This is a genomic window from Burkholderia sp. AU33423, assembly GCF_002223135.1.
Taxonomy (GTDB): Bacteria; Pseudomonadota; Gammaproteobacteria; order Burkholderiales; family Burkholderiaceae; genus Burkholderia; species Burkholderia lata_D.
In genome coordinates this window covers 918888-974592 of record NZ_NKFH01000004.1, presented here as the reverse complement: position 1 = coordinate 974592, position 55705 = coordinate 918888, and the positions used below count along the sequence as shown (strand labels likewise).

Below are 55705 nucleotides of genomic sequence, written 5' to 3'. Positions count from 1 at the left end.
ACGTGCGTGCCGGCTCGCCATTCATCACCATGCCGCCCGCGGTCGCATTCTTCGTCTTCATGTCCGTGCATCCCGCAAACGTTGCGCCCGCAACCAGCGCCATCATCATCGCGATCGTCTTCTTCATCGGATTCTCCCTGTTGCGCCCGGTGGAACCTGTGCGGCGTTCCCGCCGACCGGGCGTTACATGCATGTTCGGTCCGCGCGCCCGGGCCACGCCGATTCCGCGTGCCCGCAGCCGCGGGTTCGGCCTGCCGCCGAAGCCGCCTGCATGTTACCGCACGCCGCGCGGCGTGACGGCACGTGCATGCCGGCTGCGCCACACGCTGCGTGCCGCGACGATCCACTCAGAACTTGTAGGTCGCGCCCGCGATGGCGTAGTAGTTGCTGCGCGACTGGACGATCGGGCTGTCGCCGTAGCGGCCGAGCAGCCGCGTCACGCCACCGGTCGCGAGCACCGACCAGTGCTGCGACAGCGTCCAGTTCCACGCGACCGCCATCGACGCGCTGTCGATCCCGCCGCTCGTCGAATACGGGCGGAACCGGCTCGTCATCGACTGCGCATCGGTCACGCCGTAGAACGTCTGCGTATAGCGCCCCGAGCCCGCATGCACGGTGCCCGTCACGATGATCTCGTGCTGCGCGGTCTTGAACACCGGCACTGCAAGGTCCATGTGCCCCGACACGCCGCGCGACGTGTGCGTCACGGGTGAGTCGATCGTGACGCTCAGTTCCGCCGCGTTGAACAGCGTCACGCCCGCGCGCACGCCCACCAGCACCGAGCCCGGAACCCGGCCCATGCCCTTCAGGTAGTCGGAGCCCGGCATGTCGAAGCGGTTCTCGTCGGCTCGACCCGCGTCGTAGCTCACCGCCGCCGACACGAACGCGCCATGCGGCAGGTCCAGCCGGTAGCCGGCGCCCTGGGTGCTGTCGATGAAGAAGCCATTGCCGAACTTCGCGGAGAAACCCGGCGCGACGACACCGCGAGACTGGTTGCTGCCCGGGTAGCGCGGCGCGAAACCGCCACCAAGCGACAGCGAATACTGGTTTTCCGCGTGGGCGGCGGCGGCAAGGGTCAGGCCGGCGAGCGGCATGCAATAGCGGTAGCGGCGAAGTATTGGGCGCACAATATTGGGATAAGAGTGACGGAGCCCGCAGTCTAGGTGCCGCCTTGCGCCGCGACTGTCCTGAATATTCGGAGAATCTGTGCTCAATTGTGTTCGATTGTTCGAGATTGTCGCCCCGCTCCCCCGGCCTTCGATGCGCCGGATAGAATTCGCGTGCCGCGCCGCACACCGGCCTGCCCGGGTGTGAAATGGCGCGTGCATATTGAGGAGACCATGAACGAAGATCCGCTCAAATACCGCGTACTGCTGATCGAGGACGACGACCGCCTGGCGCAGCTCGTCCGTGAATACCTCGACGGTTATGAATTCGCGGTGACGGTCGTACGACGCGGCGACCTCGCCGTCGCCGCGGTGCGCGAGCACCAGCCGGCCCTCGTGATACTCGACCTGATGCTGCCGAATCTCGACGGCATGGAAGTCTGCCGGCGCATCCGCGCGTTCACCAACGTCCCCGTGCTGATCCTGACTGCGCGCCTGGACGTCTACGACCAGGTCGCGGGCCTCGAGACGGGCGCCGACGACTACGTGACGAAGCCGATCGAACCGCGCGTGCTGGTCGCCCGGGCCCGCGCGCTGCTGCGTCGTGCGCAGCCGGCCGCCGCGGAAGCGCCGGTGGCCGCGCCCGAAGCGCTCGTGTTCGGTGAACTGGCGATCTCGCCGCCGAACCGCACGGTCACGTGGCGCGGCGAGCCGGTCGACCTGAAGACCGCCGAATTCAACCTGCTGCTGATCCTCGCGCGCGCGGCCGGCACCGTGCTGAGCCGCGACGACATCCTGAAGCAGCTGCGCGGGATCGAGTTCGACGGACTCGACCGCTCGGTCGATTCCGGCATCTCGAAGCTGCGCCGCCGCTTCGAGGATGCGTCGTCGGAGCCGCACAAGATCAAGACGATCTGGGGCCGCGGCTACCTGTTCAGCCCTTCCGCGTGGGACGAATAAATGCTCCGCCCATTGATTCGGTTGTACCTCGTCGTGATCCTGTTCGTCGCCGCGTCGATCCTGTTCATCCAGCTGTCGTTCGACCGGATCTTCTACGATCGCAGCGTGCAGGCGCAGCGCGACTCGTTGACGACTTATGCGTTCGTGCTCAACGACTACCTCGAACGCCATCCGGGCGCACAGCGCGAGCTCGCGCTGCGCGAGCTCGCGAGACACGGCAACGAAGGGTTCGGCTTCCTGTCGATGACCGCCGCCCGTGCGCAATTGAGCGGCGCGCCGCTGCGCGATCTCAATGCCGGCCGAATTGCGATCAGCTATAACGGCAAGGATTACTACATGCCGCTTGCGGACGGTACGGTCCTGCATGCGCGGCCGATCGAAGCCTCCGATCTCGACATCAGGATCTATGCGTACATGCTGCTCGCGCTCAGCACGCTGTTCGCGGTGGTGCTGTGGATTCACTATCACTGGCGCGACCTGCGCAGGCTGCAGGAAGCCGCACGCGCATTCGGCGCCGGTACGCTGTCGACGCGCGTGAAGCTGTCCGGCAAGTCGAACATCTACGAGTTGTCGCAGCAGTTCAACGACATGGCCGAGCGCATCGAGGCGTCGATCAAGCAGCAGCGCGAAATGATGCACGGCATCTCGCACGAACTGAAGACGCCGCTCGCGCGGCTCGAATTCGGGCTCGCGCTGCTCGCCGAGCCTGACGAAACGGGACGGATGCGCGAACGCCGCGACGCGCTGCGGCGCGACGTGCGCGAACTCGACGAGCTCGTCACCGAGCTGCTGACGATCGGCCGGCTCGAACAGGGCGCGAGCCAGCTCGCGCCGATGGAAGTCGTCGTCGACGCGCTGATCGACAGCGTCGCCGGCAACGTCGCGAACGACATCGTCGATCGCGGCATCACGCTCGACGTGTCGGCGCTCGGCGCGCCCGCGACCCACGTGTGCGACCCGAAGCTGGTCGCCCGCGCATTGCTGAACCTGATCCGCAACGGCGCGCGCTACGCGTCGCGCACGGTGCTGCTCGCCGCCGAGCGCAACGCGTCCGGCGCGCTCGTGTTGAGCGTCGACGACGATGGCCCCGGCATTCCGGCCGCCGAACGCGCCCGCGTGTTCGAACCGTTCCAGCGGCTCGACTCCAGCCGCGACCGGCAGACCGGCGGCTTCGGGCTCGGGCTCGCGATCGTGCGACGCGTCGCGCAGGTGCATGGCGGCGACGTGCGGCTCGAGGATTCACCGCTCGGCGGCGCACGCTTCGTGATCACGCTGCCCGCGCTGTCATTGCCGGACAACCTGTTCGACTTGCCGGATACCCTCGCGCATGCCGACGCGTTCGGCGGCAGCCCCGGCATGGCCATCCCGCGTCAATGAAGCGCGCGGCAGGAGGCGCCCCGGCCGCCCTCGCCTGACCTGCGCGCCGCTCAGCGGCGGCGCAGCAGCGCGACGAAGAACAGGCTGCCGAACATCGCGGTCACGATCCCGATCGGCAGATCCTCCGGCGCCGCGAGCGTGCGGGCGGCCACATCGGCCCAGACGAGCAGGATCGCGCCCGTCAGCGCGGCCACCGGCAGCAGCCTGCCATGCTCGGCGCCGACGACGCGACGGCACAGATGCGGCGTCACGAGCCCGACGAAGCCGATCGCCCCGCTCACCGCCACCATCGCGCCCGTCGCGAACGACGCGACGACGAACACCTCGCGCCGCATCCGCGCGCTCGGCACGCCGAGCGCAGCCGCGGCCACATCGCCCGACATCAGCGCATTCAGTTCGCGCCGGCGTGCGTACAACGCGCCGCTGGCGAGCGCCGCGCATACGGCCGGCACCGGCAGCAGATCCCAGCGCGCAAGCCCGACCCCGCCGAGCATCCAGAACAGCACCGACGACGCGGCGCGCTGGTCGCCGAGATACAGCAGCAGGTTGCCGAACGCGGCCATCATGAACGACACCGATACGCCCGCGAGCAGCAGCCGGTCCGATTCGAGCCGGCCGCGCCGGTAAGCGAGCGCGACGACGCAGGCGGTCGCCGCGAGCGCGCCCGCGAACGCGGCAGCCGACAGCGTGAACGGGCCGAATGCCGCACCGGCCATCACGGTGACCGCGACGGCGCCGAACATCGCCCCCGCGCTCACGCCGAGCAGGTGCGGATCGGCCAGGCGGTTCGCGGTCGCGGCCTGCAACGCCACGCCGACCGCCGCCAGCGTCGCGCCGACGATCGCGGCAAGCAGCGCGCGCGGCATCCGGATCAACCAGACGATGCTGTCGTCGCCCGCCCCCGCCGCGAACGCGTCGGCGTCGCCGAATACCGACACGAGGTGCATGGCGACGATGCGCACCGCCGCCGGCATCGCGATCGGCGCCGGCCCGAACGCGGCCGACGCGACGATCGACACGATCAACAGCAGCGCCAGCGCCGGCAGCACCACGCGCATGCCGGGCCGCGCTGCACGCACGTGCACGCTCATCGCGCCGGCCCGGCGAACGCGGCCGGATACAGCGCGCGCGCCAGCGTCTCGACGGCCGCGACGTTCTCGGGGCCCGGCGTCGCCGCATCGTACGGAATCACGATGAAGCGCCGGTCGCGGATCGCGGCCACCCGTGCGAGCGACGGCTGGCTCAGCAGGAACTGTTGCTTCTGCGCGGCCGTCACGGCCGAATAGTCGACGATCACGATCACCTGCGGATCGCGCGCGACCACGCTTTCCCAGCTCACCTGCGTCCAGCTGCGCGGCAGGTCGGCCATCACGTTGCGCGCGCCGGCCGCCGCCAGCAGTGCGCTCGGCATCGCGAGCCCGCCGGCCGTCATCGGCTTGTCGGTGCCGCTGTCGTAGACGAACACGCGCAGCGGCTCCGGATGCCCGATCGTGCGCGCCACCGCCGCGAGACGCGTGCGCATCGACGCGACGACCTGCGCGGCGCGCGCGTCGACACCGAAGATCCGGCCGAGATTGTTCAGGTCGCGGAACACGTCGTCGAACGACGCGGCCGCCTGCTTCATCACGTGCGAACACGATTCGGTCAGCTCGTACGCACGGATGCCGAACGGCGCGAGCGTCGCGGGCGTCACCGGGCCGCCGACATGCATCCCGTAGTTCCAGCCCGCGAGATAGAAGTCGGCGCGCGCGGCCGCCAGCACCTCGAGCGACGGATACTGGCTCGCCAGTTCGGGCACGCCGCGCAGCGCATCGCGCACGCGCGCGGTGCCCGTCTTCCAGCCGCCGACCCCGGTGTAGCCGACGAGCCGGTCCTTCAGGCCGAGCACGAGCATCATCTCGGTCAGGTTCACGTCGTTGCTCACCGCACGCGTCGGCGCGCGCTCGAACGTCACGTCGCGATCGCAACTGCGCACAGTGACGGGATAGGCGCCCGCATGCGCGGCCGCGCAGCCGAGCACGGTCGCGGCAAGCAGCCGGCGGAATACAGGCGACAAAGCGGAGGGCAAGACAGGAAACGGCATGGCGGTCATTCCGGATGAAGCGGCGTGATGCGCGGCCGGCCCGTGACGGGATGGCGATCGACGAGCGCGGCGACGCCGAACACGTCGCGCAGCAGCGCTTCGGTCAGCACGTCGGCCGGCACGCCCGATGCGACGACCCTGCCGTGCGCGAGCACGTGGAGCCGGTCGCAATATGCGGCCGCGAGATTGAGGTCGTGAATCGTGGCGAGCGTCGCGATGCCGAGGCGCCGCACGCGCGCGAGCAATTCGAGCTGATGGCGCAGGTCGAGATGGTTGGTCGGTTCGTCGAGCAGCAGCAGTTCGGGCTGCTGAGCGAGTGCGCGGGCCAGCAGCGCGCGCTGCTTCTCGCCGCCCGACAGCGACGCGAAACGTTGCGCACGGCGCTCGACCAGGCCGACGTCGTGCAGCGCGGATTCGACGATCCGGCGATCGCTCGCCGTCTCCGCATCGAACGGCCGCTGGTGCGGCGTGCGCCCCATGCCGACCAGTTCATCGACCGTCAGCCCGAAATCGTCCGGCGTCTCCTGCTGCAGCACCGCGATGCGCTGCGCGACCGCGCGCGGCCGCATGCGCCACACGTCGTGCGCATCGAGCGCGACGCGGCCGGCATCGGGCCGCGCGTAACGGAACACGCAGCGCAGCAGGCTCGTCTTGCCGCTGCCGTTCGGGCCGACCAGCCCGACGAACTCGCCTTCGGCCACGCTCAACGTCACCGAGTCGAGCACGGTGATCGCCCCGCCGGGAGACCAGCTCACGCGTTCGATGTCGAGCATGTGCGTCACGGGAGTCGCGCCGTGCCCCATCAGAAGCGCATCGTCGCGACGAGCTCCGCCGAGCGCGACGGGCCGAGCAGCCATTGCTCGCCGCCGTTCGACGTCGTCACCGCATACGTTCGGTTCGCGAGGTTGCGCAAATACAGCGCCAGCTCCGTGCGCGACGTCGGCTGCCAACGCAGCGACGCGTCGAACACCGTGTACGACGGCACCTGCACGCGGTTCGCGTCGTCGCCGTACGTCGCGCCGACGTAGCGCACGCCCGCGTTCGCCTGCCAGCGCTCGGCAAACGCCCAGCCGAGCCACAGGTTCGCCGTCTGCTGCGGCACGTTGGCCGGCGCATTGCCGGCGCGCGACACCGTCGCGCTGCCGACCTTCTGGTTGAATTCGTCGTAGCGCGCGCGCAGCAGCGCGACGTTCGCATCGACCGTCCAGCCGTGCGGCAGCCGCGCGCCGCCCGTCAGCTCGATGCCGCGCGACGATTGCTGGCCGACCTGCTGGCGCAGTGCGGGATTGAACGGGTCGGTGCTCAGCAGGTTGCGCTTCGTGATGTCGTACACGGCGACCGTCCAGTACGCGCGGCCGTCGAGCAGCGTCTGCTTGACACCGGCTTCCCACTGTTCGCCGGTCGCGAGCCGGTAGCTCGCCTGCGAAGCGGACAGCGTCACGAGCGAGCCGAGGCCCTCCGCGCCCGTCGTGTACTGCGCATACGCGCTGAGCGTCGGCGCGACCTCGAACACGAAGCCCGTGCGCCAGCCGACGTTCGCGAAACGCTTGTCGAAGCCCGCGCCGGTTGCCGCCTGCTCGCGGCTGAACGCGATGTGGTCGTAGCGCAGGCCACTCACCCACGCGAGCCGCGGCAGCACTTCGAGCCGGTTCTCGGCGAACACGGCGGCCTGCCGCGCGCGCGTGCTGAACTGCGGCACCGTCGGGTCGGGGCTCGTGAACACGCCGGGATCGAAGCCGTGCACGGGCACCGTCGATTCGCCGCCGTACGGCGAATTGTTGGTGCCGCTGAACGTGATCTGGCTGAATTCCGTGCCGACGACGAAGCGGTTCGCGCGGCCGAACAGCGTGCCGTCGAAGCGTGCGCTCAGCCGATCGCCGATCTGCCGCTGGTGGTGGCCGATGTCGAGATAGTCGCTGCGCGTGACGAGACCCGTCACGGCATCGAGCGCATACGATTCGGCATTGCGCCACTGGCGGTTCGACGTCAGGTAGTAGAGCTGGTTGTCGATCGTCACTCCGGCCGTCGGCCGGTAGCTGGCCGACAGGCGCGTCCACTGGTCGTAGTAGGACATCGTCGCATCGGCGACGTTGTAGTTGACCTTGCGCAGCGACGGATCGAGCACGCCGTTCGGCGCCGGCACGCCATAGTAGGTCGCCGGCATCTGGCGGCCATAGTCGAAGTCGAGCGTCAGCGTGAGCGTCGGGCTCACGTCGAACTTCAGCGCGCCGCCGACGGCCGTCGTATGCGTGTCGGCCCGCTCGGCGAGACCGTTCGCGCGCGCATCGCTTGCATGGAAGCGATACGACAGCCGCGGGCCGAGCGCGCCCGTCGTATCGAACGCGGCGCGCTTCGCACCATCCAGGCCGACACCGACCTGCAGCGTCGTCTCGCGCGTGCGCTGCGGCCGCTTCGGCACCACGTTCACGACGCCGCCGATCGCCCCTTCGCCGTACAGCACCGACGCCGGGCCGCGCAGCACCTCGATGCGCTCGACCGACCACGTATCGAACGGGAACGTGATCGTGCCGGCAGCCGGCATCAGCCGCACGCCGTCGAGCAGCGTCATCACCGATTCCTGCCCGCTGAAGCCGCGCACGCTCAATGCGGTGCCACCGGTGCCCGGCGCCATCGCACTCGAGAACCCCGCGGTGCGCGTCACCGCGTCGAGCACCGTGCGATCGCCGCGCGCGTCGATCGTGTCGGCCGTGACCGTCTCGACGCTCGCGGGCGTGTCGAGACTCGCGAGCCCGAGCCGCGAGCCCGTTTCGAGCGGTTGCGTCAGCGGGTCGGCCGGTGCGGACTGCGCGCTGACGTTGATCGCCGGCAGCGCATGCCGCTCGTCCGGTGCGGGTGCGGCCACTTCGGCAGCCCACGCGCCGGTGGTCGCCATCGCGCAACCCAGCAGGGTCGTGCAGCCGCGTGCCGCCCGAACGCGCCAGGCGTCGGCGTTCCGGCGCGACGCGGCGTGGTGCCGCTCCCCGCGCGCCGGGGTGTGTCTGGTTTTCGTCACGTCGTATCGATCTTCGGATGGTGGCGTCGCACGCGGCCGTGCCAGGCAGCCCGGCCCGACGGTGGCGCAAACCTCAGATGATACAATATATCATCTTGATTCGTCAGGATTTTGTCAGGTTGTCCCGGCGGGGGTGTGTTCGGCCGGGGCCGTACGCCGCGCCTACACCGGGAAACTGAACTGCACCCACAACTTGTCGCCCTGCGGCCGGTTGCGCACTGCGAACTCGTGCTGGTATTTCACGACCACGCCCGACGCCGGCCCCCACATGTAGCGAAGCTGCGGACCGATCGCGACCGATTGCCCGCGAAAGCCGTCCGGCGCGACCTTGACGCCGTCCTGCGTATGCGGTGAACCGGATCGCGAACACCGGGCTGAACACGTATGCGTTCCTGCCGTACGTCAGCCGACTTGGTTTCCGGGCCGCGACTGGGAGACGCAATGTAAAGCGCACGACAGCGGCGAAAAAGACGACGTTCGGGAGAACAGTTCTCCGTCACACGGAGAAATACGCGACGGCGCAGCGCCGGCCTGCGATCAGCGGCCGACTTCCTTCCATTTGCGCGCGAGCCCGAGGCGTTCGAAGCGCTCGATCAGGAACTCGGTGAACACACGGATCTTCGCCGGCTGGTGACGGCGGCTCTGGTACGCGATGTTGACGGTGAGCGCCGGCAGTTGCCAGTCGGTGAGCACCGGCACCAGCTTCCCCGCGACGATATCGTCGTGAATGATATAGAGCGGCTGGATCAGGATGCCGAGCCCGGCAAGCGCCGCGGCGCGGATCACCTGCCCTTCGTTCGCGTCGAGCACGCTCTTGATCGTGACCGACTGCTTCTTCGCGCCGTGGCGGAAATGCAGGACGTACGGATCGTTCGCGAGGTTGTACACCAGCAGCCGGTGGTCGCACAGCGCATCGGGCGTCGCCGGCGCGCCGTGCTTCGCCAGATACCCGGGCGACGCGGCCAGCACGCGCCGCGTCTCGGCGAGCCTGCGCACGGTAATGCCCGAATCCGCTTCATGCTCGCGCGTGCGGATCGCCACGTCGATGCCGGCCTCGATGAAATCCGGATAGCGGTTCGCTGCGACGATCTGCACGTTCAGGTTCGGGTAGCGCCGATGAAACTCGGGCAACGCAGGTGCGATATAGATCGACGCGAACGATACCGACGCAGTCACGCGCAGCGTGCCGGCCGGATTGACGCTCGCTTCGTTGACCGCCGCATCGGCCTCCGACAGTTCCATCAGGATCGCGACACAACGCCGGTGATATTCGTGCCCCGCGTCGGTCAGCCACAGGCGCCGCGTGGTGCGCTCGACGAGCCGCGCGCCCAGCCGCTCCTCCAGCGCATTCAGGCAGCGGCTCGCCGCCGCGCTCGACATCCCGAGCCGCTCGGCGGCCTTCGACAGGCTGCCCAGCTCGGCGACCTGTACGAAAAATTCGATCTGCGTCCACTTGTCCATGCGTTCGATTCTTCCACCTGGCGGAGAACAAAACTCCTCCAAACCCTCTTTTTTTCGATCCAAGGCGGAATTAATGTTACGTCAACGCGCTATCCAACGACATCAGGAGACACCCCCTATGCGCAATCTCAACGAAGACACCATCACACAGGCCGTGATCGCGTCGCTGGGCGGCTGTCGCGACGAGCGGTTGCGCACGGTGATGACCAGCCTCGTCCAGCACCTGCACTCGTTTGCACGGGAGACGAAGCTCACCGAGGCCGAATGGCAACGCGCGATCGGCTTCCTGACGGCCGTGGGCCACATCACCGACGACAAGCGCCAGGAGTTCATCCTGCTGTCCGACGTGCTCGGGCTGTCGACCCTCGTCACCGCGCAGAATCACGCGAAGCCGGCCGGCTGCACGGAGGCGACCGTATTCGGCCCGTTCTACGTCGAAGGCAGCCGCGACTTCGGGATGTTCGACGACATCGCGAACGGCGCTTGCGGCGAGCCCTGCTTCGTGTCGGGCCACGTGCGCGGCATCGACGGCCTGCCGATCGCGCACGCCTCGCTGGAAGTCTGGCAAGCCGACGAGGACGGGCACTACGACGTGCAGCTTCCGGCCGACGACGGCTCGGTCACGCACCGCGCGCGCGGCCGGCTGCGCACCGATGCCGACGGCCGCTACGCATTCCGCTCGATCCTCGCCGAGCCGTATCCGATTCCACACGACGGCCCCGTCGGCGCGATGCTCGACGCGCTCGGCCGTCATCCGTGGCGACCCGCGCACCTGCACTTCATGATCGAGGCGCGCGGCTACGAAACGCTGATCACGCACGTGTTCCGCGACGGCGACCGCTATCTCGACTCCGATGCGGTGTTCGGCGTACGGTCGACGCTCGTCGCCGACTGGGTCCGGCACGCGCCCGGCATCGCGCCGGACGGCTCGCGCATGGACACGCCGTTCTACACGCTCGATTACGACTTCGTGCTCAATCCCGCGGAGCGCGCCGCATGATCCGCCACGTCGTGATGTGGAACGTCGCCGGCGCGAGCGAACCCGAGCGCGCGGCGGCACGCACCACCGTCAAGACCGCCTTCGAAAGCCTGCGCGGCCGGATTCCGGGCATGACGCACCTCGAGGTCGGCGCGGATTTCAGCGCGGCCGACTACGCGTGCGACCTGATTCTCGTCGCCGACTTCGCGTCGCGCGAAGCACTCGACGCTTACGCGACGCATCCTGAACACGCACGGGTACGCGACGCACTGACGGGCGTGCGCATTGCGCGGCATCAAGTCGACTACGCAACGGAGTAACGACGCCATGAACTTCATCTACCAGGCCCGCCCCGCCCGCGTGATCTTCGGCGCAGGCAGCCTCGCGCATCTCGAACGCGAAGTGCTGGAACTGGGCGCGCAACGCGCGATCGTGCTCTGCACGCCGGAGCAGCGCGACCTCGCGCAACGCATCGTCGAACGGCTCGGCGCGCGCGCGGCCGGGCTGTATGATCGCGCGACGATGCATGTACCGATCGAGATCGCCCGCGATGCACAGGCGTTCGCCAGGTCGTGCCATGCCGACTGCGCGATCGCGATCGGCGGCGGTTCGACGATCGGCCTCGGCAAGGCGATCGCGCTCGAAAGCAGCCTGCCGATCCTCGCGATTCCGACGACGTACGCCGGCAGCGAGATGACGCCGATCTACGGCCTGACCGAAGGCGGCCTCAAGCGCACGGGCTCCGACGCTCGCGTGTTGCCGAAGACGGTAATCTACGACCCCGCGCTCACCGTCACGCTGCCCGTCGGGCTGTCGGTGACGAGCGGCCTCAATGCGATCGCGCACGCGGCGGAAGGCCTCTACGCGAACAACGCGAATCCGGTGATGAGCCTCGTGGCCGAAGAAGGCATTCGCGCGCTCGCGCGCGGCCTGCCCGGCGTGCGGCGCAACCCTGCCGATCTCGACGCGCGCAGCGACGCGCTCTACGGCGCGTGGCTGTGCGGCATGGTGCTCGGCAACGTCGGCATGGCGCTGCACCACAAGCTCTGTCATACGCTCGGCGGCAGCTTCAACCTGCCGCACGCGCCGACCCACACGGTCGTGCTGCCGCATGCGCTCGCGTACAACGCCGCACACGCGCCGGACGCGATGCAGCGGATCGCCCGCGCGATCGGCACGAACGACGCCGCACGCGGCCTCTACGCACTGGCACTCGACAACGGCGCGCCGGTCTCGTTGAAGGCGATCGGCATGCAAGAAGCCGACCTCGATCGCGCCGCCGATCTCGCGGCCGCCAATCCGTACTGGAACCCGCGCCCGATCGAACGCGACGGCCTGCGCGCGCTGCTGCAGGACGCCTTCGACGGCAACCTGCCCGGCTCGACCGCGCGCTGAATCGAACACAGTGACGTCGCCATCGTCGGCTACGGCCCGACCGGCCTCGTCGCCGCATCGATGCTGGGCTGCGCCCGCCATCGCGTGATCGTCCTCGAACGCTGGCCGACGCCCTATGCGGTGTCGGCCGTGCGGACGGTCGGCACCGCGCGCGGCATTACGACTTCGCGCCGCCGTTCTCGATTGCGCCGTCGATTTCCGCACGCGTGAAGCCGTACTTCGCCATTCGCTCGCGGTGATCGGCCGAGCCGAGATACGCGCGAAGCTTCGTGTTCACGGCCTGTACAAGCGGCCCGCTGTTCTGGCTGAACGAAAACCCGCCGACAGGTACCGCCGCCCCCGCATCACGCGCGTGCGACACGGCCTCCAGCCGCGCGTCCGTGTCGGCGACCGCGCGGGCCCCGATCGCCGTGCTCGCGAACGCGTCGAGCTGCCCTGCAAGCACCGCAGCCACCGCATCGGGTTGATCCTTGAAGATGACGATCTGACCGTCGCTCACACCGGCCGCCCTGGCTGAATCGATCTGCACCTGGTCGGTCACGCACGCCAGCCGCGCATCGCTGCGAGCCGCGATGGCCGCGTAGCTCGTCAACCGCTTCGGATTGCCGGCCTGCAGCAAGAATCCGTCGCCGATCGCCCATACCGGAACGCTGAACGTCACGTGCCGCGCCCGTTCGGCCGTCACGAAGATCGGCACGTTCATGTCCCAGCGCCCGGCCTGCACGCCCGGCAGCAGCGCGTCGAACGATGTCGGGTGATATTCGATTTCCGTCACGCCGATCGCGCGCAGCACCACTTCGGCCAGTTCGATATCCGCGCCGGTCACGGAACCGTCTTCTCCGGTCCAGTAGAACGGCGGCTCCTCGAGGTACGCAATCCTTACCTTCATGGTGTCACTCCTGACGTTCAATGAGGTTCGCCGCGCCCGGACGCCGGGCACCCGATTCATGCAGCCGCTGCATCCATCGCCCGAGACAGCGCCATCAACGCAGGCGGCAGCCGCTCCAGCGGAAGATACCCGAACCCGAGCCTGAACACACGGCTGCTTTCGCCGAACCACGTCCCTGATGCGAGCTGCACGTCGTGATCCGGCAACTTCTGCCAGAAGCGCGACACGGCCTGCTCGTCGAAAGCATCCTGACGCAACCGCACGCAGCACAGTGCGCCCGCATCGGGCCGCACCCACTCGACGCGCGCACGTTCACGATCGCACCAGCCCGACACGATGTCGAGCGCGCCCGCAAGCAGACGGCGCCGAGGCGCGAGCACGTGTTCACGGTGGCGCAACACGGTCGCAGCCAGTGTCTCGTCGAGCACCGAACCCGAGATCACGGTATTCAGCTTTGCAACGAGCAGACGCGCCCGAAGCGCCGCGTCGGCCACCGTGAGCCACCCGGTCCGCAGACCGGGTGCGCCCAGCGCTTTCGATACCGACGAACCCGTGACGATGCGCGGATCGACCGCCGCGAAACTGGCTGCCACGGCGCCATCGCCATAGCTTGCTTCGCGATAGGTCTCGTCAATGAACAGTATGGCCTCCGGACACCGTTGCGCCATCAACGCCAGCAATGCATCGATCTCGGCGCGCGATGCCTGTACACCGCCCGGATTCTGCGGAGACGCGATGCTGACCAGCCGCGTCTTCGACGACAGGTTCGCGTCGAACTGCGCAAGGTCCAGCCGGTAGCCGTTCTCGAACGACAGCCGCACTTCTCTCACCGTCGCGCCGGCGCCGACCAGGCAGTCGCGACTCGGCGGAAAGCACGGCGTCGCGAGCACGGCCTCGTCGCCGGGACGGCACACTTCATAGGCCAGCAGAAACAGCCCGAGCGCGGTGCCTTGCGTCGTCACGATCTGCTCGGCTGGCACCTCGCAGGAATCGGCAATCGCATCGCGCAGCACGGCGGCACCCGCCGACTGACTGTAGCCGAGCTTCAGGTTGCGGACCGCTTCGACGCCGGCCAGATCCAGCAGCTCGCCGACCGTCAGGTCCTGCGACGTGCTCTCCGCCAGGTTGAAGGTCCGGTTCACGTCGAGCAGCGAGATGATTTCGTTGTACGGAAACCGTCCGCGCCACACGCCGGAATGCGCTTGTGTCGTCTGCATGAGCAAGCCTCGCAATGGTCGATCGATGGATCGAAACACCGCCATCGTAGCGTTCGCACAAAAACCATAACAGCCACAATTTTCTGTCGATTGGACCGACACAATTATGCGTGGCGAGATCGCGTCGAACGGCCGATAATCGGACACTTCCCTGCCGCTGGTACCCCATGGAAACGCAGACATCATTCCGCTACAGGCAGCTGGCCGACCTAATCGTCGGCATGATCGAGAACGGTACGCTGGCGCCGGGCACCCGGCTGCCGTCCGTGCGTGCCGTCAGCGAACAGCAGCGCATCAGCGTCTCTACCGCGCTGCAGGCATACCGCCTGCTCGAAGATCGCGGCGTACTCGAATCGCGGCCCCAGTCCGGCTTCTATGTCACGGCCGCGCGCGGCGGCACGCTCGCATTGCCGAGCGCGTCGCGCTCGCGCGCGAAAGCATCGACGGTGTCGATCAGCGGCGCGGTCGCCGCGATGCTCGAACATGCGGCCAACTCGGCACTCGTGCCGCTCGGATGCGCGGTGCCCGATCCTGCGCTGCTGCAATCGAAGCGGCTCGACCTCGCCCTCGCGCGCGCGGCGCGCCAGCATGGCACGCGCTACAACGTCTATTGCGCGCCCTACGGCGAACCGGCGCTGCGCCGCGAAATCGCGCGGCGGGCCATGCGTTTCGGGCATCCGCTGTCCGCGGACGACATCCTCGTTACGAATGGCTGCACCGAAGCATTGACGCTCGCGCTGAATGCCGTGGCAATGCGCGGCGATACGATCGCGGTGGAATCGCCGACCTATTTCGGTCTGCTTCACACGCTGGAGGCACTGGGGCTGAAGGCGCTGGAGTTGCCGACCGACCCGCTGCGCGGCGTCGACGTCGGCAGGCTGGCGCAGCGGCTCGAATCGGAATCAATCGCCGCCTGCGTGCTGTCGTCGAGCTTCGGCAATCCGCTCGGTTCCGCGATGACCGAGGACGACAAACGGGCGCTGCTTGCGCTGCTCGCGCGCCATCGGGTGCCGCTGATCGAAGATGACGTCTACGGCGACATCCATTTCGGGCGGAATCGGCCGCGGCCGTTCAGCGCACTCGACAGCGATGCCGATACGATCTACTGCAGTTCGTTCTCGAAGAGCCTCGCCCCGGGATACCGGATCGGCTGGATTGCGGCGGGCGCGCGCACTCAGCAGGTGATGGAACGCAAGCTCGCGCTCAGCCTGTGCAGCCCCGTGTTGCCACAGGTTGCGCTGGCCGACTTCCTTGCGAGCGGCGCATATGATGCGCACTTGCGCCGCATCCGGCGCGTGTTCGAGGAGAACCTGGCGCGGATGACGCGCACGATCGAGGCCAACTTTCCGGCCGGCACGAAAGTGAGCCGGCCAGCCGGTGGTTTCGTGCTCTGGCTCGAACTGCCGAAGCGATTCGATTCACGCGCGCTGTTCGATGCCGCGCTCGAACAGGGTATTTGCTTCGCGCCGGGTGACATCTTCTCGGCCAGTCGGCGCTTTCGCCATTGCCTGCGCCTGAGCGCGGGGCACGTGTGGGACACTCACATCGAGGAGGGCGTCCGGTGCCTGGGCCGGCTCGCACAGGCACAACTCGCGCGCTAAGCGCGCGGCGCCCACCGCTCCGCAGTCGCCCCGCTCAGCCGCCGAGCTTGAACGACGGCAACTGCTGCCCGAGTCGCGCGCCCATTTCGGCACCCAGCGCCTGCAGCCCGTTGAACGGCCGGATCATGACCTCGAACTCGACGATCCGCCCTTCGTCGTCGAAGCGGATCATGTCGATCCCCTTCAGCGCCTTGTCGCCGATGGCCGCACTGAACTCCAGCACCACGCTCTTGCCGTCGTCGGTGACGAACTGGCGGTGATAGGTGAAATCCTCGAGGATCGTGATCACCGTGCGCAGCGCCAGCACTAGCGCGGGCGCCGGCCCGTACGGCTTGAACGCCATCGGCGAACGGAACACGGCGTCCGGATGGACGATCGATTCCAGTGCGCCAAAATCCTTGCGTTCGATCATCGCGTGCCACGTGTCGAGCGATTGCGCGACAGCAGGTTGAAGATGCAGCGGTGCGTTCGTCATCGAAGACTCCAGTATCGTCGGGCGGAAAAGAAACGAATCGGTCTCAAAGGGTGGCGGCAAGCGTCGTGCCCTGGTGAATCGCGCGCTTCGCGTCGAGCTCGGCCGCTTCGTACGCGCCACCGATCACGTGCACCTTGCGCCCGGCGGCCTCCAGTTGCTCCGCTAGTTCGCGCAACGGCTCCTGCCCCGCGCAGATCACGACGTTGTCCACCGGCAGCGTCTGCTCGACACCGTCGATCGTCACGTGGAATCCTTCGTCGTCGATGCGCCGGTAGGTCACCGCCGACGACATCCCGACGCCGCGCGCCTTCAGTGCCGTGCGGTGGATCCATCCGGTGGTCTTGCCGAGCCCGTCGCCGACCTTCGACGCCTTGCGCTGCAGCAGATGAATTTGCCGCGCTGCCGGCTCGGGGTGTGCATGACGCAAGCCGCCTGCGTTCGCATACGACGGGTCGACCCCCCACTCGGCGAAGAAGCGGTCCGCATCGACGTGCGCGGCGCCCGCACGATGCACGAGATATTCCGCGACGTCGAAGCCGATCCCGCCGGCGCCGACGATCGCAACATTGCGGCCCACTGCCTTGCCGTCGCGCAGGACATCGAGATAGCCGAGCGCCTTCGCATGCCCGACGCCGTCGATCGGCGGCGTGCGCGGCACGATGCCCGTCGCGATCACCACTTCGTCGAATTCGTGTTGCAGCAGCATCTCGGCGGTCGCACGCGTATTGAGGTGGAGCGTCACGCCCCGCAGTTCGATCTGCCGGCGGAAATAGCGCAGCGTCTCGTTGAACTCTTCCTTGCCGGGCACCTTCTTCGCGATATTGAATTGGCCGCCGATCTCGGCGCCGGCTTCGTACAGCGTCACCGCATGACCGCGCTCGGCCGCGATGACCGCGAAGCCGAGGCCTGCCGGCCCGGCGCCGACCACCGCGATCCGCTTGCGCTGCTGCGCGGGGCGAATCACGAGCTCGGTTTCATGGCACGCGCGCGGATTCACGAGGCACGACGTGATCCTGCCGCTGAACGTATGATCGAGGCAGGCCTGGTTGCAGCCGATGCACGTGTTGATTTCGTCCGCGCGCCCTTCCCGCGCCTTGCGGACGAACTCGGCATCGGCGAGAAACGGCCGCGCCATCGACACCATGTCGCAATAGCCGTCGGCCAGCAATTGCTCCGCGACTTCCGGCGTGTTGATCCGGTTGGTCGCGACGAGCGGGATGCCGACCTTGCCCGTCAATTGCCGCGTGACCCAGGCGTAAGCGGCGCGCGGCACCTTCGTCGCGATGGTCGGAATGCGCGCCTCGTGCCAGCCGATGCCCGTATTGATGATCGTTGCACCGGCCGCTTCGATCGCCTGCGCGAGCCGGATCACTTCGTCGAGCGTCGAGCCGCCTTCGACGAGATCGAGCATCGACAACCGGTAGATGATGATGAAGTTCGTGCCGACCCGTTCGCGCACGCGCCGCACGATCTCGACCGGGAAGCGGATGCGGTTCTCGTAGGCGCCGCCCCATGCGTCGTCGCGATGGTTCGTACGCGCGGCGATGAATTCGTTGATCAGATAGCCTTCGGACCCCATGATCTCGACGCCGTCGTAGCCCGCATGCTGCGCGAGCGCCGCGCATCGGACGAAATCGGCGATCGTCTCGTCGACTTCATCGCTGGTGAGCGCATGCGGCGTGAACGGGTTGATCGGCGCCTTCAGCGCACTCGGCGCGGCGAGTGCCGGGTGATACGCGTAGCGCCCGAAATGCAGGATCTGCAGCGCGATCTTGCCGCCCTCCGCATGCACCGCCCGCGTCACGACACGATGATGCTCGGCTTCTGCTTCGGTCGTCAGCATCGCGCCACCGGGCGCCGGACGGCCCCGCTCGTTCGGCGCGAATCCGCCCGTGACGCTCAGGCCGGCCTCGCCGCGCGCACGCTCCGCATAGAACGCCGCCATCCGCTCGAAGCCGTTCGGCGCCTCCTCGAGACCCACGTGCATCGACCCCATCAGCACTCGGTTCCTGAGCGACGTGAAGCCGAGCTCGAGCGGGGTCGTCAGATGCGGATAACGCGACGTCATGGGGTGTCTCCATTTTTATGCAACAAGTTGCACAGATAGTAGTCGACCGCTTTCGTTTATGCAACCCGTTGCATAAACGCATCCGTCATCTTGTACTGTGGCCCCGATATGGCAAGATGCGGTTCATTCCGAGGCCACCTCCGATCCGACATGTCCCTGCCCCACGCACTCCTCACCGCTCTCGCCGAACGCCCGGGTTCAGGCTCCGAACTCGCCGACCGCTTCGATCGCTCGATCGGCTATTTCTGGCAGGCGACGCATCAGCAGATCTACCGCGAGCTGGGGCGTCTCGAGGAAACGGGCTGGATCGAATCGCTGCCGGCCGAATCGGGGCGCGGCCGCAAGCGCGCGTACCGGATCCTGCCGGCCGGCAAGAAGGAGTTGCGGCGCTGGATCGCTGAACAGGAAGACCCGACGCCGCTGCGCGAGGCGTTGATGGTGCGCCTGCGTGCGGAAGCGGTGCTCGGCCCGGCCGGCCTCGAGGACGAAATCAGGCGACGCATCGCGTTGCACCAGGAGAAGCTCGACCTGTATCTGCAGATCGAGGCACGCGATTTCTCGGAAGCGGTCGATTCGCGCACGAAGCGCCTTCAGCACCTGGTCCTGCAGGCCGGCATCGCGAACGAGCGGTTCTGGGTCGAATTCTCGCAGCATGCGCTCGACGTGCTGCGCTTGCCGAAAGACTGAACGACTGACGGAGGACATGACGATGACGCAGAAAACCGTGCTCTGCTATGGCGATTCAAACACACACGGCACCCGCCCGATGACGCGCGCCGGCGTACTGGAGCGGTTCGCACGCGAAGAACGCTGGACCGGCGTGCTGGCGCACACGCTCGGCGCGAGCTGGCGGGTCATCGAAGAAGGATTGCCCGCGCGCACGACCGTGCATGACGATCCGATCGAAGGCCGGCACAAGAACGGCTTGTCGTATCTGCGCGCGTGCCTCGAAAGTCACTTGCCCGTCGATGTCGTCGTGCTGATGCTCGGGACCAACGATCTGAAGACACGCTTCTCGGTCACCCCCGCCGACATCGCGACGTCGGTCGGCGTGCTGCTTGCCGAGATCGCTGCGTGCGGTGCCGGCCCGTCCGGTACGTCACCGAAGCTCGTGCTGATGGCGCCTGCGCCGATCGTCGAGGTCGGCTTCCTCGGCGAGATCTTCGCGGGCGGCGCCGCGAAGTCGAGGCAGCTCGCGAAGCGGTACGAACAGGTGGCAAGCGACGCCGGTGCGCACTTTCTCGATGCCGGCGCGATCATCGAGGTGAGCCCGGTGGATGGCGTTCACTTCGCGGCCGATCAGCATCGTGCGCTCGGGCAGCGCGTCGCGGCCCTTCTGCAGCAGATTGTGTAACGCGGACGAGCACTGAACCACAACCGCGCGGCGTCCACCGGCACGCCGCGCGCGGAAAACCGGTCACGCGTCCGGCAGGATCACCACCTTGCCCTTCACCTGCCGGTTGGCCATCCGCGCGATCGCATCGGCCGCATCGGCCAGCGACACGCGCTCGGTGATCGCGAGTCGTACCTTGCCGGCCGCGAACCATTCGGCAAGCAGGCGCATGTTCGCGACATGCTGCTTCGGATCGCGGCGCACCGCATCGCCCCAGAACACACCCAGAATGTCGCGCTCCTTGAGCAGCGCCAGGTTCAGCGCGATCTTCGGAATCTCGCCGGCCGCGAAGCCGACCACGAGGAACCGGCCGCGCCACGCGGTCGCGCGCAGCGCCGCTTCACTGTAGGCACCGCCCACCGGATCGTAGACGACGTCGGCACCGCGCCCGCCGGTCAATTCGTCCACGCGGCGGCGCAGGTCTTCGGTCGCATAGTCGATCGTCTCGTCGGCGCCCGCTTCACGGCACAGCGCCAGCTTGTCCGCACTCGACGCCGCCGCGATCACGCGCGCGCCGAGCGCCTTCGCGATCTCGATCGCGGCGAGGCCAACGCCGCCCGCCGCGCCCAGTACGAGCAACGTCTCGCCTTCTTGCAGCCGCGCGCGCTGCTGCAACGCGTGCAGCGACGTGCCGTACGCGAGCACGAGCGCCGCGCCCTGCTCGAATGTCATGCCCGGCGGCAGCGCGGCAATCTGGTGCACGTCGGCCACGCACTGCTGCGCGAACCCGCCGTGCCCGGTGAACGCGACCACCGAATCACCCGGCTGCCACGCGGTCACGCCCTCGCCCACCGCGTCGATCACGCCGGCAAATTCCGCGCCGGGCGAAAACGGCAGCGTCGGCTTCACCTGGTACAGCCCCTGGACGATCAGCGCGTCGGGGAAATTGAGCGACGCGGCCTTCACCTGAACCCGGACCTGGCCCGCGGCCGGTTCGGGAATCGCCACGTCCTCGATGCGCAAGCTGTCGATCGGGCCGAATGCGGTACACAACAGGGCTTTCATGTTCGTCTCTCTCCTTGTGCGGCGTGGCCGCGCGTCGAGTCATCCCGCGGGACACGCCCGCACGGCCGGTTCACGGCGAATACGCAACAGCCGACAAAATCGGCATCCGCGACATCGTCTGCATTCCGGAATGTCGGTGAAGCCATGATCAGAACCACGCGTCGCGCATGTCGAGCGTCGTCGTGTCGACGCTCGCGAGCAGATCGAGCTGCGCATCCACTTTCGGCAATTCCCAGTTGAAGAAATAGCGGGCCGCCGCACGCTTGCCGTCGTGGAAATCGTCGGCGTGCCCGTGCGCGGCGAGCGTCACGTCGAGCCACAGCCACGCAACGACGAGATGGCCGAACGCTTCCAGGTAGACGCTCGCGTTCGCGAGCCGCGCCTGCGGATCGCCGATCGCGCCGAGTTGCCGTGTGACCTCGACCAGCCGCGCCCACCGCTTCGCCAGCGCATCGGCCTGTTCGCGCAGGCCGGCATCGAGCATCCGCGCGCGTTCGACGGTCGCGCCGATCCGCGCATCGAGTGCGTGCAGCAACGCGCCATCGTCCTGTGCGACCTTGCGACCCAGCAGGTCGAGCGCCTGGATTCCGTGCGTGCCTTCGTGAATCGGATTGAGACGATTGTCGCGATAGAGCCGCTCGACCGCGTAATCGCGCGTATAGCCATAGCCGCCGTGCACCTGGATCGCGAGGTCGTTCGCGGCGAGACACCATTGCGACGGCCAGCTTTTCGCGATTGGCGTCAGGATGTCGAGCAGGCGCGTGGATTGAGCGCGCACGTCCGCATCGTCGTGCGCGCGTGCTTCATCGACCTGCTTCGCGCAATACAGGATCAGCGCCAGACCGCCTTCGACATAGGCCTTCTGCGCGAGCAGCATGCGCCGCACGTCCGGATGTTCGACGATCGGCGCCTGCGGCGCGGCGGCATCCTTGCCCGCCGGCCCGAGCGGGCGCCCCTGCGGCCGGTTGCGCGCATAGTCGAGCGCGTGCAGATAACCCGTGTAGCCGAGCGCCACCGCGCCCGCGCCGACACCGATGCGCGCCTCGTTCATCATGTGGAACATGTAGGCGAGGCCGTGGTTCGGCTGGCCGACCAGATAGCCGATCGCGCCCGCACGCCCTTCGGGACGGTAGCGCGTGCCTTCGCCGAAGTTCAGCAGGCAGTTGGTGGTGCCGCGATAGCCCATCTTGTGGTTCAGCCCCGCGAGCACCACGTCGTTGTGCTCGCCCAGCGCCGCGCCGTCGGCGCCCGGCAGGTACTTGGGCACGATGAACAGCGAAATGCCGCGCGTGCCGGGCGGCAGCCGGCCGTGTTCGTCGGGAATCTTCGCGAGCACGAGGTGGACGATGTTCTCCGTCAGCTCGTGTTCGCCGCCCGAGATCCACATCTTGTTGCCGGTCAGCCGGTAGCGCGGGCCGAGCGGCGAGTCGCCTTCGAAATCCGCGCGCGTCGCGATGTCGGACAGCGACGAACCGGCTTGCGGCTCGGACAGGCACATGGTGCCGAGATAGCGCCCTTCCAGCTCCGGGCGCGCGAACGCATCGATCTGCGCGGCGCTGCCGTGCGCGACGAGCAGGTTCGCGTTGGCGGCGGTCAGGAACGGATAGGCGGACGTCGCGATGTTCGCGGCCTGGAAGAACAGGAACGATGCGGCTTCGACCAGCTTCGGCAAGCGCATGCCGCCGAGCGCTTCGTCATGGCCCGCGGCGATCAGCCCGGCGTCCGCAAAGGCGCGCACGGCCGGTTCGACGTCCGGGATCAGCGTCACGCGCTCGCCGTCGAACTGCGGTTCCTCGCGATCGCCACGTGCCGCATGCGGAGCGAACAGGTCTTCGGCAATCCGCTCGCTGGTGTCGAGCACCGCGTCGAACGTCTCGCGACTGTGCTCGGCGTAACGCGGCAGCGCGACGAGCGCTTCCGCGTCGAGCCAGTCATACAGCAGGAACGCGAGATCGCGTCGCGACATCAACAGGCTCATCGTGCTGCCTCCCGGGGCCGGCTTCGTCAGCCGAATGAAGGGTTGCTTGACTGAAAGTGCTGGCAGGAATTTAGCACGGTCGTTCTAAAACGACAACGACGGATCCGCTAGTCCGCGTAACCGGGATTGCGCCGATCGAGCCGGCGCAGCAAGCCGGGCCAGACGAGCGCCCCGGCGCCCATCCCGCGCGTCACCGCGGCGATCTGCTGCTTGATGCCGTCGAGAATCGGTTGCGCGATCGGCAACAGCGCCGAGCCGCCCGCCTGCGCACGGACCTGGATCATGCAGGCCGCTTCGAAGAAATACATCGCGACGAACGCGTCCGCCGGCGTCGCGCCGACGGTCAGCAAGCCGTGATTGCGCAGCATCAGGTTCGTGTTGGCGCCGAGGTCGTGCACGAGGCGCGCTTTCTCGCCCTCGTTGAGCGCAATGCCCTCATAGTCGTGATAGCCGAGCGACGCCAACACGCCGAGCGACTGCTGCGACAGCGGCAGCAAGCCGCCTTCCTGCGCCGACACGGCGACGCCGTTGATCGAATGCGTATGCATCACGCACAGCGCGTCTTCGCGGGCCGCATGCACCGCGCTGTGAATGGTGAAGCCGGCCGGGTTGATCTCGTAAGGTGATTCGGACACCTTGCGTCCGTCGAGATCGACCTTCACCAGCGACGATGCCGTGATCTCGTCGAACATCATCCCGTACGGGTTGATCAAGAAGTGGTGCTCGGGGCCGGGCACACGCGCGGAAATATGGGTGAACACGAGATCGTCCCAGCCGAACAGCGCGGTGAGGCGGTAAGCCGCCGCCAGGTTGACTCGCGCGTCCCATTCGGTCGGGGAAACTGCCTGCTTCACGCTGACATCGGATGAGGCCACGTCGACACTCCTCGTTCAAGGATGGATGCGTACCGGGCCGCACGATGCGGCCCGGCCTGGGGATTGTGTCACCCTGCCCGGGGCTTCGCGAGCTGATCCGCAACCGGCAGGCTGCGGATGCGCGTGCCGGTCGCCGCGAAGATCGCATTGGTCAGCGCCGGCGCAACGGGCGGCAGGCCCGGCTCGCCCACGCCGCCGAGCGGTGTCGCAAAATCGTCCGGCGCGACGAGATGCACGCGGATTTCGCGCGGCGCCTCGTTCATGCGCAGCACCTGGAAGCCGTTGAAGTTGCTCTGCTCCGGATGGCCGTCCTTGAACGTGATCTCGCCGTGCAGCGCGATGCCGAGCCCCATCACCACCGCGCCCTCGAGCTGCGAGCGTACCCGCTCCGGATTGACCTGCGGCCCGCAGTCGATCGCGATGTCGACGCGCGGCACCGTGATCTTGCCGTCGGCATCGACCTGCACCTCGCACACCACCGCCGTGTACGACACGAAGCTGCGATGTGCGGCGATCCCGAGCCCGTGCCCCTTCGGCAGCTTGCGCCCCCAGCCGGCGCCGTGCGCGACCCTCTCGACCACGCGCCGCAGCCGGCCGGTATCGATCGGATACAGCGCCGGATCCTCGCCGTAGTTCGTGTTCTTCACCGTGATGTGCGGCTCGAAACGCCGCGCGGGCCCGATCAGGTCGAGCAGGAAATCCTTCGGGTCGCGGCCGGCCGCATGCGCCAGCTCCGACACGAAGCTCTGGATGCCGAACGCATGCGGGATGTTGTAGACCGAGCGGAACCAGCCGATCCGCGTGTGCGCTTCCGCGGCCGGATTCTCGATCCGCACGTTCGGAATCGCGAACGGCAGGTCCGCGATCCCTTGTGCGAGTTCTCCCGGCTGCTCATGCACGACGCCGGCCCTGAACGTCGACTGGATCGACGGCGCGACCGTGCGATGCTGCCACGCGACCACCTTCCCTGACGCATCGATCCCGCCGTCGAACGCCTCGAGCGACACCGCGTGGAAATAGTCGTGCGCGATGTCGTCCTCACGCGTGAACGTCAGCTTGACGGGCGCGCCGACCGCCTTCGACAGCAGCGCCGCCTCCACCACGTAGTCGGGCTTCGACTTGCGGCCGAAACCGCCGCCGAGCAGCGTCACGTTGACCGTCACGCGTTCCGTCGGCAACCCGAGCGCCTTCGCGACCTCGTCGCGCGTGGTCTGCGGCGCCTGCGTGCAGGTCCACACGTCGCAGCGGCCGTCGGCCACGCGCGCGACGGCCGCGGGCGGCTCCATCGTCGCGTGCGCGAGATGCGGGATGTAGTACGTCGCACGCACGCGCTTCGCGGCGCCGGCCAGTGCCGCCGTCGCGTCGCCGTCGTTGCGGATCACGTCGCCCGGCTGCGCGGCGGCCGCTTCGAGCGTCTTGCGATACGCGGCGGAATCGTAGTTCGCGTTGGGCCCGCGCTTCCAGTCGATCTTCAGTTGCGCGCGCGCCTGGATCGCCGTCCACGTATCGCGCGCGACGACGGCCACGCCGCCGAGCGGCTGGAAACCGGACGGCAGCGGTGTTTGCGCCAGCTGCACGACCTTGACGACACCCGGCAGCTTCTCCGCCGCCGATGCATCGAACGACCCCACCGTGTCGCCGTGGGCCGGCGGTCGCGCGACGACCGCATACAGCATCCCGTCGAGCCGCGTGTCGATCCCATAGTGCGCACGGCCGCCGACGATGTCGCGCCCGTCGATCAACGCCGTTTCGCCCTTGCCGATATAGCGGAATTCGGCCGGCGCCTTCTGCGCCACCGTGGCCGGATCCGGCGCCGGCAGCGCCGCTGCCTTCGCCGCCAGTTCACCGAAGCCGAGCTTGCGCCCGCTCTTCGTGTCGACGACCTCATGCACCGTCGCCTTGACCTGACGCGCATCGACGCCCCACGCCGCGGCGGCCGCCTGCTCGAGCATCGTGCGCGCGGCCGCGCCCGCGCGGCGCAGCGCGGCGAAGCTCTGGCGCAGGCTGCGCGATCCGTCGGTGTTCTGGTTGCCGTAGCGCGGCTCGTCGCCGACGGCCTGCGCGACCTTCACGCGCGCCCAGTCGGCGCCCAGCTCGTCCGCCACCACGAGCGCGACGCTCGTGCGCACGCCCTGCCCCATCTCGGAACGGATGCAGGTTACGGTGACCGTACCGTCCGGTGCGATCGCGACGAACAGGTGCGGATCGTCGCGCAACCCGTGCGGCATCCCCGCGCCGCCATACTGCGGATTCGCGCTGACGGGTGGCTGCACCGGTGTCGCCGCGTGGACGAGCGACGGCACGCCGAACGCGAGCAGCAGCCCACCGGACGCGAAGCCGAGCAGCAGCGCGCGACGGCTTTCGTTATGGACGGAGAGTTCGGGTGCGCTCATGCGGCACCTCCGCGGCGTACAGCCAGGCGGATCGCCGCACGAATGCGCGTGTAGGTGCCGCAGCGGCAGATGTTGCCGGACATCGCATCGTCGATGTCGGCGTCGGTCGGATGGGGATTCGTTTTCAGCAGCGATGCGGCCTGCATGATCTGTCCGGACTGGCAGTAGCCGCACTGCGCGACGTTCAGTTCCTGCCAGGCCTGCTGCAGCGGATGATCGACGTCCGTCGACAGTCCCTCGATCGTCGTCACGCGCTTGCCGGAAGCGGCCGCGACCGGGGTGATGCACGAGCGGATCGCCACGCCGTCGAGGTGCACGGTGCAGGCGCCGCACAGCGCCATGCCGCAGCCGAACTTGGTGCCGGTATGGCCGAGGACATCGCGCAGATACCAGAGCAACGGCATGTCGGGATTGCCGTCGAAGTGTTGCTCGCTACCGTTGACGGTCAGCGTGATCATCGTTCACCTCCTGGTCGAGGCGCCCGCATCGCACCACGGGTGCCGGTGGGGATTCGAACGGCGGCGGGTGCGCCCTGCTGCGCCGGTCCCGCGCCGTCTTGTGGACTGCTCCGCCGGCTGGACCGGCGGTCAATGCGTTGTAATCGGTGCGGCGGGCTGGGATGGCCATCGGGCATGCGATCCGGATGGATAGCGGGCACGCACCCGCCCGGATTCTGCCCCATGCAAACCGTCACGCCGGCAACGCGATCATGTCGGAACTGCCAGAAAGGGCGACCCGGATCGCGGCACCTGCGTGCCATGTCCGGCCCCGGCAGCTTCGACATTGCTCACGGGAGCTGGAATCGTATGCGGAATCGCCCGGGCTCCAACTCTAACTGATGTGCGGCAGTTTTGCGTCGCCGGTGCATGTCGGCACGGGCGAGTGACAAACCGGGGAGAGGTTGAAAGGGAATCGATGACGCATGACGCTCGTCACGCGAGTGGGACCCACTGACGCGCCCGTCCCGGCGGGCGATGAGGGGGCGACGCTGGTGCGTCACATGGCGCTGACGTCGAGCGCCAGTGCTTCAAGCCGATTGCACGCGCTTCAATGGATTGCCAACGCCGGCCGGGAACGATGCCGCGCCGGGCTACCCGGTACGATTCCCGACCAGCGTGGCCTCGATCGGCGCTCCAGTGATTGCGGGCACCCCGCTCGTACGGCATGCGGGTGCCCAGCCACGCTCACGGCGATCTCAACGCCTGCAACCCCAGCGTGAGCGCATTGAACGGCATCTCCGACGACCGCATCGAAAAGGTCGTTGCCTTCGCGGGTGCCCCCGGATTACGCATCAGCGCGTGAACGATCCGCTCGCTCGCGTGACCGTCGCCGTATGGATTGCTCGCCCGCGCCATTTCCCCGTACGCGCTGTCGCTATCGAACAGCCGTGATGCCTCCCACACGATCCGTTCCTGATCGGTACCGACGAGCCGCGCGGTGCCGGCTTGAATCGCTTCGGGCCGCTCCGTCGTCTCGCGCGTAACCAGCACCGGCTTGCCCAGCGCCGGCCCTTCTTCCTGAATGCCGCCCGAATCGGTGATGATGAAATGCGCGCGAGACATCAGGAATACAAACGACAGATACTCCTGCGGCTCGATCAGGTAGATGTTCGGCAGGTGGCCGAGCCGGGTGCGCGCCGGCTCTCGCACGTTCGGATTCATGTGCAGCGGATAGACGAACTGCGCGTCGGGATAGCGGTTCGCGAGCGTGCACAGCGCATCGCAGAAATTCTGGAACGGCTCGCCGAAACTTTCGCGACGATGCCCGGTGATCAACACGACGCGCCGCGACGGTTCGAGAAACGGAAACTGTCCCGCAACCTTCTCCGACAACGCCGTGGTGTGATCGAGCATGCGCTTGACGTCGTGCAGCGCATCGATCACGGTATTGCCGGTCAGCACGACCGCCCCGCCCGATACGCCCTCGCTGAGCAGGTTGTCCCGTGCCTGCCCGGTCGGTGCGAAATGCCACGACGACACGGCATCGGTCACGCGGCGGTTCAGCTCCTCCGGCCAGGGCGACCAGATGTCACCGCTACGCAAGCCGGCCTCCACGTGCCCGACCGGCAGATAGCGGTAAAACGCCGCGAGACTGACCGCGAGCGTGGTCGTTGTATCGCCGTGGACCAGCACGACGTCCGGACGCAATTCGTCGAAGACGATGCCGATTGCCTGCAGAATGCCCGTCGTCACGTCGGTCAGCGTCTGACTTCGGCGCATCACGTTGAGATCGTAGTCGGGCTTGATGTCGAACAGCGTCAGCACCTGATCGAGCATTTCGCGGTGCTGCGCGGTCACGCATACCCTGGCGTCGACACCGGCTTGTGCCTTCAAAGCACGCACCAGCGGTGCCATCTTGATGGCCTCCGGCCGAGTCCCGAACACAAGCAAAATCTTTTTCATCGTTATCCTCGTTGAACCGTTTCGCGCTGAATGAACCTGCTCGCGGTGCGAAGCATGTATTCAGGCGGCGCCTCCCGTACTCGCACACGGTCGACACGCTGCGGTGTCGCGGAGCGAGCACGCCACCTGGTTCGCGCGGTCTGCGCCACGCGAATCGTCGTACTACCGGCGTCCCGTTGCCACTTGATCAGTCACGTCATGAGTCGTTCCTCGCTTGGCCAGGCGTCCCGTCTGTTCGTCACGTCTTTTCCTTACAGCAATATTCAAACCAGCCGCCCTGCGACCGTGTCCAGTTCACACTGCATGCACCGCGCACCCACCGTGCGCGACGGAATGTTTCACAACTGCTACGTGTGTCGCAGCGCCACCCAGGCGCGATACAGGCAAATATCCGGGCAGTCGCACGGTCCCTTCGACGACGTCGTCCGAGGAATCTCGAATGCATGCCGAGCGTCCGTTGCGCATCGAATCGCTCGCATCCGTCGAAACGCGTTGCGCTTCCTCGCTCCGCCACTTTTGTCTGTGCAGCCGACGGCGCGAGCGATCGTCTGGCCGTGGTCATGCTCGACGGATCAATTCGACACGCAAAGTCATTCACGTCGCACGAATCGACGGGGTGGGAAATGTTGCGAATGTGTAACGCGGATCCGGAACGGGGTTGTCGCATCGGCGTCCGGCCCATGCAACGCACGCGCCCTCATGGAATGCGCCGGCATTCCGGTCGATGCACACGCAACGAACGACTCGATGCGCATCGGCGCGCGGCGTCGCACTGCCAAGGCGGCGCAGGTTCGGCAGACAATTCGCTCGACGCTCGACACGTACATGCTGCGACGCCGATCACGTGCGGGCATCCGGCCGGGGGGGGCACACTGATTCTTCGATGAATCAAAAATCTCCGCCGTCGTTCGCGCCATGCGCGCACCCTCCACCCCCGCTCCTTGCTGCGCGTGGCATCGCGGCCGATGGCTCACGCCTTGCTTGATGACGGACACGTGTGCCCCGAAACACTCGCCCGGCAGCGGACGAACGAGGGCGCCCGGGCAACGAAACAGGAAGGAAACGCGACGCGTCCGCGTGGGGCGTATGACGAGTGCTCCAGCGTGCCGACGCGCCCTGTCGAAGTACGCGTGATCCACGAGCCTGGTTCCCGCTCCGAAGCAAGGAACCGGCCCGTGAACGCAAACATAGGTACCAGCCTCGGGTTCACCCGCACTACGGTGACCCGAGCCACAACGTCGACACGTCAGCCAGGCGCGACACGGCCAACGCCGCGCCCGGCGACGATTGCACAGGACCACCGCGCAGGAGCCCAAGACCATGAACCGGCCCGCGCTTTGCCCGACCGTACGCTCGCGCGTAGCGGCCACCGTCGCGCTGTGTCGCCTGTGGCACGTCGCCTGCTGTATCGCTGCGTGCGGTTTCGCGCTGCACGCGAGCGCCGCCGAACTTCGCCTCAACGGGCTGTACCAACGCGCCGACGGTGCGATCACCGTGCGCCTGAACGGCGTCGGCATCGACCCGTATTTCGCGGCGAAGGCGCTGCTCGCCGCGTCCGACGCGCAACTTGATGCCCGTCAGGCTGCACTCGCGTGGATCGCATGGCTGCTGCCGCGCCAGCGCCAGGATGGCGGCTTCGATCGCTACTGCATGAAGAATGGCCGCTACCGCGCATGCGCCGACGCGGAAACCGACGACGCGATGATGGCGACCTGGATCGAACTGCTCGCCCGCTTCGCGCCGCCCGACGGCTTGCCCGCCGCGTGGGAACTCAGCCTGAACCGCGCCGGTTCGCACCTGGACACCCTGCTCGACAAGCCCTCCGGCGTCTATCAGATCTCGTCGTCGCTGCATGTCTCATTGCTGATGGACAACGTCGAAGTACACAGCGCGTTCCAGGCCCTCGCCGCGTACTACGTCCGACGCGCCGACTACACGCATGCGGGTCCGTGGAGCCAGCGTTCCGACCAGCTGGCATCCGCGATCCTGAAGGTCTTCTGGCGCGGCACCGGATCCGGCTTTCGTGCGAGCACGCAGCAGATCAGCGATACGAGTTTTTATCCGGCGAAGATCGCGCAGATCCTCCCGCTCCTTTCCGGTATTCAGGTACCCGAACAATCTGGCGAGACGATCTACGCGCAGTGGATGCGGAAGTACGGCAAGAGCTGGCCGCAACTCGCCAACACCGATTATCCGTGGAGCTTGATCGCGCTGGTTGCGCTCAAGATGAACGATTGGGGCACCGTCGCCTGCTGGCAAGCACGATCGGGCCCATACCGGCACGGCGCGCACTGGAACGTACTGGAGGAGTCGCTTTATCTGGCATTCGAACACCGGACGGCCGCGCCCGTCATCCCCGCTCGATGCGGATTCACGACGGCAGCGGCAACCGCATCGCGCTGACGCAACGGCGTGCGCGATCCATGATGACTGACAGGTAGGAGACGTGTGATGTGTGGCATCGTCGGCGCAGTCGCGCAACGGGACATCGTCCCGATTCTGATTGAAGGTTTGCGTCGCCTCGAGTACCGCGGCTACGATTCGTGCGGCGTGGCGACGATCGTCGACGGCCAGGCGCGTCGCGAACGCAGTGTGTCGCGTGTCGCCGATCTCGACGCGCACGTGCGCACCACCGGCCTCGCCGGCAGCACGGGCATCGCGCACACGCGCTGGGCGACGCACGGCGCACCGGCAACCTGCAACGCGCATCCGATCTTCTCGCGCAACGAAATCGCGCTCGTGCACAACGGCATCATCGAGAACCACGAAACGTTGCGCAAGCAACTTTCTGACGCACACTACGAATTCGACGGCCAGACCGACACCGAAGTCGTCGCGCACCTGATCCACAGCCAGTATCGCGGCGACCTGCTCGCCGCCGTGCGTGCAGCGACATCACAGCTTCACGGCGCGTACGCGATCGCCGTATTCAGCAAGCACGAGCCGCAGCGGCTGATCGGTGCGAAGGTCGGCTCACCGCTCGTCGTCGGCTTGAAGGACGGCGAATGCTTTCTCGCCTCCGACGCGCTCGCGCTTGCCGGCATCACCGACCGCTTCATCTTTCTCGAGGAAGGCGACATCGTCGAGTTGACGCCGGGCGGCGTGCGCATACTCGATCGCGGCGGCGCGCCGGTCGAGCGCGCGGTACAAACCATTTCCTCTGCGCAGGCCGCGGTCGAACTCGGACCGTACCGGCATTTCATGCAGAAGGAGATTTTCGAGCAACCGAAGGCCGTGGCCGCGACCCTCCCGGATGCGGGGCTGTTCGACCCGGCCGTATTCGGCCCCGACGCCGCGCGGGCGTTCGAGCAGATCGACAACGTGCTGATTCTCGCGTGCGGCACGAGTCACTATTCCGGCCTGACCGCGCGCCGCTGGCTCGAAACGATCGCGCGCGTGCCCGCGCAGGTCGAGATCGCGAGCGAATACCGTTACAGCGACGCGCTCGCGATACCGAATACGCTGGTGGTGAGCGTGTCGCAATCCGGCGAGACCGCCGACACGCTCGCCGCGCTCAAGTACGCGCAGGCGCTCGGCCATATCGACACGCTGGCGATCTGCAACGTGCCGACCAGCGCGATGATGCGGCAGACCGGCCTGCGCTTCCTGACGCGGGCCGGCCCTGAAATCGGCGTCGCGTCGACCAAGGCGTTCACGACGCAGCTGGTCGCGCTGTTCATTCTCGCCGTCACGCTCGGCCGGCTGCGCGGCTACGTCGACGATGCGCAGCTCGCGCGCTACACGATGCAATTGCGGCGGCTGCCTGGTGCGCTCGAGGATGTGCTCGGGCTCGAGCCGCAGATCGAGCGCTGGGCGGCGGAATTCTCGCAACACGAGAATGCGCTGTTTCTCGGGCGCGGGCTGCACTACCCGATCGCGCTCGAAGGTGCGCTGAAGCTGAAGGAGATTTCGTATATCCACGCGGAGGCGTATCCCGCGGGTGAGTTGAAGCACGGGCCGCTGGCGCTCGTGACGCACACGATGCCCGTCGCGACGATCGCGCCGAACGACGCGCTGCTCGAGAAGCTGAAGTCGAACATGCAGGAAGTGCGGGCGCGCGGCGGGCAGCTTTACGTGTTCGCCGATGCCGATACGCGGATCGACAACAGCGAAGGCGTGTCGGTGCTGCGGATGCCGGATTACTACGGGCTGTTGTCGCCGATCCTGCATGTGGTGCCGTTGCAGTTGCTCGCATATCACGCGGCGTGTTTGCGTGGCGCGGATATCGACAAGCCGAGGAATCTGGCGAAATCGGTGACGGTCGAGTGAGGGGGTTGGGTAAACCGGGGGCGGACTGGTGAAGGTCTTCGAGGGATCAAGCTGGCCCGCCCTACACAATTCGAACGTGTGACCTACGTTTTGGAAGGCCGTTGCTCGTGTCGCGCCGCGTCTTGCTGGGTGCAGCTTGCATCCAACTCGCCGGACCTGCACGACTTCATCAGGCATGCTGTCGCTAGGGGAATGCGCCGGGGCGAGCTAGCGTCCCTTTGCTGGGAAAACATAGACATGGAACGGCGTGCCGCGTAATTGCCAGTCACGAAAACGGACACGCCGTGAACCGTACCGCTGTCCAGCGTCGCTACGGCCGTGCTATAGGCCCGCAGGGACACCGGGTATGTCGTGCCCTTCGCCGTCATTGCGAACGCCCTTACGCGAGCTTTCTGCCGTGCAGTATGCAGTGTGGCGAGCGCAGAAATTGCGCAAGTAACGAGGATGGACAATCGGCAGATCAAGCGCGACCGATCTCCTGACGCCGCGCACCTTCACCGGTCCACCAGCCCATCGCCATCGCTGAATTGTCCAGCGCACATCGGCTCCGCAGTCCCGCGCAGAAATCTCTATCGAGTTTTGGCCTGGAGCGGGCGACCAACTATGAGCGCGGCGTCATAACGCAGGCGACACTGGTCGATTGTTCGGAAGGCATCGAAATACATGCGAATGCTCCGCCGTGGTTGAATGCTGAAACCGGCTGCCCTATGGACGCGTCGGCATCGCCCCTCATAAGGCTTAGAGACGCGAGAAAGTCCGTATTCGCTTTTTTATCCGAGCCCGGATTCAGCATGTTATTGACTATGCCCACGGCACCGACAAAGTGCATAAGATTGACGGGATCGGATCGGTCCCCTACCACGCCAATCCTTGTAATCTTGTCAGCACTGTTGACGTAGAGGTGAATTCCGAGCTGGCTCTCAAAGTGCCCATTCGCCAAATCGAGCTTCTTCAGTTCAGCTATCCCTCGTTGAAAACGTTCGTCATTAAGCGTTACTTCGATTCCATCTTTTGTCTTGCTCATCCGCCGGATCGTATCATTCCCGTCGGCCGTTGCCAGCTCGTCATACTGCTTTCGGAATGTCTCTGGTTTAAGGTCGATCCAAACGTCTGCTGACTGCGGCTGCGCGCTAACAGCCGAAACTGCTGGCGCATTAGGGCTAGACACTGGCGATACCGTAGGCGATTGGTCCGATTCACTACACGCAGTCAGAGCAACGACAGCCGAACATACCAACATCAACGCTTTCACGATTCCCCCGTAATATGGTTTCGAATTATCCGCTCACAGTCTGACTCAATTGCGCAACATACCGCAACTTCCAATTCAAACCCGGGAAAAATGATGGTGGACGGCAATGCAGCGTTGATCGCGTTCATTGGCGTGCTCGCTGGCGGCTACCTCAACATTTCTTGGCAGAGGACTATTGCCGGTTTCGTGACGGTACTAGCTGGGGAATTAGCCTCACACATGGCGGTATTTCCCCATGCTGCGGGACATGTTGAATGGCATGATTGTGGCGATTGAGCAGGGATAGCGCCTTTGCCATAGCGTTTTCCGACCACGAGAAAATGAGCAATGACGAAATTAAGGCGCGGCTTACAGGATGCCTTGACACGGTCAACAGAGGAGACCAACGCCTTCATGAACTGATCGCCAACCTTAAGGCATTCGCCAACCAGCAGTACTTGGATGCCAGAACAAATCTGGCTGCGCGCAATATTCTCGTCAATAGGCTGACTTCGGTCTGCGATTGGTACGCAACATCGCGAGCAAACTAGAATGCGAGCACACTCTGAGCATGGTGAGTGCAGTTCCGCGCGCTGATCGGGGCACAATCAAACGGTGCGCTCGACTCGAAACTCGTTGATCTTTCAGGAAATTGCTGGCCCGCCCTACACGATTCGAACGTGTGACCTACGGCTTAGAAGGCCGTTGCTCTATCCAACTGAGCTAAGGGCGGTCGGGGAGAAAAGACACGGCTGGCGCGGGCTGCATTTGACACGAGGCATCGAGCAACGACATAACCGCCCAACTCGATGCCCCGAAACAAAACGGGCCCGGCATGAAGCCGAGCCCGAAATTATACCCGATCATCGCGCCACATCACGCGAGATCAACGTTCGCAGCATCAAACCGGCTGCGGATGCAGCATGAACCAGCCGAGGCAGAACACACCGGCGATCACGCAATACACGCCGAACGAAGCCAGCCGGCCACGCCCTTCGAAATAGCGCATCAGGAACCGCACGCTCAGGTACGCGGCAATCGCCGTCAGCACGCCGCCGAGCAGCGCATCGGCGAGTTGGTCGCGCGCATGGAACAGCTTCGGCAGTTCCAGCACACCCGCCGCGAAGATGATCGGCGTACCGAGCAGGAACGAGAATTCCGCGGCCTTCTCCGCCGTCAGCCCCGCGGCATTGCCGGCGATCATCGTCAGCCCGCTGCGCGAGAAGCCCGGAATCAGCGCGCCGATCTGCGCGAGACCCACGAAGAACGCCTGCTTGAACGTCATCTTCTCCGGTGCCTGATGCGCGCGGCTGCGCTGGATGCGATCGCCGAGCCACAGCAGCACGCCGTTCACGATCAGCGCGACCGCGACGATCCGCAGGTCGTGGAACACGCGCTCGATCCGCTTCTCGAGGAGCAGCCCGACGATGCCGGTCGGGATCGTACCGATGATGAGCGCCCACATCAGGTGCCCGTCGTCGTTCTTGCGGCCGCCGAGTTGCGCGAAGAAGCCGCTGATCAGCGCGATCCAGCGCGCGCGGAAATACCACAGCAGCGCCAGCGCGGTGCCGAGGTGCAGCGCGACGAGGAACGGCAGCAGTTGCGGTGCGTGCTTGTCGATGTGCATGCCGAACAGCGCCGGCACGAGCAGCGTATGGCCAAGGCTGCTGACGGGGAAGAGTTCGGTGACGCCCTGCAGGACGCTCAGGAATACCAGAAACCAGAGACTCACGCGTCGGTCCTTTTAGTGAAGTTTGAGCGGAAAGGGAAGCGGACGACGCGATGCGCGTCCGAAAAACGCGCCCCGATTATGCCGAGCCCGGATTACTGCGCCAAGGCATTTGGCTGGATATTGCGGCAATGCACACAAACGCTTGCAACTTGTAAGCAGCCAGAAAGCAAAAAGCCCGCCATTTGCATGGCGGGCCTTTCGACTTCGGCAGGAATTGCCGTCAGCGGCCGAGCTGATAGAAAAATAATACCGTGCTGCCGGTGAACATGCCGAACAGGGCGATACCCATTGCCATTGCCAGATCCATGGCCCCCTCCACGAAGTGTCATGACCCGGCAACATCACCGGTTTAGACGCATTATCCCGACCGTTGACGGTCTTAAAAACTCGCGATTTCCCGAGAAGGGTTTTCCCCGAGCCGCCACGGCCCGATAATGGAGCGCGCCGTTCCCGTCCACCCGCCCAACCCGATTCGCCATGCCGACCTTCCAGCAACACGACATTCACGAACTTCACGCCGGCCCGTCGCTCGTCCGGGTCGCTCCGCAATTCGGCGGCCGCCTGCTGTCATGGGAGGTCGACGGCGAACCGGTGATCTTCTGGCCGGACACGGCCGACTGGAGCAACCTCGCACGCGTGCGCGGCGGCAACCCGCTGCTGTTCCCGTTCCTCGGCCGACACCGCGTCGACGGCGAACTCGGCCGCTGGCGCGACGCCGCCGGCGTGGTGCGCGACCTGCCGATGCACGGGTTCGCGCGCGACCTGCCGTTTGCCGCGCAACCGTCGGCCGATGGCGCCGCGCTGTCGATGACGCTCGACGCGACCGACGCGCTGCGTGCAAGTTACCCGTTCGACTTCCGGTTCGAAACGACCTACCGGCTGGCCGACTCGCACACGCTCGAAGTCGCGCTGACGACGACCAATCGCGGCGACACGCCGCTGCCCTACTACGCCGGCCACCATTTCTATTTCGCGCTGCCGCACGGCGAACGCGCCGAAACCACGCTCGAGCTGCCGCCCACGCATCGTTGCGCGCAGCAGGCCGACGGTTCGATCAGCACGCCCGAACCGGGCGAAGCCCGTTATCACCTCGACAATCCGGACATCCTCGACCGCTTCCACTGCCTCGACAGCGTGCCGGCCACACCGGTGCGCATCGTGATGCCGGGCCGCCGCCGCACGATCGAGATCGCGCTCGACGTGCCGGGTTCGATCCCGTGGTATGCGGTAACGACCTGGACCGAGAAGCCGGATTCGGACTTTTATTGCGTCGAGCCGTGGCTCGGCCTGCCGGATGCGATCCACAACGGCCTCGGGCTGCGCATGCTCGCGTCGGGCGCAACCGAAACGGCCACGCTGCGGATTCGCGTCCTCCCGCTCGCCGGCTGATACGTAGGCTGAAACGCCGTCAGGCAACGCGCCGAACCGGAGCGCCGCAGCCCCGATAACGGCCCAAACTGCGGTGCGCGGGTCGAACCCGTTAAAATCGGATGTTTTGTGTTGCCTGCCGCGTCACGCGCGGCAGGGTTTTGCGAGGTTCAATGTTCGGAACAACAACGAAGCGACTCTTCGCAGCCGCCTGCGCCGCCCTGCTCGTCGCGTGCGGCTCCGCGCCTGTCGGCCCCGGGTTCTATCGCGTCGAGCGCGGCGATACGCTCTACAAGATCGCGCGCGACAACCGCACGTCGGTATCGAACATCGTGCGCTGGAACCAGATGACGAACCCCGATGCGATCGAAGTCGGCCAGGTGCTGCGCGTCGCGCCGCCGCCCGGCACGACCACCGCATCGACGCCGTCGACCACCGGCACCGGCAGTGCCGGCCGGGCCCGCCCCGCGCCTTCCGCTCCGGTCGAATCGGCCGTCAAGCCGGCCACGAGCATCGCGCTGATCTGGCCGGCCGCCGGCAATGTGGTCCGCACGTTCGACGGCTCGAAATCGAAGGGCATCGACATCGCGAACTCGCCGGGCACGCCGGTGGTCGCGGCTGCGCCGGGTGTGGTGGTCTATGCGGGTAACGGGCTGCGCGGCTACGGCAACCTGATCATCCTCAAGCACAACGCCGACTACCTGACCGCCTACGCGCACAACCGCGCGCTGCTGGTGAAGGAAGGCCAGTCGGTCACGCAAGGGCAATCGATCGCCGAGATGGGCAACAGCGACAGCGATCGGGTCGCGCTGCATTTCGAGTTGCGCTACGGCGGCCGATCGATCAACCCGTCACGCTACCTGCCGGCGCGCTGAGCGCCCGATGGACGACACGCGATGCCGGCACGCATCGCGTGTCGTCACGGTGAAAACCGGGAAAGGTGATGTCAGCGCTTGCGCAGACGTCCGGTGAACCGGCCGGACAACGGATCGACGTGACGGGCAAACGCCACCAGTACGCCGATTCCTATCAGGCTGAACCCCGCAGCTATCAGAAGCAAATCCATGGTCACACACTGATTTTTTCGTGATCTTATGCGTCATTGTGGAATCGTGCACTGAGCCGTGGCTGTTGGACGAGTACGAAGATTCCCTACCCTCAGACGCCATTGTGGATTCGTCTGCGTGAAATCCTGATGTAAGCCGCTCGCGCGACGCCACGTTCGCCCCCAGGAGACACCTCGATGCTGCCCGCCGCCGACCGCTACGACGACCTGCTCTCCCGCTTCGCGTGGGACATCCCGGCGCGCTACAACATCGGCGTGGACGTCTGCGACAAATGGGCCGACGGCAGCGGACGCCTCGCGCTGATCCACGAAACGGCGCAAGGCGACGTTTTCCGGATCACGTTCGACGACCTGAGGAATGCTTCTAACCGGCTAGCGAACAGCTTCGTGCGCGCCGGCCTTCGGCGCGGCGACCGGATCGGCATCTTTCTCGCGCAGGGCCCCGAAACGGCCGTCGCGCACCTCGCCGCGTACAAGCTCGGCGCGATCGCGGTGCCGCTCTTCACGTTGTTCGGCGTCGATGCGCTCGAATACCGGCTCGCGAACAGCGAGGCGGCTGCGCTCGTCACCGACGCGGCTGGCTACGCGAAAATCGCGCCGCTGCGCGCCCGGCTGCCGGCACTGCATACCGTCTACTGCATCGGCGACGATGCGCCCGATCAGCCGGGCGTGCTGCGCTACGACGCGGCGCTCGCCGCCGAAACACCCGACTTCGTGCCGGCCGATACGGCCGCCGACGATCCGGCGGTCATCATCTATACGTCCGGCACGACGGGCAAACCGAAAGGCGCGCTGCACGCGCATCGCGTGCTGCTGGGCCACCTGCCGGGCGTCGAGATGTCGCAGCAGTGCTTCCCGCGCGACGCGCGCCTGTTCTGGACGCCCGCCGACTGGGCATGGATCGGCGGCCTGCTCGACGTGCTGCTGCCGTCATGGCATCACGGCGTGCCCGTGCTCGCCCGCCGCTTCGAGAAATTCGACGGCGACGCGGCGTTCGCGCTGATGGCGCGGCACGGCGTCACCCATGCGTTCCTGCCGCCCACCGCGCTGAAGCTGATGCATACCGTCCCGGCACCGCGCGAACGCTACGCGCTGTCGCTGAAATCCGTCGCGAGCGGCGGCGAGTCGCTCGGCACCGAGCTGACGGCCTGGGGGCGCGAGGCGCTCGGCGTGACGATCAACGAGTTCTACGGGCAGACCGAGTGCAACATGGTGCTGTCGTCGTGCGCGGCGCTGTTCGATGCGCAGCCTGGCGCGATCGGCAAGGCGGTGCCCGGCCATGCGGTCGCGATCGTCGACGCGGACGGCACGCCCCTGCCGCCCGGCGTCGAAGGGCGCATCGCGGTGCGCCGTCCCGACCCGGTGATGTTCCTCGAATACTGGCGCAACGCCGACGCGACGCGCGACAAGTTCGCCGGCGACTACCTGCTCACCGGCGATACGGGCACGGTCGACGCCGACGGCTTCGTGCGCTTCGTCGGCCGCGACGACGACGTGATCACGAGCTCCGGCTACCGGATCGGCCCGGGCCCGATCGAGGACTGCCTGCTCACGCACCCGGCGGTGCGGATGGCCGCCGTCGTCGGCGTGCCCGACGCGACGCGCACCGAGATCGTCAAGGCGTTCGTGGTGCTGAATCCGGGCCACACCGGCGACGCTGCGCTCGTGCAGGCGCTGCAGGCACATGTGCGCACGCGCCTCGCTGCGCACGAGTATCCGCGCGCGATCGCGTTCGTCGACAGCCTGCCGATGACCGCGACCGGCAAGATCGTGCGCCGCGCGCTACGCGACGCGTAGGCCGGCCGCCACCCGTGCCGCCGGCCCGGCCGGATGGTTTATAGTGGCGCCACTACGCAGTCTTTCCAAGAAAACGATGTCCTCTGATCACCACTCCGACGCGGGCGCGTCGCACAGCCCGCTCTACGCCAAACTCCTCGGCGAAACCGCCAAGATCGACTGGTGCGATCTCGAACGCTTCTTCGCGCAGGGCAAGCTGCTGTCCGTGGCACGCGACCTCGATCTCGTCAGCGTCGCGGAAGCCGTTGCCGACGACGATGCCGAGCAGGTCACGCGCTGGCTGTCGGCAGGCCTCGTCGCGCGCATGCCGGCCGAAACCGCTGCCGATTACGCGGCGCGCAACCCGGAGCTGTGGGCGGTCGTCGTCTCGCCTTGGGTCTGCGTGCAGGAACGCGCCTGACGCGTCCGCCATGTCCGAATCCGCGTTACCGCACGGGGCCGGCATGGCCACCGTCACGCACCGGCGTGTCCTCGCGCTCGCGTTCCCGATCGTCCTGGCGAACCTGACCCAGCCGATCCTCGGTGCCGTCGACACGGCCGTCGCGGGCCACCTCGACGGCACGCAGTACCTGGGCGGCGTCGCGCTCGGCGGGCTGTTCTTCAATTTCGTGTTCTGGGGATTCGGTTTCCTGCGGATGGGGACGACCGGCCTCGTCGCGCAGGCGCATGGCGCCGGCGACGCCGCCGGGATCCGCCTGAACCTGCTGCGCGCGTTGATCGTCGCGTTCGCACTCGGCGCCGCCGTACTGGCGCTGCAGGTGCCGCTGCTGTCCTTTGTGCTTTCCGCGCTCGGCGGCAGCGATGCCGTCCGCACCACGGCGCTTGCCTACAGCCATGCGCGAATCTGGAGCGCACCGTTCGCGCTCGCGAACTACGTCGTGCTCGGCTACCTGCTCGGCATGCAGCGCGTGCGGCTCGCGCTCGTCGCGCAGGTGTTCATCAATGCCGTGAACATCGGCGCCGTGCTGCTCTACGTGTATGGCTTCGGCTGGGGCATCGCCGGCATCGGCGCCGCGACGGCCACCGCGGACACATGCGGTTTCGCGCTCGGCGCATGGATGCTGTGGCGGCTACGGCCGCGCGGCCTTGCGCCGATCGCGGTACGTGCCCTCGCCGACCGCGTCGCGCTCAAGCGGCTGATCGTCCTCAATCGCGACATCTTCCTGCGCACGCTGTGCCTGCTCGGCGCATTCGGCTGGTTCGCGCACCTCGGTGCAAAACAGGGCGATGCGACACTCGCGGCAAACGCGCTGCTGCTGAATTTCCAGACGTTCATGGCGTACGGCCTCGACGGCTTCGCCCATGCGGCCGAGGCACTCGTCGGCGCAGCAGCCGGCGCGCGCGACCGCAGCGCGTTCCGGCAGGCCGTACGCGTCACGCTGTTCTGGTCGGCGCTCGGCGCGCTGCTGTTCGCGCTCGTGTACTGGGCCGCCGGCGGCTGGATCGTCGCGCGCCTGACCGACCAGGCCGAGATCCGCGAAACGGCGCAGCGCTACCTGCCGTGGGCCGCGCTTTCGCCGATCGTGTCGGTCTGGGGCTTCCTGCTCGACGGCGTGTTCATCGGCGCCACGCAGACGCAATCGCTGATGCGTGCGATGGTCGCGTCGTTCTCGATCTTCGTCGTGGCCACGCTCGCCGCCGTCGGCACGTTCGGCAATCACGGCCTCTGGTTCGCGCTGCTGCTGTTCATGGCCGCACGCGGCGCGACGCTGGCGCGCTACCTGCCGGGGCTGCTGCGGCACATCGGCGCCGACGCGCCCGCGGCCCGCGCCTGACGGCGGACCGAACCGGCCGTTATTGCGTGGGTTTCGGCGGCGGCGCGTCGAGCATCGACGGCGGCGTCATGTCGGTCGGCACGCCGTGATAATCGGCCGGATCTTCGGGCGGATGGCCGCGACGGGCCTGATGCGGATCGCTGGTACAGCCGGCAAGAAAAGATGCGGCCAGCACGGCCAGCATGAAACGGGTCATCGGGTATGGCTCCGGAAATCGGCGCGCCCATCGCACGCCGGGACCGCGCCGAGTCTAGCGGAAATCCTGCTTCGGAGTCGCGCCGCGCATGTCCTACTATGTACGCATGGCGCTGTGCCGCGGAAAGGAGGCTGCCATGTCGTCTGAAGAAATTGCCGGCCTGATCGGGCTGTTCGTCGGTCTGATGGTGCTCGTCGCCCTGTCGTTCTTCGAGTCGCGCGAATACAAGCGCAGCCATGGAGGCGAAGGGATGATCCACCACTGGATGGCCGAACACCACCTGCTCGACTGGCGGCGCAAGCACTAAGCGCGCCGCTGCCGTCCGGCCCTTCCCCGGGCCGTTCTCGAACGTGCCGTCCCGCGGCACGCCGGTGATCGCGTATCGCCGAAATTAACAGGGTCCGACTCACACGCGTTGATCAGATGGACGAACGCCGTCGCGCGGCTCGTGCCGCGGACGGCGTTCGCTTGCGCGCGCCCGGGCGGGCGCGACGCGATTCCGGCGGCTCAGCCCAGGAAGTGGCGGGCGTAGCGCGCGTTGATGTCGGACAGGCGGAACAGCGTCAGGAAATCGGCGCAGTTGAAGTCGGGATCCCAGGCCGGCGCACCGCAGATCTTCGCGCCGAGACGCAGGTAACCCTTGATCAGCGGCGGCGGCGCCACGACGGTGCCCGTCTGCAGTTCGTCGACCGGCAGGGCCGTGTGCGGGAACGCGCGATATTCCGGCGCCGTCAGCGAGCCCGCCGACAGCGACTGGTACAGGTTCGCCGCGTAGTGGCCGCCGTCGGCCATCGACACGCTCGCGCAGCCGAGCATCGTCTCGTAACCGTTCTGCATCATGTACGCGCCAAGGCCGCCCCACAGCGCCATGATGACGGCGCCGCTGCGGTAGTCGCTGTGCACGCACGAGCGGCCCACCTCGACCATCTTGCCGCGCAGGTGCGTGAGGCGCGACAGGTCGAATTCGCCTTCGGCGTACAGGCGGCCGACACGCGCCGCCTGGTGCGGCGGCAGCACGCGATACGTGCCGACGACCTTCAGGGTGTCGAGATCGCGGACCAGCAGGTGGTCGCAGTACGCATCGAACGGATCGACGTCAAGACCGGAGGGGCCGCTGACCTGCGCGCCCATCTCTTCGGCGAACACGCTGTAACGCAGGCGCTGGGCTTCGCGCAATTCGTCTTCCGTACGCGCCCACGCGGCGCGCAGGCGATACTCCGATGTGACGGTTTCAGCAGCGCGCGGCAGATGACGCCGCGACGTGTCGAGGGGCAGCGAGGCAAAAGGGAGCGTAGGCGTCGGCAGTTCTCGCATTAGGCTTTCCTGGTCGTAAGGAATAGGACGACATGCCCGCCAATGTAGTAATCGGCCGTGACCGTTATGTGGCACGACCGTGTCCTTTCAATGACGTGTCGCCGAATTGACTTTAGCAGAAAGCTTGCGAAACCGTACGACGAATCCCTTCAAAGCCCTTCAGACGGGCCTCACAGCAGGTCGGGCGTCATTACCGCGCGCAGTACGGCCTGCCGGCTGCCGTCACGCGTGCGGCTCGCCAGCCACACGATTCCGCCCTTCTTGACGCTCCAGCTGTCGTCGCCGCCGGCGATCAGCTGCGCGGCGACGCTGCCGAGCGTCGGCTGGTGCCCGACGATCACGACCGTCGGCGCGATGCCCTCCGGCCAGCCGGCCGCCGCCAGCACGTCGTCGACGCTGCCGCCCGGCGCGAGCGCGTCGATCGTCCGGTACTGGTCGGTCAGCGCCTCGACCGTCTGCACGGTACGGGCCGCCGGGCTCGCGAGGATCACGGCATTCGTCTCGAGCCGGCCACGCAGCCATTTGGCCATCGCCTGCGCGTCCTTGCGGCCCCGGACGGTCAACTGGCGCGCGAGATCGCTCGCCGCGTAGTCTTCGGCTTCGGCGTGGCGCCACAGGATCAGGTTCATCATGATGTTCTCCTTGCTTCGGCGAGCGGCCCCGCGCCCATGCGTCCGGGCCGCGCCGATGACCGGGCGAATTGTCGCAAATTGCGGACGTTTGCCGCCGCGGCATTTACCCGCATATAGGGATTGACCGGATCAGACATTCAACGATACAATCTTTGGCTCGTCGGAGCGTAGCGCAGCCTGGTAGCGCATCTGATTTGGGATCAGAGGGTCGTAGGTTCGAATCCTATCGCTCCGACCAAAGGAATCAAGGGGTTAGCTGATGCTAACCCCTTTTTCTTTGGTGCGTCACCGAGCTATTGCTACTCTTTTGCTACCATCTGGGGCGACTTCCATAAGAAATCGCCACAATGACAGCCCCTACCGACTCGGCCGCACAATCAGCCGCATTCGTCCGTCGCGCTGACTGGAGCGACGAGAGCAATTATCCGCCCAACGACATGGCCGACGCATCGGCATGGGCTTGGGAATTCCTGCGACGCAACCGCGCCTACCAGCTTGACTTCGACCGGTGGCGCCGGGACTTCACAGACTCCCCACCACCGCTCACACCAATGGCGCATCTCATCAATTACCTGTGCGATCCTGCACCTTCCGGGCGTCATACCACCTACGAAGAGTACTGCCAGGAAGCGCCCCACCACACCATTCGCTCCATCAATGACCATCTGCGCGTGCGCTGGGAGCTCAACTCCCTCGTCGACCCCGCGCTTTCCTATTCCGAAGTCCGGCCCACCAGAACGCGAGCGGAAGACACCCGCCACCTGAAATGGTTGTTTGCCCGCAATACGGTTGACGTAATCAAGCCCATTGAAAGCACATACCTTGGCGATCCATTTCATCTCGCCCCGATCTCCGCCACGTGCGGAAACTGCGAAGTGCTGGTGCGACTCCGGCTTGACGGCGACATCGACAACCAAATGGCGTCTCTGGAACGACAGTTGAGGCGGTTCTTCGAACACGGTAGTCGTAGCCATACGCTCCTGATTCCCCAATACGCAACGGTTCGCCAGACCGCTGATTCGGACGCCGTCGTGGTAGAAATCGACCCAACCTACGATCCTGATGAAGCAGCTCTGTTCGATGATGACGACATGGAAGTCGTGCAATTCGGAATCAAAGGTTGGAATGAAAGGGCAGCGGAACGCAAATTCCTTCCTTACCTCCTACGCGCAGCAGATTTTCTTGCGGACCTAGAAGAACAGAAGCTGGCGCCTGGAGATGGCCCTTTCGTATGCGGTCTTTTAACGACACCCATCAGAGGTTGGGAGTGGCAGGCATGCTCCATGGCATGAGGGCCGCGTAGTCGTCGGCGGTTGCAGCGAGAGGCAGCTTCGTGAACAGCCAGACGAGGTAGCGATACGGTTCGATGCCGTTCGCCTTGCACGTCTCGACGAGGGAGTACAGATTGGCGCTGGCCTGCGCGCCGGCGACAGTGTCGGAGAACAGCCAGCCTTTGCGGCCGACGACGAACGGTCTGATCGCGTTTTCACACAGGTTGTTCGAGAGTGGCCAGTTGCCGTTCTCGATGTAGCGGACCAGCTTGGGCCATTGCCCGCTCATGTATTGCAGCGCCTTGCCGAGCAGACTCGACGGCACGACGGCGGGCAGATGCTCGACCATCATGCATTCGACGAGGGAGAGCGCTCGGGCGCTGTATCGGGTACGCAATCGCTGCCGGCGTTCAGGCGTCCACTTCGCGCTTCGCGCCTCGGCCGTGAACAGCTTGCCGATCAGCTTAACGAAGCGCGTCGCCAGCAGATCCGATGAGCGTGCCGCTTTCGGCACCGACTCCTCGGCCTTGATGAAGCCGCGGCGTACATGCGCCCAGCATCCGAGATGCACGAGCTGGTGATCGTGGGCGATGCCGTTATAGAGTTCGTACCCGTCCGTCATCAGCACAGTGCCGGGCTGCACGCCGGCATAGAGCTTCTGCGCATGTTGGGCACCACGTCCCGGCGAGTACGAGAACATCCGCACGGGCGGCCCTGAGCCGTTGACCTGCGCCCACAGGTAGCTCTTTGCCTGCGGCCTTCGTCCCGGTTCCTTCAGCACCTGGAACGTTGTCTCGTCGCCGTAGATCAGGTCGGATTCGAGCAGCGCGTCACGCATCAGGTTGATCACCGGCTGCGTAGCAAGCCCCACTCGCACCACGCTAGCGGCCAGCGTGTTCGACGAGATGTCGCCGCCGAAGCGACGCAGCAGCGTGGCCTGGCGATACAGTGGCATGCCGTATTGGTACTTGCCAGTGATGATCCACGCCAGCGCGGATTCCGTGAGCAGCCCGCGAGGGATGATGCGCGTCGGCGCTGGCGTGACCTTAATGCCGAGATCACAGCAAGGGCAGGCGTACTTGACCCGCTGGTGCTGAACGACGCGCACTTGCTCGGGAATCACGTCGAGCTGTTCGCTCGTTTCTACGCCAATCTCGACGAGGGCGTGGCCGTCGTGCGCGCAGAATCGTTCAGCTTCTGGCAACTCGTGCCGCACGACCTCGCGCGGCAGGCTCGGATTGAGTGGTTTGCGCCCGCGCTTGCCGCGCGTGTGGGCGGCGACCGAGGTGCCGGGCACGTCTTCACGCGCGGGCGCGTCGGCAGTCGCCGCCAATGCCTCTGCTTCGTTGAACAGGCCGAGCTGGTCGGCATGGCGCGCCTCGCTCGATGCACCGAACAGTTCGTGCTTGTAGGCCCGCAGCTTCTCTTCGGCCAGATCGCGCTGGGCCGTCACGAGTCGAAGCTCACCGCGCAGCGCATCGCGTTCGGCGAGCAGTGCCTGGTATTCCTCAACACTCGGCATGACGGGGCTGTTCGGCATGGCCGATTAGACCATGTCACCCGCGCGGTGTTCAGCTCATCCGCGCGTAATATCGCTGGGGATGCTTCTGGATCACGGCCAGGTCGATGCCGTCGAGCAGCCAGTGCAATTGCTCGGCGCTGAGCGTGATTGTGTCGCCTCCGTTCGGCCAGATGAAGCGATCGGCTTCGAGTCGCTTGAGCAGCAACCAGAAGCCGTTGCCGCCCCAGCCGAGAATCTTGATTCGATCGCGCCGGCGGTTGCCGAAGACGAACAGCGCCGAGGTCATCGGGTTCAGGCGCATCGCCTGTTCGACCAGGATCGACAGTCCGTTGATGCCCATGCGGAAGTCGACTGGATCGCGATGCAGATAAACCTTCAGCCCTTCGTCGAACCGGAACATGGCAGCCTCCCGAGCATTTGCACAACGGCCGTCAGTTCATCGAAGTTCGCCGGGCCCAATTCTAAGGAAACGCCGTTTGGCAGGTGCACATTCAGTGAGAATGCCGCAGCCAATTTAGTCGGAGTGGGAGCAACCGCGGAGGTGACGACCTGCATAAAGGCTGATTCCTCAGGCACGCAAGCCGCCGGCAGTTCGACGCGAGCCTCTCGTGACGGCTCCGTCACGGAGCTGACTATCTCGCCCGCGGCTTGTTCGCGCTGATACTTGGAAATCCACGTCCGAACGAGGTTTGGATTGACGTCGTGCTCCATGGCCGTCCGCGCGATCGACACCCCGGGCTTCAGACACGCCTGTATCAATTCGCGCTTCGCATCCTCGTCGTACTTACGCCGTCCGTCTCGCTTGCGATCGACCACCAATCGGCTCTGCAAACCTCCGCGTTGCTCGTTCATGCACACCTGTCCACGCTCATTGAACATGGACACGTAGCCTCGGTGAATCAGCCTCGCCGTGCAATGGCGTCAATCAAAGAGCGCTTACGCCCTTTCGACAAGATGCTCGAAACATTTCATGCCTTGTGCAACGCCAACCCGGATGGCAACCAATTCGATGCTGTTACGGTCGACGCTTGGATAAGCCAAGCCGCTCAGCTCATCCACCGGGACTATGCCCGGCTGGCGCGCGCGGATTTTTCCACAAAAACGAAACGCTAAGCGACTCACCAACACATCCCTGCGGTCGCCGTCAAGTTTTTTGCCCGTCCCCCCACGATCATCGCGTCGCAGGGCACGTCTGAATACATTGGTCACGTTCACTCAACTTCAACAGGAGCCGAACGTGACCACGAAGACCATTCCACCCTCCCCGCTGCTCAGCGGCCTGCTGCTCGAATTCCTCGACGACCGCGCACTCGCCGAACTGCTCGACATCTCCGACAAGACGCCCGCGCAGTGGCGTCACCTCGGCAAGTTCACCGAGGAACTGCCGTTCTACAAGTTCGGTCGCTGCGTACGTTACCGTCGCGAAGACGTCGAGGCGTTCATCGAGAAGAGCCGCGTCGGCGGCATCAACATCGCGGAGAGCGAATAATGCCGCCGCCGAAAAACAAACCCAAGAATATCGCTGAAGTTTTGCGTGCTGCGCTGCAGCCTGTTCAGAGTGGCGTCGTCTGCGTCATCGTGCGCGATGCGACCTTGATGTTGCACGCTCGCGTGACCTTTCAGTCGCACATGCTTTCGGCTACGTCCATCGCCGATGTGCCGATCATGGCAACTGAAACGCTGACAGCACTGTACGGTTCGGGCTCGCACGACGCTGACATCGCAGAGCTTCTCGTACGTCACAACGCTGACGGATCTCAACGGATCGATAAGCTGCAGATCATCCGCCTCGACAACTGCCGAATTTTCAAGCCGTTGTCGAATGAAGGTGTGCATGTGACCCTCAAGAACTTGAAGGATTACGGCTGCGTCGCAGCAGAGCAGAGCATTGTTGGCATGCCCCGCGACGAGATGATCGACGCGATCAATCGCCTAGACGCCGGTGGCCGGAATCGGAATGGGATCGTGTTGCTCTTTTTATCTTGTTCGCCGAATACCGAAGTGACGTGGCTGCGGCAACATTGTGACGAAGTCTTTATCGTCGACAAGTGCGAGCCGGGGCCGGGCGCCTCCATCGCATACTCGATCACGGCTTTGTCGTTGGAAAGTCAGCATGCCAACGGCATCGGCCACTCGATGTACGAGATCAGCTATCAGGGTAGCGACTGGTCGTCAATGTCGAGCGTGTTCATCGCCGCAAAGGCCGAGGATCGTGCAATCTGGTTTGCGCGTCGTGAGGGCGAATATCTCGAGACGATCGCCCATTGGATGGACATCGACAAGTCAACCGTGAAGCGCCGCCAAGACAACTTGCCGCTTGGCACTGATGTCGACGCGGATGTTGACCCGCCTGAAGGATGGCGTGACCTGTGGTTCCCGTTCCTCGGCTGGAATGACCCGAGCGACGAAAGCGACGAGGATGCCGCTGAAGACGAGCCGAACTATCGTCCGAAGCGGATCGTTTAGTTCGACCGGTTGTACGGTTTGCGCGGGTTGCACAAGTTGCGGTGGATTTACCGATCGCCGCAACCTGCGCAATCGGCACTACACCGAGGACGAAATACCCCAACTTAGCCTTGTGGCCGGGGACACCAGCATGCATCGATTGCGAGATCATCCCTGCACGGATCGAGACACAAACTAGAAGGTGGCGCGAAAACCATGCGAAGTCTTCCCGGTCGACCGCGCTTGAGCGTCCTGAACCAATACTAATCTATATCTCCTCAATTACTACAGTCCCTTCCCCGGAATCTTGTAAAGGCATTGAGTAGTTCCGTGCTGCTATAGCAGCCCCGCACTCGTATTGCCTTGAAGGAATTCGCATGATCGACCTCATCGACATCAAAATTCAATTGCAGCACCAGCCGTTCGGCAGCGAACGTATCAAGCTGCCAGAGAATTCTCCGATCTCGCCACCGATATCGAAGTGGTTCAGCAAGACGATTACTTTGCAACCAGGCGGCCCGCTGTTCGACGTCACCTCACTCGATAACGGCAATGTTATCCATATTCGTGTTTGCCCCCTCATGCCACTGCAGGGACACAACGTCTTCGGTTCGGACGATGTCTGCCTGCTCGGATCGACGTTGATCCGGGCCGTGCTCGATCGGCTGAGCATCGCCTACACCGACGAGCATCGGCAGGCATGGGAAGCGGGCGAATTCGTCATCGACGCGCTCGACATCACGCATCGCTTCACATTGCCGGAGAACCTAAGCCAGAAGCAAATCTTCGATCACATTCGGACAAAGTCCGCATGGGAATTCCGTCCCAGCGTGATATCCGTCGGAACAGGTATTCGTATGTCTGCGCCGCGCCATTCCGCTTCGTGGGTTTTCTACGACAAGCAGCAAAAGCTACGTGATCTGCGCACGCATTCGCTGAAACACCTGCGTGCAGTTGTTGACGATGACGCACACCTCATTTGGACGGGTTTGCAGGTCGCAGCCTCCAACAGCATCCGTGCCGAGCTGAAACTATCGAAGAAGTACCTCGAAGATCGCAAACTCAATCGCGGTTCGGCTTGGACTATCGAGAAGGTACATGCGATCTACTGGACCGAGATGGAAAAGCTGCGCTTCGAAGCGCATGTCCCGCTTAGCCTACTCCGTCATGCGATCAACCGCGTGAAGCCTCGGCCGTTGCGGCATGCGCTTGAACTGTGGGCGCGTGCTGCGGAGTTGGACTCGGTCTACGCCAAGTCAACACTTGATCGGCATCGCTCGAAAATTCTTCGTATGACGGGCATCGACATCCTGCTCGACGTGCCGATGATTGAGGCGTTGCCTCTCTCCGAAATTTTCTGTCGCACAAAAATGCGCAAGGCGTTTCCGCAGTGGGCACGCAAGTTCCCGGCGTGTGCATTCGGTATGTCTGCCGTCCCCGAAATACTTAACAGTGTACGACACGAGAACCGGTAGACTGTCGGCCATGACGTGAACATTCATGAGGGAATAAATGCTGATTGATTTTTACAGAGACCCTGTCGATATCGATGCGGTATGCCGAGACCTTATGAACGATGGCGTGGTTGTCATTCAGACGAGCCGCCCGAATTTCAGGAAGATAGCCGATGCCGTAGAACTGCAAATGCCGAATTCCACCATTCTTTCCCTAACCACGGAAGGCATCGACCGGCAATGGCATCACTACCTGATCAACGACGATGTTGAGCCATTCAGTTCCAAAACCACCAGCGCACTCGTCGCAAGGGCGGTGGCGGAATGGCAGGCAGCAGGGTCGCCGTTTCCGCATAGCGTGCGGGTATAGATAAGCAACCAACAATGGCCGACACTTCCGTACAACATGATGCTGAGGCTTGGGTCGTTGAGCACGGCCTGCCTACCATCTTTCCCGGCATGACTTTTCGCGGCGTAAAGCTTCCCCTTAAATGGGGAGGCCAGTTCAACTTCGACGCCGTCAGCATGGACGATTCAGTTGTCGGCTCGATCTCAACGAGCGCACGTACAACAGCATCTGGGAATCTCGCAACGGCCAAGTTCCAGAAGCTCAAGACTGACGCGCTATACCTACTCAACCTGCAAAATCCGGCACGTATGGTTATGGTGTTCACCGAGCAATCCATGCACGAGCACTTTTGCAAGGAGAAGAACGTTGGCAGGTTCCCTCCGGAGATCGAACTCCACCATGTCGGCCTTCCTTACGAATTGCACCAGCGTGTGCTCAAAGCGAGGGCGCTCGCATCCAAGGAAACTTCACCGATCCGAATCACGATATAGGAGACCTTCGAAGTTGATTGTTCAGCTGAACGCTACCGCTCTTCGATAAGATTCTTCAGCTCTTCGATGGTCAGAACCCCGTTACCTCGGTGAAGCATCGCGTGGCAGTTCGGGCAGACAGGCCGAAGATCGGCGATCGGATCAACCTCATATTCCTCTTTGATCTGTGACAGCGGCCGCAGATGATGTACATGGATGAAGCCCTCGCCGAGCGAGCCGTACTTCGTGCCGAAGTCGAAGGAGCAGACAACGCACGTCGTGCCCCAGTGCTTGAGACACTTGCGCCGAGCTTCCGGATTCCGCTCGTACCGATCTACTGCTATCTGTTCAACGCTGCCTTCGCGGTATGTCTCTCCGGGACGCACCTCCTCCGCAAACCACTGACCGGCCGACGCACTCTGATCCCGCGCCTTGATGCACGCCAACAACCGCTCCGCTACTGCGGCGTCGTGAATCTCTTCCTTCGTTTGCCGGGGTGCTTGGCGATCAATTTCAGAGGGAGGCACAGCGTCGCTCAACTCGATCACATGATGAACCCAGTTGACGGACCGAAAGTGCCGATGGTCGGCCTCATATCCGTCCGGCAACTCACGTTGATCGAGCAGTCGATATGAACTCGCAGGTCCTACGATGCCAGCCCCGACAAAGCCGTGGCGGTTCGCATAGGCGAACACCCAATCACCTTCCGCCATGTCATGCAGGATAACGTCGCCTCGGTCCCCCTCTTCTCCGTCAAAGCCAGCGGTAATTACCCGCATCTCTCGGTTTCGTTGCCACCACTCGTTGGTATACGGGCGGCCGATGTTGAAGATGTGATATCGCATTGTCGTTAGTCTCTCGCGATTTCTTTAAGTCACTTCCAGATGCCTGCAAGGAAACAACGCGAGTACTGCACACGCTCTCAACTTCAGTGGCCGCGTCTGCTCGCAGTCTTGTCGTCTAGGGAACTGCGCAAGAATGCATCAAGGCTGATCAACTTTTCATCATGATCTCCCTTTCGTTGCCAAGGGGCACCAAGGACGAATGTGTGAGACGTTCCGTATTTCTGTTTGGAAGACAGACTGCTATCCGCTTGCAGTTCCCACTCCGGCTTTATCTCGAGGAGCGAGGTGCCAACCGCCGAAACATCAATAGCCCACGAGAATTCATTTCGACGGTACCAGTCTTCCTTGACCATAGCCAAGTATGAATCGCGCTCGTCGTCCGACAGACGGTATAACGCGGCGATGCGTTCCAAGGCGATCGACAGTCGCCCCCTTATCCCGGCTAGACCGAGATGAAACGTTTCGTGGCAATCGGCACACACTGGAATGAGCTTGACGAGACGTTGAATACCGCATAACGCACCTCGATGGAGTTGCCCATCGTCGCCGGGCTCGTAATACCTCCAAATTTCATGGCAATCCAGCCTCCCAGCTGCACCGCAAAGCAAGCATCGATGCCCCGTTGCCACAAACGCGGCTTGACGGAGTCGATTCCAGCACGGCCACGTCAAAAGGTTCGAGAGACTTGACCCCCATGACGTTTCTGGAATTGAATCGGCAAGAAACGGACGCACACTTCTTTTAGCGGAATATGGCAAAAAATCGTCGATGGCCGGCAGGTCGGCACCAGATTCTCCGAGGAGGAATACGCCATCGTCCGAGACATGGACGCCCGTAGTCGCGCTCGCAAACTGCCGAGCTTCCTGTTGCTTGAGGAGAAACAGTCGATTCTGACTGTCGAACAACAGCTTGCGAAGTTCGGAGATCGCGCAAATTTCGCGCGTTTGCCAAAGGAACGTACCGGAGTCGTCTCGAACTCTGAAATCGTGTCCGTGGATAATCGCCTTTCGAAATTTTCGAGCGAGCATCATTTCTCACATGCGAACAATGTCTAAGAACCAGTGCTCTGCAACCGTTAGCTACGGACGCCGCCTCATGTTCATGCAGGCGTAGTCATGAGCCTCATCATGCTTTCTCCGGCCACCAAGGCTTGGGCGTTTCGCGAATCAGATAGTCGTCACGGTTCTTACCGACAAGCCATTTCGGACACGAGCCCTGCCCTGACCAAGAATTCCCCGACGACGGATCATAGTACTTCGCAGGCAGTCGCTTCTTCTTCGCTTTCAGGAAGCCTGCAGCCCGGAGCAATTCCGACTCCGTGATACTGTACTCCGTCACAAAATCCTTAATGGCGGTCAGCGCTGCTTCTCTCTCCGTTCTACGCGCCTCTTCCAGTAGCAGATTGATACGGCCCAGCTCCTTTTGCAGTTCGCGAATATCTTCTGTGGTCATAAAAACGTCAACAACCTGAAGTCAGGGATAATCGAGTCACGGTCGCACATTCTTGCGACCGAGAATACTAAAACTCTTCGAGGAATCGTGAAACGTGGATAGCCTTTTCAGCATCAAGAGCTTGCTGACAGTCAGCATTGCGAGCATCGTATCGATCAAGACGATGCACATCAACCTCAAGGTCAGTCGCGATATCAACGTCGACGGCACCGGCAACACTGTCATTGTCAACGAAGCTCTCCGGCCGGTACAGAAAGGATTCACGCTCGCCGAACGGGTTTTGGCGGTAATCGTGGCGCTAAGCTACCCGATCCTTGGAAGCCACTACAACTCCGTCCTGGAACTGCTGGTGTTCGCGGTTCCGGCTCTCGCCGCCTTGGCCTTCATTACTACCGTTAACGGGTATGGAATCGGACGAGTCTGGGACGCATTCTATGTCGTCGGCTCGACATTTGTAAGCTGGCTGGCGATCTGTAGCCTTCCATTCCTTACGGATGTCGCACTGAAAACAGCGACGATCTATCCGACGATGCGCTGGCTTATCCAGCAGGGTCTACCGTCGTCGCTGGAGCGACTGCAGGCTACGACGAACGTTCTTTTCCCGATGGTGACGTATTGTTTTGCTGCGTTCGGCTTCGGGCTGCTCGTCTTGTCGTTGTTGCGCTTCCTGTATGCCAACGTTACCGAGCGAGATTTAAATCAGTCGCTCGGCTTTCTTTTCGAAGGCATGGTGATGGCGATTGCCGCCTACCTCATTACGTGCAATTCGATCGCGGCATTGACGGTGTTCCATGACTTCGGGTACGTCAAGAACGTGTTCTTGGCGGCATTGCCATTCTGATCAAAACACCCGAGTACCTCACCGGCGGAGTTGCCGATCCGCCAGTGAGACTCCGCTTGCATCAGTTGAAGCTCTTCGCCTGCTGGTTCGCCATAGCAACGCTCTTCACATAGAACGTGTTGTCGGGGTAGATGCCGACTTCCCAGCCATTATCATCGCGATATCGCAGGTACTGACTCAGCGCCGGGTTGTCCTGAGCAGGGTCCATGCGTGGGATGTTGTACGCCGTCATGAAGTTCTTCGTGAAGTCATTGAATGGCATCTGACCGAAGACCAGACCAGTGAACGCGGAGTAGAACTTGAATCCAGTCAGTTTGCCGGATTCGTAGGTGAAGCTCCCTTGCAGCCGCTGTGCAGTGTTTTCGCAAACAACTCGAACAGCATCAGTGCTGTACTGACATGGACTTCCTACTGGCAACAATGCGCTCAGCGCCTGACGTACTTCATCTGGCGAATTGCCGAGGGCGATACCCTTGATCTGCGGACCGACTGTATTGACCTGCCGCGACGCGGCTTGTGCGACCGGCACTCCGTTCTCCTTTGCCTCGTCCGGTTGCTCGTTACTCACCGCTGGCGACGCTGCCGAGGACGCGGAAGCTGGCGCGTTTGCGACGGGGGCGCTCGCGGCCGTCGGCGTGTCCGTTTGCGACGATTGCCGTGAACAAGCTGAGAGCGTCAGCAGCGAAACGGCCGTCAGCGCGATCAGGTTGCGCGAATGGAGGAACAGTTTCATGGTTTCAAGTCCTTTCGGTGTGGGTATCGAAAGGCACGGGCAACGACCCATGCCAAATTCGGTGAAGTAGGAAATTTCGATGCGGATCAGTCGTCGCGCTCGGCAACGATCACGGTGACGCGTACCGTTTCTCCAAGCCGATCGTCGTAATGCGCGGCGAGCACGGAGCCCGCATCGCCGGTTGTTGCCTCGCAGATGGCGTAGACCGCCGCCGCAACCTCTCGGAGCCGGAGCGTTTCTGCTCCCGAAACCATCACGAGTAAGCCGCCTGCC

The 55705-nt window shown here is 64.9% G+C and carries 57 protein-coding genes and 2 tRNA genes (2 of these 59 only partly in view); 26 read left to right on the top strand and 33 right to left on the bottom strand.

The window, feature by feature from the left end; genetic code table 11:
• Both CFB50_RS07210 and CFB50_RS07205 read right to left on the bottom strand, forming a co-directional pair.
• Window positions 1-127, bottom strand: partial view of a hypothetical protein gene (locus CFB50_RS07210; RefSeq protein WP_089445385.1) — the 5' portion only. Its footprint begins 203 nt before the window's first position; 127 of the gene's 330 nt are visible here — the first part of the coding sequence; the start codon lies at window positions 125-127; the stop codon falls past the left edge of the window.
• Window positions 128-347: 220 nt separating this feature from the next.
• Window positions 348-1094: a MipA/OmpV family protein gene (locus CFB50_RS07205; RefSeq protein WP_069247699.1), complete on the bottom strand. Its 747-nt coding sequence runs from the start codon at window positions 1092-1094 to the stop codon at window positions 348-350.
• Window positions 1095-1340: 246 nt separating this feature from the next.
• Between CFB50_RS07205 and CFB50_RS07200 the strand changes: the two genes are divergently transcribed.
• Together CFB50_RS07200 and CFB50_RS07195 are read left to right on the top strand one after the other, a co-directional pair.
• Complete coding sequence (locus tag CFB50_RS07200; RefSeq protein ID WP_046545396.1) at window positions 1341-2066, top strand: response regulator; 726 nt, start codon at window positions 1341-1343, stop codon at window positions 2064-2066.
• Complete coding sequence (locus CFB50_RS07195; protein WP_089445384.1) at window positions 2067-3443, top strand: ATP-binding protein; 1377 nt, start codon at window positions 2067-2069, stop codon at window positions 3441-3443.
• Between the two features lie 50 nt (window positions 3444-3493).
• Here CFB50_RS07195 and CFB50_RS07190 read toward each other — a convergent pair whose 3' ends face one another.
• The 6 genes from CFB50_RS07190 to CFB50_RS07165 all read right to left on the bottom strand — a co-directional run bounded on the left by CFB50_RS07190 (window position 3494) and on the right by CFB50_RS07165 (window position 10000).
• Complete coding sequence (locus CFB50_RS07190; RefSeq protein ID WP_179254156.1) at window positions 3494-4534, bottom strand: FecCD family ABC transporter permease; 1041 nt, start codon at window positions 4532-4534, stop codon at window positions 3494-3496.
• Window positions 4531-5526 (bottom strand): ABC transporter substrate-binding protein, encoded by a 996-nt coding sequence (locus CFB50_RS07185; protein WP_373452946.1) that lies wholly within the window; start codon window positions 5524-5526, stop codon window positions 4531-4533. Before CFB50_RS07185 ends, CFB50_RS07190 begins: the two co-directional genes overlap by 4 nt.
• A 5-nt stretch (window positions 5527-5531) precedes the next feature.
• A complete protein-coding gene (locus CFB50_RS07180) occupies window positions 5532-6329 on the bottom strand; it encodes an ABC transporter ATP-binding protein (RefSeq protein WP_089445382.1) in 798 nt (265 codons plus the stop codon).
• A complete protein-coding gene (locus tag CFB50_RS07175; protein ID WP_089445381.1) occupies window positions 6329-8419 on the bottom strand; it encodes a TonB-dependent receptor in 2091 nt (696 codons plus the stop codon). The genes CFB50_RS07180 and CFB50_RS07175 overlap by 1 nt, the downstream gene beginning before the upstream one ends.
• A gap of 282 nt (window positions 8420-8701) precedes the next feature.
• Window positions 8702-8830, bottom strand: coding sequence for a transporter (locus CFB50_RS07170; RefSeq protein ID WP_373452953.1), 129 nt, complete (start codon window positions 8828-8830; stop codon window positions 8702-8704).
• Between the two features lie 246 nt (window positions 8831-9076).
• Window positions 9077-10000, bottom strand: coding sequence for a LysR family transcriptional regulator (locus CFB50_RS07165; protein WP_089445380.1), 924 nt, complete (start codon window positions 9998-10000; stop codon window positions 9077-9079).
• A 118-nt stretch (window positions 10001-10118) separates the two neighbouring features.
• Here CFB50_RS07165 and CFB50_RS07160 point away from each other — a divergent pair, with 118 nt between their 5' ends.
• From CFB50_RS07160 to CFB50_RS40495, 4 genes are read left to right on the top strand one after another with little or no spacing between them, the layout of a single operon-like run.
• On the top strand, window positions 10119-11000 hold the full coding sequence (locus tag CFB50_RS07160) for an intradiol ring-cleavage dioxygenase (RefSeq protein WP_089445379.1): 882 nt from the start codon (window positions 10119-10121) through the stop codon (window positions 10998-11000).
• Window positions 10997-11299 (top strand): Dabb family protein, encoded by a 303-nt coding sequence (locus CFB50_RS07155; protein WP_089445378.1) that lies wholly within the window; start codon window positions 10997-10999, stop codon window positions 11297-11299. The genes CFB50_RS07160 and CFB50_RS07155 overlap by 4 nt, the downstream gene beginning before the upstream one ends.
• A gap of 7 nt (window positions 11300-11306) precedes the next feature.
• Window positions 11307-12374, top strand: a complete 1068-nt coding sequence (locus tag CFB50_RS07150) for a maleylacetate reductase (RefSeq protein WP_089445377.1) — start codon at window positions 11307-11309, stop codon at window positions 12372-12374.
• The gene (locus CFB50_RS40495) at window positions 12375-12584 is read left to right on the top strand and encodes an FAD-dependent monooxygenase (RefSeq protein ID WP_373452952.1); all 210 of its coding nucleotides are present in this window, start codon (window positions 12375-12377) and stop codon (window positions 12582-12584) included.
• Here CFB50_RS40495 and CFB50_RS07145 read toward each other — a convergent pair.
• Together CFB50_RS07145 and CFB50_RS07140 are read right to left on the bottom strand one after the other, a co-directional pair.
• Window positions 12532-13263 carry a transporter substrate-binding domain-containing protein gene (locus CFB50_RS07145; protein ID WP_089445376.1) on the bottom strand — a complete coding sequence of 244 codons (732 nt, stop codon included), beginning with the start codon at window positions 13261-13263 and terminating at the stop codon, window positions 12532-12534. The genes CFB50_RS40495 and CFB50_RS07145 overlap by 53 nt on opposite strands.
• A gap of 56 nt (window positions 13264-13319) precedes the next feature.
• Entirely contained in the window at window positions 13320-14480 is a 1161-nt protein-coding gene (locus CFB50_RS07140; RefSeq protein WP_089445375.1) for a pyridoxal phosphate-dependent aminotransferase, read from the bottom strand.
• 167 nt (window positions 14481-14647) lie between these two features.
• On the opposite strand from CFB50_RS07140, the gene CFB50_RS07135 reads away from it, so the two are divergent.
• Window positions 14648-16081, top strand: coding sequence for an aminotransferase-like domain-containing protein (locus tag CFB50_RS07135; protein WP_089445374.1), 1434 nt, complete (start codon window positions 14648-14650; stop codon window positions 16079-16081).
• Between the two features lie 34 nt (window positions 16082-16115).
• On the opposite strand, the gene CFB50_RS07130 is transcribed toward CFB50_RS07135, so the two are convergent.
• Window positions 16116-16556, bottom strand: coding sequence for a nuclear transport factor 2 family protein (locus CFB50_RS07130; protein WP_089445373.1), 441 nt, complete (start codon window positions 16554-16556; stop codon window positions 16116-16118).
• 43 nt (window positions 16557-16599) lie between these two features.
• Complete coding sequence (locus CFB50_RS07125) at window positions 16600-18624, bottom strand: NADPH-dependent 2,4-dienoyl-CoA reductase (protein WP_089445372.1); 2025 nt, start codon at window positions 18622-18624, stop codon at window positions 16600-16602.
• A gap of 150 nt (window positions 18625-18774) precedes the next feature.
• Here CFB50_RS07125 and CFB50_RS07120 point away from each other — a divergent pair, with 150 nt between their 5' ends.
• Window positions 18775-19311, top strand: coding sequence for a PadR family transcriptional regulator (locus CFB50_RS07120; RefSeq protein ID WP_179254155.1), 537 nt, complete (start codon window positions 18775-18777; stop codon window positions 19309-19311).
• 22 nt (window positions 19312-19333) lie between these two features.
• On the top strand, window positions 19334-19978 hold the full coding sequence (locus CFB50_RS07115; RefSeq protein WP_089446055.1) for an SGNH/GDSL hydrolase family protein: 645 nt from the start codon (window positions 19334-19336) through the stop codon (window positions 19976-19978).
• Window positions 19979-20041: 63 nt separating this feature from the next.
• Here the strand turns inward: CFB50_RS07115 and CFB50_RS07110 are convergent, their stop codons facing one another.
• From CFB50_RS07110 to wecB, 6 genes are all read right to left on the bottom strand, one after another.
• The gene (locus CFB50_RS07110) at window positions 20042-21022 is read right to left on the bottom strand and encodes an NADPH:quinone oxidoreductase family protein (protein ID WP_089445370.1); all 981 of its coding nucleotides are present in this window, start codon (window positions 21020-21022) and stop codon (window positions 20042-20044) included.
• A gap of 148 nt (window positions 21023-21170) precedes the next feature.
• The gene (locus tag CFB50_RS07105) at window positions 21171-23000 is read right to left on the bottom strand and encodes an acyl-CoA dehydrogenase (protein WP_089445369.1); all 1830 of its coding nucleotides are present in this window, start codon (window positions 22998-23000) and stop codon (window positions 21171-21173) included.
• 107 nt (window positions 23001-23107) lie between these two features.
• Window positions 23108-23875: a class II aldolase/adducin family protein gene (locus CFB50_RS07100; RefSeq protein ID WP_089445368.1), complete on the bottom strand. Its 768-nt coding sequence runs from the start codon at window positions 23873-23875 to the stop codon at window positions 23108-23110.
• A gap of 68 nt (window positions 23876-23943) precedes the next feature.
• The gene (locus tag CFB50_RS07095; protein ID WP_089445367.1) at window positions 23944-26268 is read right to left on the bottom strand and encodes a xanthine dehydrogenase family protein molybdopterin-binding subunit; all 2325 of its coding nucleotides are present in this window, start codon (window positions 26266-26268) and stop codon (window positions 23944-23946) included.
• Entirely contained in the window at window positions 26265-26726 is a 462-nt protein-coding gene (locus tag CFB50_RS07090; RefSeq protein ID WP_089445366.1) for a (2Fe-2S)-binding protein, read from the bottom strand. The genes CFB50_RS07095 and CFB50_RS07090 overlap by 4 nt, the downstream gene beginning before the upstream one ends.
• A 726-nt stretch (window positions 26727-27452) precedes the next feature.
• Window positions 27453-28670 carry a non-hydrolyzing UDP-N-acetylglucosamine 2-epimerase gene (gene wecB / locus CFB50_RS07085; RefSeq protein ID WP_089445365.1) on the bottom strand — a complete coding sequence of 406 codons (1218 nt, stop codon included), beginning with the start codon at window positions 28668-28670 and terminating at the stop codon, window positions 27453-27455.
• A gap of 1320 nt (window positions 28671-29990) precedes the next feature.
• Between wecB and CFB50_RS07080 the strand changes: the two genes are divergently transcribed.
• Both CFB50_RS07080 and glmS read left to right on the top strand, forming a co-directional pair.
• On the top strand, window positions 29991-31073 hold the full coding sequence (locus CFB50_RS07080) for a hypothetical protein (RefSeq protein ID WP_089445364.1): 1083 nt from the start codon (window positions 29991-29993) through the stop codon (window positions 31071-31073).
• Between the two features lie 48 nt (window positions 31074-31121).
• Window positions 31122-32939 carry a glutamine--fructose-6-phosphate transaminase (isomerizing) gene (gene glmS / locus CFB50_RS07075; protein WP_089445363.1) on the top strand — a complete coding sequence of 606 codons (1818 nt, stop codon included), beginning with the start codon at window positions 31122-31124 and terminating at the stop codon, window positions 32937-32939.
• 601 nt (window positions 32940-33540) lie between these two features.
• On the opposite strand, the gene CFB50_RS38590 is transcribed toward glmS, so the two are convergent.
• A complete protein-coding gene (locus CFB50_RS38590; RefSeq protein ID WP_144020638.1) occupies window positions 33541-33963 on the bottom strand; it encodes a hypothetical protein in 423 nt (140 codons plus the stop codon).
• Window positions 33964-34284: 321 nt separating this feature from the next.
• Between CFB50_RS38590 and CFB50_RS38585 the strand changes: the two genes are divergently transcribed.
• A complete protein-coding gene (locus CFB50_RS38585; protein ID WP_143750883.1) occupies window positions 34285-34467 on the top strand; it encodes a hypothetical protein in 183 nt (60 codons plus the stop codon).
• Between the two features lie 359 nt (window positions 34468-34826).
• Here the strand turns inward: CFB50_RS38585 and CFB50_RS07065 are convergent.
• Window positions 34827-34903 (bottom strand) — tRNA-Arg (locus CFB50_RS07065).
• Window positions 34904-35071: 168 nt separating this feature from the next.
• Window positions 35072-35902, bottom strand: coding sequence for an undecaprenyl-diphosphate phosphatase (locus CFB50_RS07060; protein WP_039347620.1), 831 nt, complete (start codon window positions 35900-35902; stop codon window positions 35072-35074).
• Between the two features lie 477 nt (window positions 35903-36379).
• On the opposite strand from CFB50_RS07060, the gene CFB50_RS07055 reads away from it, so the two are divergent.
• The 5 genes from CFB50_RS07055 to CFB50_RS07035 all read left to right on the top strand — a co-directional run bounded on the left by CFB50_RS07055 (window position 36380) and on the right by CFB50_RS07035 (window position 41908).
• Entirely contained in the window at window positions 36380-37291 is a 912-nt protein-coding gene (locus tag CFB50_RS07055; RefSeq protein WP_089445362.1) for an aldose epimerase family protein, read from the top strand.
• 152 nt (window positions 37292-37443) lie between these two features.
• The gene (locus CFB50_RS07050; RefSeq protein ID WP_089445361.1) at window positions 37444-38145 is read left to right on the top strand and encodes a peptidoglycan DD-metalloendopeptidase family protein; all 702 of its coding nucleotides are present in this window, start codon (window positions 37444-37446) and stop codon (window positions 38143-38145) included.
• Between the two features lie 368 nt (window positions 38146-38513).
• On the top strand, window positions 38514-40133 hold the full coding sequence (locus CFB50_RS07045; RefSeq protein WP_089445360.1) for an acyl-CoA synthetase: 1620 nt from the start codon (window positions 38514-38516) through the stop codon (window positions 40131-40133).
• A 76-nt stretch (window positions 40134-40209) separates the two neighbouring features.
• Complete coding sequence (locus CFB50_RS07040; protein WP_069247660.1) at window positions 40210-40533, top strand: DUF2288 domain-containing protein; 324 nt, start codon at window positions 40210-40212, stop codon at window positions 40531-40533.
• 10 nt (window positions 40534-40543) lie between these two features.
• Window positions 40544-41908: an MATE family efflux transporter gene (locus tag CFB50_RS07035; RefSeq protein ID WP_089445359.1), complete on the top strand. Its 1365-nt coding sequence runs from the start codon at window positions 40544-40546 to the stop codon at window positions 41906-41908.
• Window positions 41909-41927: 19 nt separating this feature from the next.
• On the opposite strand, the gene CFB50_RS39430 is transcribed toward CFB50_RS07035, so the two are convergent.
• Entirely contained in the window at window positions 41928-42092 is a 165-nt protein-coding gene (locus CFB50_RS39430; RefSeq protein WP_166893428.1) for a hypothetical protein, read from the bottom strand.
• A gap of 148 nt (window positions 42093-42240) precedes the next feature.
• Between CFB50_RS39430 and CFB50_RS07025 the strand changes: the two genes are divergently transcribed.
• Entirely contained in the window at window positions 42241-42411 is a 171-nt protein-coding gene (locus CFB50_RS07025; protein ID WP_164462557.1) for a hypothetical protein, read from the top strand.
• A gap of 200 nt (window positions 42412-42611) precedes the next feature.
• Here the strand turns inward: CFB50_RS07025 and CFB50_RS07020 are convergent, their stop codons facing one another.
• Together CFB50_RS07020 and sixA are read right to left on the bottom strand one after the other, a co-directional pair.
• On the bottom strand, window positions 42612-43418 hold the full coding sequence (locus CFB50_RS07020; RefSeq protein ID WP_011351620.1) for a GNAT family N-acetyltransferase: 807 nt from the start codon (window positions 43416-43418) through the stop codon (window positions 42612-42614).
• Window positions 43419-43588: 170 nt separating this feature from the next.
• Window positions 43589-44050, bottom strand: coding sequence for a phosphohistidine phosphatase SixA (gene sixA, locus CFB50_RS07015; RefSeq protein WP_089445356.1), 462 nt, complete (start codon window positions 44048-44050; stop codon window positions 43589-43591).
• A 161-nt stretch (window positions 44051-44211) separates the two neighbouring features.
• On the opposite strand from sixA, the gene CFB50_RS07010 reads away from it, so the two are divergent.
• Window positions 44212-44288: transfer RNA gene (locus tag CFB50_RS07010), tRNA-Pro, on the top strand.
• 109 nt (window positions 44289-44397) lie between these two features.
• Entirely contained in the window at window positions 44398-45342 is a 945-nt protein-coding gene (locus CFB50_RS38580) for a transcriptional regulator domain-containing protein (protein WP_144020637.1), read from the top strand.
• Here the strand turns inward: CFB50_RS38580 and tnpC are convergent.
• From tnpC to CFB50_RS39805, 4 genes are all read right to left on the bottom strand, one after another.
• The gene (tnpC, locus tag CFB50_RS07005) at window positions 45305-46861 is read right to left on the bottom strand and encodes an IS66 family transposase (RefSeq protein WP_089444703.1); all 1557 of its coding nucleotides are present in this window, start codon (window positions 46859-46861) and stop codon (window positions 45305-45307) included. The genes CFB50_RS38580 and tnpC overlap by 38 nt on opposite strands.
• Before the next feature lie 31 nt (window positions 46862-46892).
• Window positions 46893-47243: an IS66 family insertion sequence element accessory protein TnpB gene (tnpB, locus tag CFB50_RS07000; RefSeq protein WP_027810102.1), complete on the bottom strand. Its 351-nt coding sequence runs from the start codon at window positions 47241-47243 to the stop codon at window positions 46893-46895.
• Complete coding sequence (gene tnpA / locus CFB50_RS06995) at window positions 47219-47695, bottom strand: IS66-like element accessory protein TnpA (protein WP_144020614.1); 477 nt, start codon at window positions 47693-47695, stop codon at window positions 47219-47221. The genes tnpB and tnpA overlap by 25 nt, the downstream gene beginning before the upstream one ends.
• A gap of 84 nt (window positions 47696-47779) precedes the next feature.
• Window positions 47780-48052, bottom strand: coding sequence for a hypothetical protein (locus tag CFB50_RS39805; RefSeq protein WP_218829170.1), 273 nt, complete (start codon window positions 48050-48052; stop codon window positions 47780-47782).
• A 28-nt stretch (window positions 48053-48080) separates the two neighbouring features.
• Between CFB50_RS39805 and CFB50_RS39800 the strand changes: the two genes are divergently transcribed.
• The 5 genes from CFB50_RS39800 to CFB50_RS06970 all read left to right on the top strand — a co-directional run bounded on the left by CFB50_RS39800 (window position 48081) and on the right by CFB50_RS06970 (window position 51582).
• Window positions 48081-48332 carry a helix-turn-helix domain-containing protein gene (locus CFB50_RS39800; RefSeq protein WP_218829169.1) on the top strand — a complete coding sequence of 84 codons (252 nt, stop codon included), beginning with the start codon at window positions 48081-48083 and terminating at the stop codon, window positions 48330-48332.
• A complete protein-coding gene (locus CFB50_RS06985) occupies window positions 48332-49309 on the top strand; it encodes a hypothetical protein (protein WP_089445354.1) in 978 nt (325 codons plus the stop codon). The genes CFB50_RS39800 and CFB50_RS06985 overlap by 1 nt, the downstream gene beginning before the upstream one ends.
• A 356-nt stretch (window positions 49310-49665) precedes the next feature.
• Window positions 49666-50763, top strand: a complete 1098-nt coding sequence (locus CFB50_RS06980) for a phage/plasmid replication protein, II/X family (protein WP_089445353.1) — start codon at window positions 49666-49668, stop codon at window positions 50761-50763.
• Window positions 50764-50800: 37 nt separating this feature from the next.
• Entirely contained in the window at window positions 50801-51112 is a 312-nt protein-coding gene (locus CFB50_RS06975; RefSeq protein WP_089445352.1) for a hypothetical protein, read from the top strand.
• Window positions 51113-51126: 14 nt separating this feature from the next.
• Window positions 51127-51582, top strand: a complete 456-nt coding sequence (locus CFB50_RS06970) for a hypothetical protein (RefSeq protein ID WP_089445351.1) — start codon at window positions 51127-51129, stop codon at window positions 51580-51582.
• Window positions 51583-51614: 32 nt separating this feature from the next.
• On the opposite strand, the gene CFB50_RS06965 is transcribed toward CFB50_RS06970, so the two are convergent.
• From CFB50_RS06965 to CFB50_RS06960, 3 genes are all read right to left on the bottom strand, one after another.
• Window positions 51615-52406: an HNH endonuclease gene (locus tag CFB50_RS06965; RefSeq protein ID WP_089445350.1), complete on the bottom strand. Its 792-nt coding sequence runs from the start codon at window positions 52404-52406 to the stop codon at window positions 51615-51617.
• 83 nt (window positions 52407-52489) lie between these two features.
• Window positions 52490-53437, bottom strand: coding sequence for a hypothetical protein (locus CFB50_RS38575; RefSeq protein ID WP_144020636.1), 948 nt, complete (start codon window positions 53435-53437; stop codon window positions 52490-52492).
• Window positions 53438-53531: 94 nt separating this feature from the next.
• Entirely contained in the window at window positions 53532-53858 is a 327-nt protein-coding gene (locus tag CFB50_RS06960; RefSeq protein ID WP_089445349.1) for an H-NS histone family protein, read from the bottom strand.
• Window positions 53859-53952: 94 nt separating this feature from the next.
• Here CFB50_RS06960 and CFB50_RS06955 point away from each other — a divergent pair, with 94 nt between their 5' ends.
• Complete coding sequence (locus CFB50_RS06955; protein ID WP_089445348.1) at window positions 53953-54699, top strand: hypothetical protein; 747 nt, start codon at window positions 53953-53955, stop codon at window positions 54697-54699.
• A 61-nt stretch (window positions 54700-54760) separates the two neighbouring features.
• On the opposite strand, the gene CFB50_RS06950 is transcribed toward CFB50_RS06955, so the two are convergent.
• Together CFB50_RS06950 and CFB50_RS06945 are read right to left on the bottom strand one after the other, a co-directional pair.
• Complete coding sequence (locus tag CFB50_RS06950; RefSeq protein ID WP_089445347.1) at window positions 54761-55432, bottom strand: hypothetical protein; 672 nt, start codon at window positions 55430-55432, stop codon at window positions 54761-54763.
• 86 nt (window positions 55433-55518) lie between these two features.
• Window positions 55519-55705 carry the final stretch of a hypothetical protein gene (locus CFB50_RS06945; protein WP_089445346.1) on the bottom strand. The gene runs 707 nt beyond the window's last position, so 187 of the gene's 894 nt are visible here — the last part of the coding sequence; its start codon lies beyond the right edge, outside the window — the gene reads right to left on this strand; the stop codon is at window positions 55519-55521.

Bases quoted from the DNA above. Each gene is read 5' to 3' on its own strand.
- CFB50_RS39430 (WP_166893428.1), bottom strand. From the start codon at position 42,092: ATGCTGGCCGTGCTGGCCGCATCTTTTCTTGCCGGCTGTACCAGCGAT.
- CFB50_RS07050 (WP_089445361.1), top strand. From the start codon at position 37,444: ATGTTCGGAACAACAACGAAGCGACTCTTCGCAGCCGCCTGCGCCGCC.
- CFB50_RS07035 (WP_089445359.1), top strand. From the start codon at position 40,544: ATGTCCGAATCCGCGTTACCGCACGGGGCCGGCATGGCCACCGTCACG.
- CFB50_RS07110 (WP_089445370.1), bottom strand. From the start codon at position 21,022: ATGAAAGCCCTGTTGTGTACCGCATTCGGCCCGATCGACAGCTTGCGC.
- CFB50_RS07160 (WP_089445379.1), top strand. From the start codon at position 10,119: ATGCGCAATCTCAACGAAGACACCATCACACAGGCCGTGATCGCGTCG.
- CFB50_RS07040 (WP_069247660.1), top strand. From the start codon at position 40,210: ATGTCCTCTGATCACCACTCCGACGCGGGCGCGTCGCACAGCCCGCTC.
- CFB50_RS07025 (WP_164462557.1), top strand. From the start codon at position 42,241: ATGTCGTCTGAAGAAATTGCCGGCCTGATCGGGCTGTTCGTCGGTCTG.
- CFB50_RS07180 (WP_089445382.1), bottom strand. From the start codon at position 6,329: ATGGGGCACGGCGCGACTCCCGTGACGCACATGCTCGACATCGAACGC.
- CFB50_RS06965 (WP_089445350.1), bottom strand. From the start codon at position 52,406: ATGCGATATCACATCTTCAACATCGGCCGCCCGTATACCAACGAGTGG.
- CFB50_RS07195 (WP_089445384.1), top strand. From the start codon at position 2,067: ATGCTCCGCCCATTGATTCGGTTGTACCTCGTCGTGATCCTGTTCGTC.
- CFB50_RS07205 (WP_069247699.1), bottom strand. From the start codon at position 1,094: ATGCCGCTCGCCGGCCTGACCCTTGCCGCCGCCGCCCACGCGGAAAAC.
- CFB50_RS06970 (WP_089445351.1), top strand. From the start codon at position 51,127: ATGGCCGACACTTCCGTACAACATGATGCTGAGGCTTGGGTCGTTGAG.
- CFB50_RS06975 (WP_089445352.1), top strand. From the start codon at position 50,801: ATGCTGATTGATTTTTACAGAGACCCTGTCGATATCGATGCGGTATGC.
- CFB50_RS06985 (WP_089445354.1), top strand. From the start codon at position 48,332: ATGCCGCCGCCGAAAAACAAACCCAAGAATATCGCTGAAGTTTTGCGT.
- CFB50_RS07200 (WP_046545396.1), top strand. From the start codon at position 1,341: ATGAACGAAGATCCGCTCAAATACCGCGTACTGCTGATCGAGGACGAC.
- CFB50_RS38575 (WP_144020636.1), bottom strand. From the start codon at position 53,437: ATGATGCTCGCTCGAAAATTTCGAAAGGCGATTATCCACGGACACGAT.
- CFB50_RS07155 (WP_089445378.1), top strand. From the start codon at position 10,997: ATGATCCGCCACGTCGTGATGTGGAACGTCGCCGGCGCGAGCGAACCC.
- CFB50_RS06950 (WP_089445347.1), bottom strand. From the start codon at position 55,432: ATGAAACTGTTCCTCCATTCGCGCAACCTGATCGCGCTGACGGCCGTT.
- CFB50_RS07125 (WP_089445372.1), bottom strand. From the start codon at position 18,624: ATGACGTCGCGTTATCCGCATCTGACGACCCCGCTCGAGCTCGGCTTC.
- CFB50_RS07045 (WP_089445360.1), top strand. From the start codon at position 38,514: ATGCTGCCCGCCGCCGACCGCTACGACGACCTGCTCTCCCGCTTCGCG.
- wecB (WP_089445365.1), bottom strand. From the start codon at position 28,670: ATGAAAAAGATTTTGCTTGTGTTCGGGACTCGGCCGGAGGCCATCAAG.
- CFB50_RS07020 (WP_011351620.1), bottom strand. From the start codon at position 43,418: ATGCGAGAACTGCCGACGCCTACGCTCCCTTTTGCCTCGCTGCCCCTC.
- CFB50_RS07130 (WP_089445373.1), bottom strand. From the start codon at position 16,556: ATGACGAACGCACCGCTGCATCTTCAACCTGCTGTCGCGCAATCGCTC.
- tnpC (WP_089444703.1), bottom strand. From the start codon at position 46,861: ATGCCGAACAGCCCCGTCATGCCGAGTGTTGAGGAATACCAGGCACTG.
- CFB50_RS07115 (WP_089446055.1), top strand. From the start codon at position 19,334: ATGACGCAGAAAACCGTGCTCTGCTATGGCGATTCAAACACACACGGC.
- CFB50_RS07175 (WP_089445381.1), bottom strand. From the start codon at position 8,419: ATGGCGACCACCGGCGCGTGGGCTGCCGAAGTGGCCGCACCCGCACCG.
- CFB50_RS07120 (WP_179254155.1), top strand. From the start codon at position 18,775: ATGTCCCTGCCCCACGCACTCCTCACCGCTCTCGCCGAACGCCCGGGT.
- CFB50_RS38585 (WP_143750883.1), top strand. From the start codon at position 34,285: ATGGTGGACGGCAATGCAGCGTTGATCGCGTTCATTGGCGTGCTCGCT.
- glmS (WP_089445363.1), top strand. From the start codon at position 31,122: ATGTGTGGCATCGTCGGCGCAGTCGCGCAACGGGACATCGTCCCGATT.
- CFB50_RS07055 (WP_089445362.1), top strand. From the start codon at position 36,380: ATGCCGACCTTCCAGCAACACGACATTCACGAACTTCACGCCGGCCCG.
- tnpB (WP_027810102.1), bottom strand. From the start codon at position 47,243: ATGTTCCGGTTCGACGAAGGGCTGAAGGTTTATCTGCATCGCGATCCA.
- tnpA (WP_144020614.1), bottom strand. From the start codon at position 47,695: ATGAACGAGCAACGCGGAGGTTTGCAGAGCCGATTGGTGGTCGATCGC.
- CFB50_RS07185 (WP_373452946.1), bottom strand. From the start codon at position 5,526: ATGCCGTTTCCTGTCTTGCCCTCCGCTTTGTCGCCTGTATTCCGCCGG.
- CFB50_RS06960 (WP_089445349.1), bottom strand. From the start codon at position 53,858: ATGACCACAGAAGATATTCGCGAACTGCAAAAGGAGCTGGGCCGTATC.
- sixA (WP_089445356.1), bottom strand. From the start codon at position 44,050: ATGATGAACCTGATCCTGTGGCGCCACGCCGAAGCCGAAGACTACGCG.
- CFB50_RS07095 (WP_089445367.1), bottom strand. From the start codon at position 26,268: ATGAGCGCACCCGAACTCTCCGTCCATAACGAAAGCCGTCGCGCGCTG.
- CFB50_RS07135 (WP_089445374.1), top strand. From the start codon at position 14,648: ATGGAAACGCAGACATCATTCCGCTACAGGCAGCTGGCCGACCTAATC.
- CFB50_RS07150 (WP_089445377.1), top strand. From the start codon at position 11,307: ATGAACTTCATCTACCAGGCCCGCCCCGCCCGCGTGATCTTCGGCGCA.
- CFB50_RS07090 (WP_089445366.1), bottom strand. From the start codon at position 26,726: ATGATCACGCTGACCGTCAACGGTAGCGAGCAACACTTCGACGGCAAT.
- CFB50_RS07140 (WP_089445375.1), bottom strand. From the start codon at position 14,480: ATGCAGACGACACAAGCGCATTCCGGCGTGTGGCGCGGACGGTTTCCG.
- CFB50_RS38590 (WP_144020638.1), bottom strand. From the start codon at position 33,963: ATGAGCAAGACAAAAGATGGAATCGAAGTAACGCTTAATGACGAACGT.
- CFB50_RS38580 (WP_144020637.1), top strand. From the start codon at position 44,398: ATGACAGCCCCTACCGACTCGGCCGCACAATCAGCCGCATTCGTCCGT.
- CFB50_RS07165 (WP_089445380.1), bottom strand. From the start codon at position 10,000: ATGGACAAGTGGACGCAGATCGAATTTTTCGTACAGGTCGCCGAGCTG.
- CFB50_RS07105 (WP_089445369.1), bottom strand. From the start codon at position 23,000: ATGAGCCTGTTGATGTCGCGACGCGATCTCGCGTTCCTGCTGTATGAC.
- CFB50_RS06980 (WP_089445353.1), top strand. From the start codon at position 49,666: ATGATCGACCTCATCGACATCAAAATTCAATTGCAGCACCAGCCGTTC.
- CFB50_RS07190 (WP_179254156.1), bottom strand. From the start codon at position 4,534: ATGAGCGTGCACGTGCGTGCAGCGCGGCCCGGCATGCGCGTGGTGCTG.
- CFB50_RS07145 (WP_089445376.1), bottom strand. From the start codon at position 13,263: ATGAAGGTAAGGATTGCGTACCTCGAGGAGCCGCCGTTCTACTGGACC.
- CFB50_RS07080 (WP_089445364.1), top strand. From the start codon at position 29,991: ATGAACCGGCCCGCGCTTTGCCCGACCGTACGCTCGCGCGTAGCGGCC.